Annotated in this window: 53 protein-coding genes and 3 pseudogenes (1 of these 56 running past the window's edge); 16 read left to right on the top strand and 40 right to left on the bottom strand. The window is 36.1% G+C overall.

Annotation, left to right across the window (positions count from 1 at the left end):
- The 12 genes from BCR24_RS14960 to BCR24_RS14900 form a co-directional block, all read right to left on the bottom strand.
- Window positions 1-330: the 5' portion of a dihydroorotate dehydrogenase gene (locus tag BCR24_RS14960; RefSeq protein ID WP_069641299.1), read on the bottom strand. 597 nt of this gene lie to the left of the window's left edge; the window shows 330 of its 927 coding nt (coding positions 1-330); its start codon is at window positions 328-330; the stop codon falls past the left edge of the window.
- The gene (locus tag BCR24_RS14955) at window positions 330-1,112 is read right to left on the bottom strand and encodes a dihydroorotate dehydrogenase electron transfer subunit (RefSeq protein WP_069641298.1); all 783 of its coding nucleotides are present in this window, start codon (window positions 1,110-1,112) and stop codon (window positions 330-332) included. The genes BCR24_RS14960 and BCR24_RS14955 overlap by 1 nt, the downstream gene beginning before the upstream one ends.
- Window positions 1,113-1,237: 125 nt before the next feature.
- Entirely contained in the window at window positions 1,238-4,417 is a 3,180-nt protein-coding gene (gene carB, locus BCR24_RS14950) for a carbamoyl-phosphate synthase large subunit (protein WP_069641297.1), read from the bottom strand.
- Window positions 4,417-5,496, bottom strand: coding sequence for a carbamoyl phosphate synthase small subunit (locus tag BCR24_RS14945; RefSeq protein ID WP_069641296.1), 1,080 nt, complete (start codon window positions 5,494-5,496; stop codon window positions 4,417-4,419). Before BCR24_RS14945 ends, carB begins: the two co-directional genes overlap by 1 nt.
- A 2-nt stretch (window positions 5,497-5,498) precedes the next feature.
- Window positions 5,499-6,782, bottom strand: coding sequence for a dihydroorotase (locus BCR24_RS14940; protein ID WP_069641295.1), 1,284 nt, complete (start codon window positions 6,780-6,782; stop codon window positions 5,499-5,501).
- A 9-nt stretch (window positions 6,783-6,791) separates the two neighbouring features.
- Window positions 6,792-7,718: an aspartate carbamoyltransferase catalytic subunit gene (locus tag BCR24_RS14935; protein ID WP_069641294.1), complete on the bottom strand. Its 927-nt coding sequence runs from the start codon at window positions 7,716-7,718 to the stop codon at window positions 6,792-6,794.
- A 77-nt stretch (window positions 7,719-7,795) separates the two neighbouring features.
- Entirely contained in the window at window positions 7,796-9,082 is a 1,287-nt protein-coding gene (locus BCR24_RS14930) for a solute carrier family 23 protein (RefSeq protein WP_069641293.1), read from the bottom strand.
- Between the two features lie 34 nt (window positions 9,083-9,116).
- A complete protein-coding gene (gene pyrR / locus BCR24_RS14925) occupies window positions 9,117-9,674 on the bottom strand; it encodes a bifunctional pyr operon transcriptional regulator/uracil phosphoribosyltransferase PyrR (RefSeq protein WP_069641292.1) in 558 nt (185 codons plus the stop codon).
- A gap of 415 nt (window positions 9,675-10,089) precedes the next feature.
- Window positions 10,090-10,995, bottom strand: coding sequence for an RluA family pseudouridine synthase (locus tag BCR24_RS14915; RefSeq protein WP_069641290.1), 906 nt, complete (start codon window positions 10,993-10,995; stop codon window positions 10,090-10,092).
- The gene (gene lspA / locus BCR24_RS14910; RefSeq protein WP_069641428.1) at window positions 10,982-11,458 is read right to left on the bottom strand and encodes a signal peptidase II; all 477 of its coding nucleotides are present in this window, start codon (window positions 11,456-11,458) and stop codon (window positions 10,982-10,984) included. The genes BCR24_RS14915 and lspA overlap by 14 nt, the downstream gene beginning before the upstream one ends.
- A 5-nt stretch (window positions 11,459-11,463) precedes the next feature.
- On the bottom strand, window positions 11,464-12,165 hold the full coding sequence (locus BCR24_RS14905) for a CBS domain-containing protein (protein ID WP_069641289.1): 702 nt from the start codon (window positions 12,163-12,165) through the stop codon (window positions 11,464-11,466).
- Window positions 12,165-12,548 carry a hypothetical protein gene (locus BCR24_RS14900; protein WP_069641288.1) on the bottom strand — a complete coding sequence of 128 codons (384 nt, stop codon included), beginning with the start codon at window positions 12,546-12,548 and terminating at the stop codon, window positions 12,165-12,167. The genes BCR24_RS14905 and BCR24_RS14900 overlap by 1 nt, the downstream gene beginning before the upstream one ends.
- Before the next feature lie 308 nt (window positions 12,549-12,856).
- Between BCR24_RS14900 and BCR24_RS14895 the strand changes: the two genes are divergently transcribed.
- A complete protein-coding gene (locus BCR24_RS14895; RefSeq protein WP_025869040.1) occupies window positions 12,857-13,057 on the top strand; it encodes a cold-shock protein in 201 nt (66 codons plus the stop codon).
- Window positions 13,058-13,095: 38 nt separating this feature from the next.
- Here the strand turns inward: BCR24_RS14895 and BCR24_RS14890 are convergent, their stop codons facing one another.
- Window positions 13,096-13,539, bottom strand: coding sequence for an EbsA family protein (locus BCR24_RS14890; protein WP_069641287.1), 444 nt, complete (start codon window positions 13,537-13,539; stop codon window positions 13,096-13,098).
- A gap of 82 nt (window positions 13,540-13,621) precedes the next feature.
- On the opposite strand from BCR24_RS14890, the gene BCR24_RS14885 reads away from it, so the two are divergent.
- On the top strand, window positions 13,622-14,017 hold the full coding sequence (locus BCR24_RS14885; protein WP_069641286.1) for a ribonuclease HI family protein: 396 nt from the start codon (window positions 13,622-13,624) through the stop codon (window positions 14,015-14,017).
- Between the two features lie 7 nt (window positions 14,018-14,024).
- Here the strand turns inward: BCR24_RS14885 and ybaK are convergent, their stop codons facing one another.
- From ybaK to BCR24_RS14860, 5 genes are all read right to left on the bottom strand, one after another.
- Window positions 14,025-14,477: a Cys-tRNA(Pro) deacylase gene (ybaK, locus tag BCR24_RS14880; protein WP_069641427.1), complete on the bottom strand. Its 453-nt coding sequence runs from the start codon at window positions 14,475-14,477 to the stop codon at window positions 14,025-14,027.
- A gap of 136 nt (window positions 14,478-14,613) precedes the next feature.
- Window positions 14,614-15,369 carry a type I 3-dehydroquinate dehydratase gene (aroD, locus tag BCR24_RS14875; protein ID WP_069641285.1) on the bottom strand — a complete coding sequence of 252 codons (756 nt, stop codon included), beginning with the start codon at window positions 15,367-15,369 and terminating at the stop codon, window positions 14,614-14,616.
- Window positions 15,370-15,382: 13 nt separating this feature from the next.
- Entirely contained in the window at window positions 15,383-16,585 is a 1,203-nt protein-coding gene (locus BCR24_RS14870; protein ID WP_069641284.1) for an MFS transporter, read from the bottom strand.
- 34 nt (window positions 16,586-16,619) lie between these two features.
- Complete coding sequence (locus tag BCR24_RS14865) at window positions 16,620-17,492, bottom strand: shikimate dehydrogenase (RefSeq protein WP_069641283.1); 873 nt, start codon at window positions 17,490-17,492, stop codon at window positions 16,620-16,622.
- A 16-nt stretch (window positions 17,493-17,508) separates the two neighbouring features.
- Window positions 17,509-19,566, bottom strand: a complete 2,058-nt coding sequence (locus tag BCR24_RS14860; protein WP_069641282.1) for an oxidoreductase — start codon at window positions 19,564-19,566, stop codon at window positions 17,509-17,511.
- A gap of 335 nt (window positions 19,567-19,901) precedes the next feature.
- On the opposite strand from BCR24_RS14860, the gene BCR24_RS14855 reads away from it, so the two are divergent.
- Window positions 19,902-20,798, top strand: a complete 897-nt coding sequence (locus tag BCR24_RS14855) for a LysR family transcriptional regulator (protein ID WP_069641281.1) — start codon at window positions 19,902-19,904, stop codon at window positions 20,796-20,798.
- A gap of 38 nt (window positions 20,799-20,836) precedes the next feature.
- Here BCR24_RS14855 and BCR24_RS14850 read toward each other — a convergent pair whose 3' ends face one another.
- A complete protein-coding gene (locus BCR24_RS14850) occupies window positions 20,837-22,009 on the bottom strand; it encodes a class I SAM-dependent rRNA methyltransferase (protein WP_069641280.1) in 1,173 nt (390 codons plus the stop codon).
- 295 nt (window positions 22,010-22,304) lie between these two features.
- On the opposite strand from BCR24_RS14850, the gene BCR24_RS14845 reads away from it, so the two are divergent.
- The 3 genes from BCR24_RS14845 to BCR24_RS14835 all read left to right on the top strand — a co-directional run bounded on the left by BCR24_RS14845 (window position 22,305) and on the right by BCR24_RS14835 (window position 25,787).
- Complete coding sequence (locus tag BCR24_RS14845; RefSeq protein ID WP_069641426.1) at window positions 22,305-24,413, top strand: LTA synthase family protein; 2,109 nt, start codon at window positions 22,305-22,307, stop codon at window positions 24,411-24,413.
- Window positions 24,414-24,520: 107 nt separating this feature from the next.
- Window positions 24,521-25,231: a hypothetical protein gene (locus BCR24_RS14840; protein ID WP_069641279.1), complete on the top strand. Its 711-nt coding sequence runs from the start codon at window positions 24,521-24,523 to the stop codon at window positions 25,229-25,231.
- Window positions 25,232-25,235: 4 nt separating this feature from the next.
- Entirely contained in the window at window positions 25,236-25,787 is a 552-nt protein-coding gene (locus tag BCR24_RS14835) for an ATP-binding cassette domain-containing protein (protein WP_069641425.1), read from the top strand.
- A gap of 38 nt (window positions 25,788-25,825) precedes the next feature.
- Here the strand turns inward: BCR24_RS14835 and BCR24_RS14830 are convergent, their stop codons facing one another.
- Window positions 25,826-27,295: a sensor histidine kinase gene (locus BCR24_RS14830; protein ID WP_069641278.1), complete on the bottom strand. Its 1,470-nt coding sequence runs from the start codon at window positions 27,293-27,295 to the stop codon at window positions 25,826-25,828.
- Window positions 27,296-28,015 (bottom strand): response regulator transcription factor, encoded by a 720-nt coding sequence (locus BCR24_RS14825; protein WP_069641277.1) that lies wholly within the window; start codon window positions 28,013-28,015, stop codon window positions 27,296-27,298.
- Between the two features lie 150 nt (window positions 28,016-28,165).
- Here BCR24_RS14825 and BCR24_RS14820 point away from each other — a divergent pair, with 150 nt between their 5' ends.
- Window positions 28,166-28,939, top strand: coding sequence for a Cof-type HAD-IIB family hydrolase (locus BCR24_RS14820; protein ID WP_069641276.1), 774 nt, complete (start codon window positions 28,166-28,168; stop codon window positions 28,937-28,939).
- 39 nt (window positions 28,940-28,978) lie between these two features.
- On the opposite strand, the gene BCR24_RS14815 is transcribed toward BCR24_RS14820, so the two are convergent.
- Entirely contained in the window at window positions 28,979-29,167 is a 189-nt protein-coding gene (locus BCR24_RS14815; RefSeq protein ID WP_069641275.1) for a hypothetical protein, read from the bottom strand.
- 243 nt (window positions 29,168-29,410) lie between these two features.
- On the opposite strand from BCR24_RS14815, the gene BCR24_RS14810 reads away from it, so the two are divergent.
- Entirely contained in the window at window positions 29,411-30,172 is a 762-nt protein-coding gene (locus tag BCR24_RS14810) for a threonine/serine exporter family protein (RefSeq protein WP_069641274.1), read from the top strand.
- A gap of 12 nt (window positions 30,173-30,184) precedes the next feature.
- A complete protein-coding gene (locus BCR24_RS14805) occupies window positions 30,185-30,643 on the top strand; it encodes a threonine/serine exporter family protein (protein ID WP_069641273.1) in 459 nt (152 codons plus the stop codon).
- A gap of 132 nt (window positions 30,644-30,775) precedes the next feature.
- Here the strand turns inward: BCR24_RS14805 and BCR24_RS14800 are convergent, their stop codons facing one another.
- From BCR24_RS14800 to BCR24_RS14780, 5 genes are all read right to left on the bottom strand, one after another.
- Window positions 30,776-31,561 carry an ABC transporter ATP-binding protein gene (locus BCR24_RS14800; protein WP_069641272.1) on the bottom strand — a complete coding sequence of 262 codons (786 nt, stop codon included), beginning with the start codon at window positions 31,559-31,561 and terminating at the stop codon, window positions 30,776-30,778.
- On the bottom strand, window positions 31,558-32,445 hold the full coding sequence (locus tag BCR24_RS14795; protein ID WP_069641271.1) for an ABC transporter permease: 888 nt from the start codon (window positions 32,443-32,445) through the stop codon (window positions 31,558-31,560). The genes BCR24_RS14800 and BCR24_RS14795 overlap by 4 nt, the downstream gene beginning before the upstream one ends.
- 12 nt (window positions 32,446-32,457) lie before the next feature.
- Window positions 32,458-33,447, bottom strand: a complete 990-nt coding sequence (gene trpX / locus BCR24_RS14790; RefSeq protein WP_069641270.1) for a tryptophan ABC transporter substrate-binding protein — start codon at window positions 33,445-33,447, stop codon at window positions 32,458-32,460.
- A gap of 380 nt (window positions 33,448-33,827) precedes the next feature.
- Entirely contained in the window at window positions 33,828-34,415 is a 588-nt protein-coding gene (locus tag BCR24_RS14785) for a GNAT family N-acetyltransferase (protein WP_069641269.1), read from the bottom strand.
- Between the two features lie 111 nt (window positions 34,416-34,526).
- The gene (locus BCR24_RS14780; RefSeq protein ID WP_069641268.1) at window positions 34,527-35,186 is read right to left on the bottom strand and encodes a hypothetical protein; all 660 of its coding nucleotides are present in this window, start codon (window positions 35,184-35,186) and stop codon (window positions 34,527-34,529) included.
- Between the two features lie 529 nt (window positions 35,187-35,715).
- Here BCR24_RS14780 and BCR24_RS14775 point away from each other — a divergent pair.
- Complete coding sequence (locus tag BCR24_RS14775; RefSeq protein ID WP_069641267.1) at window positions 35,716-36,834, top strand: 5-methyltetrahydropteroyltriglutamate--homocysteine S-methyltransferase; 1,119 nt, start codon at window positions 35,716-35,718, stop codon at window positions 36,832-36,834.
- 19 nt (window positions 36,835-36,853) lie between these two features.
- Window positions 36,854-37,975, top strand: a complete 1,122-nt coding sequence (locus BCR24_RS14770; protein WP_069641266.1) for a 5-methyltetrahydropteroyltriglutamate--homocysteine S-methyltransferase — start codon at window positions 36,854-36,856, stop codon at window positions 37,973-37,975.
- A gap of 48 nt (window positions 37,976-38,023) precedes the next feature.
- On the opposite strand, the gene BCR24_RS14765 is transcribed toward BCR24_RS14770, so the two are convergent.
- Window positions 38,024-38,968, bottom strand: a complete 945-nt coding sequence (locus BCR24_RS14765; RefSeq protein WP_069641265.1) for a DUF7916 family protein — start codon at window positions 38,966-38,968, stop codon at window positions 38,024-38,026.
- 386 nt (window positions 38,969-39,354) lie between these two features.
- On the opposite strand from BCR24_RS14765, the gene efbA reads away from it, so the two are divergent.
- The gene (gene efbA / locus BCR24_RS14760) at window positions 39,355-41,076 is read left to right on the top strand and encodes a fibronectin-binding protein EfbA (protein ID WP_069641264.1); all 1,722 of its coding nucleotides are present in this window, start codon (window positions 39,355-39,357) and stop codon (window positions 41,074-41,076) included.
- 86 nt (window positions 41,077-41,162) lie between these two features.
- Here efbA and BCR24_RS14755 read toward each other — a convergent pair whose 3' ends face one another.
- Window positions 41,163-42,974, bottom strand: coding sequence for a penicillin-binding transpeptidase domain-containing protein (locus BCR24_RS14755; RefSeq protein ID WP_069641263.1), 1,812 nt, complete (start codon window positions 42,972-42,974; stop codon window positions 41,163-41,165).
- A gap of 128 nt (window positions 42,975-43,102) precedes the next feature.
- A complete protein-coding gene (locus tag BCR24_RS14750) occupies window positions 43,103-43,498 on the bottom strand; it encodes a MerR family transcriptional regulator (RefSeq protein WP_069641262.1) in 396 nt (131 codons plus the stop codon).
- A 129-nt stretch (window positions 43,499-43,627) separates the two neighbouring features.
- On the opposite strand from BCR24_RS14750, the pseudogene BCR24_RS17325 reads away from it, so the two are divergent.
- A pseudogene (locus BCR24_RS17325) lies at window positions 43,628-44,464 on the top strand (oxidoreductase).
- 209 nt (window positions 44,465-44,673) lie between these two features.
- On the opposite strand, the gene BCR24_RS14740 reads toward BCR24_RS17325, so the two are convergent.
- On the bottom strand, window positions 44,674-46,122 hold the full coding sequence (locus BCR24_RS14740; RefSeq protein WP_069641261.1) for a DEAD/DEAH box helicase: 1,449 nt from the start codon (window positions 46,120-46,122) through the stop codon (window positions 44,674-44,676).
- 244 nt (window positions 46,123-46,366) lie between these two features.
- Between BCR24_RS14740 and BCR24_RS14735 the strand changes: the two genes are divergently transcribed.
- Window positions 46,367-47,023 carry a DUF998 domain-containing protein gene (locus BCR24_RS14735; protein ID WP_069641260.1) on the top strand — a complete coding sequence of 219 codons (657 nt, stop codon included), beginning with the start codon at window positions 46,367-46,369 and terminating at the stop codon, window positions 47,021-47,023.
- Between the two features lie 240 nt (window positions 47,024-47,263).
- Here the strand turns inward: BCR24_RS14735 and BCR24_RS14730 are convergent, their stop codons facing one another.
- The 3 genes from BCR24_RS14730 to BCR24_RS14720 all read right to left on the bottom strand — a co-directional run bounded on the left by BCR24_RS14730 (window position 47,264) and on the right by BCR24_RS14720 (window position 50,402).
- On the bottom strand, window positions 47,264-48,169 hold the full coding sequence (locus BCR24_RS14730; RefSeq protein WP_069641259.1) for a magnesium transporter CorA family protein: 906 nt from the start codon (window positions 48,167-48,169) through the stop codon (window positions 47,264-47,266).
- Window positions 48,170-48,202: 33 nt separating this feature from the next.
- On the bottom strand, window positions 48,203-48,631 hold the full coding sequence (locus tag BCR24_RS14725) for a MarR family winged helix-turn-helix transcriptional regulator (RefSeq protein WP_069641258.1): 429 nt from the start codon (window positions 48,629-48,631) through the stop codon (window positions 48,203-48,205).
- Window positions 48,632-49,250: 619 nt separating this feature from the next.
- Window positions 49,251-50,402, bottom strand: coding sequence for a hydroxymethylglutaryl-CoA synthase (locus tag BCR24_RS14720; RefSeq protein WP_069641257.1), 1,152 nt, complete (start codon window positions 50,400-50,402; stop codon window positions 49,251-49,253).
- A 184-nt stretch (window positions 50,403-50,586) separates the two neighbouring features.
- Between BCR24_RS14720 and BCR24_RS14715 the strand changes: the two genes are divergently transcribed.
- Window positions 50,587-53,004: a hydroxymethylglutaryl-CoA reductase, degradative gene (locus BCR24_RS14715; protein ID WP_069641256.1), complete on the top strand. Its 2,418-nt coding sequence runs from the start codon at window positions 50,587-50,589 to the stop codon at window positions 53,002-53,004.
- Between the two features lie 122 nt (window positions 53,005-53,126).
- On the opposite strand, the pseudogene BCR24_RS16575 reads toward BCR24_RS14715, so the two are convergent.
- The 4 genes and pseudogenes from BCR24_RS16575 to BCR24_RS14700 form a co-directional block, all read right to left on the bottom strand.
- Window positions 53,127-53,246 (bottom strand): annotated as a pseudogene (locus tag BCR24_RS16575) (IS3 family transposase); the annotation flags it as partial.
- Between the two features lie 16 nt (window positions 53,247-53,262).
- Entirely contained in the window at window positions 53,263-54,474 is a 1,212-nt protein-coding gene (locus BCR24_RS14710) for an ABC transporter permease (RefSeq protein ID WP_069641255.1), read from the bottom strand.
- On the bottom strand, window positions 54,464-55,150 hold the full coding sequence (locus BCR24_RS14705; RefSeq protein WP_069641254.1) for an ABC transporter ATP-binding protein: 687 nt from the start codon (window positions 55,148-55,150) through the stop codon (window positions 54,464-54,466). The genes BCR24_RS14710 and BCR24_RS14705 overlap by 11 nt, the downstream gene beginning before the upstream one ends.
- Window positions 55,147-55,989 carry an efflux RND transporter periplasmic adaptor subunit gene (locus BCR24_RS14700; RefSeq protein ID WP_069641253.1) on the bottom strand — a complete coding sequence of 281 codons (843 nt, stop codon included), beginning with the start codon at window positions 55,987-55,989 and terminating at the stop codon, window positions 55,147-55,149. Before BCR24_RS14700 ends, BCR24_RS14705 begins: the two co-directional genes overlap by 4 nt.
- A gap of 481 nt (window positions 55,990-56,470) precedes the next feature.
- On the opposite strand from BCR24_RS14700, the gene BCR24_RS14695 reads away from it, so the two are divergent.
- On the top strand, window positions 56,471-56,782 hold the full coding sequence (locus tag BCR24_RS14695) for a hypothetical protein (protein ID WP_069641252.1): 312 nt from the start codon (window positions 56,471-56,473) through the stop codon (window positions 56,780-56,782).
- Here BCR24_RS14695 and BCR24_RS17320 read toward each other — a convergent pair.
- Window positions 56,779-56,910 carry a hypothetical protein gene (locus BCR24_RS17320; RefSeq protein ID WP_275579429.1) on the bottom strand — a complete coding sequence of 44 codons (132 nt, stop codon included), beginning with the start codon at window positions 56,908-56,910 and terminating at the stop codon, window positions 56,779-56,781. The two genes, BCR24_RS14695 and BCR24_RS17320, sit on opposite strands and share 4 nt — an antisense overlap.
- A gap of 414 nt (window positions 56,911-57,324) precedes the next feature.
- Window positions 57,325-57,582, bottom strand: a pseudogene (locus BCR24_RS16570) (tyrosine-type recombinase/integrase); the annotation flags it as partial.
- Window positions 57,583-57,671 lie beyond the last annotated feature (89 nt).

The following is a 57,671-nucleotide window of genomic DNA, read 5'->3' as shown; positions in this document are numbered from 1 at the left end:
AACATAATCTTCTTCACAAGCCCCTGCAACATTGGCAATGATCGGTACATCATATGCTTCTAAAGCTGGGAGTTTGGTCGTCATAACCACATCCAATCCTGGATTTTGTAGTCCAATGGCATTCAGCATTCCACTAGGTGTTTCTGCAACTCGTGGTGTTGCATTACCAAAGCGGGCTTGAGGAGTCGTTGCTTTGATCATGATCGATCCTAACTTACCTAGATCATAATATTGAGCATATTCTTCACCAAAACCAAAACAGCCACTAGCAGGGATGATTGGATTTTTCAATGCTAAACCAGGAATATTGATTGCTAAAGGATTGTTCATTATAATACCACCTCACTGGCTCTAAAAATTGGCCCTTCATCACACACTTTAACACTTTTAGTGCCAGTTTCATCATCTGGTACATGACAAACACAAGCGTAACAAGCGCCCATGCCACAAGCCATGCGTTGCTCTAAAGATAGAAAAACGTTTGGATTATCTGAAAAGACTTGAGCAACCATTTTTAACATACCGTTTGCACCGCACGCATAAACAGCGTCAGGCTCTTCTTTTTTTATTGCTTCTAATAAAAGGTTACCCACATTTCCTTCAACACCAAACGAACCATCATCTGTTGCAAAACGTGTTTCCCCTAAATCAATGAATTCATCTTGAAAATAAGCAACTTCTTTAGAAGCATAGCCAAGAAAATGGAAGACTTCGATACCTTTTTGTTTTAGTTGCTTTGATAATTCATACATTGGCGGAATCCCAATTCCGCCGCCGATGACATATGCTTTTTGACCAGCTGCTATACAGTCAACATCAAATCCATTCCCCAAAGGTCCCATAACATCTAAAGTATCACCCGATACTAACTCTGAAAAAACTTTTGTCCCATCTCCATCTGTACGATAAATGATGGTGCATGTTTTTGCTTGCTTATCTATTTGATTGATACTGATTGGGCGTCTTAAAAGCATATCTGCTCTAGGCACTTTTATATGGATGAATTGCCCTGGCTTTTCCATTTCATTAACCAAATCACCTGTTAAGGTCATTTGAAAAATTCTAGGCGCTAATTGTTGTTGAGAGATGATTGTCATTATTTCTTGTTTCATGTATGTTTCTCCTTTACAACGTTATTAATGTAGTAAAAATGTCTAAGATAAGCGAAAACTTGTAACAAACAGTAATGAATTGGTTCTCAGAGTAAACACTTTTATTTCATTTTAACCTTTTCAAATTAAATCGGCTCTGATGAAAATGCTCGTGATTCTAACACTTTTAAGATAGCTTCTGCTGTGTCTAGTGAAGTAAACAATGGAACGCCATGCTCGACAGCCTCGCGACGAATCAGAAATCCATCTTGATTTAAATCTGATCTATTTTTATCCATCGTATTCACCACAACTTGCGCCTCTCCGCTACGAATAAGATCAAGAACTGTTTCACCGCCTTGATTGATTTTAAGAACGGATTTGACCTGTAAGCCATAGCTTTCCAAAAATTCTGCAGTTCCTTGTGTTGCAATCAGGCTATAGCCGATTGCATTGAAACGTTTCGCCAAAAACAGTGCTTCTGCTTTCGTTTCGTCTGCAATCGTAAACAAGACTGCACCAAAACTTGGCAAATGAAGACCAGATGCTTCAAATGCTTTGTACAAGGCCTTTTCTAAACTATAATCAGAACCCATCACTTCACCTGTCGATTTCATTTCAGGTCCTAAATACGTATCGACTTTTTGTAGTTTTGTAAAAGAAAATACTGGGGCTTTAATGTGTACCTGCTGACTTTCTGGATACAAGCCATCTTGATAGTTTAGATCTTTTAATTTTTGACCGAGAATTACTTTAGTAGCCACTTGAGCCATTGGAATTCCTGTAATCTTGCTTAAAAATGGAACTGTCCGGCTAGCCCGCGGATTGACTTCTATTACGTACACTTTTTCCTCATGAATCACGAATTGAATATTCATCATCCCGATACAATTTAACCCGATCGCCAATTTTTTTGTATAATCAGCAATTGTTTTCTGGATCTCTTTTGATAAGTTTTGTGGTGGATAAACCGCCATTGAATCTCCTGAATGAACACCCGCACGTTCAATATGTTCCATAATGCCCGGTATTAAAACGGTTTGCCCATCACAAATTGCATCAACTTCACATTCTTTTCCTAAAAGATAACGATCCACCAAGACTGGATGCTCTGGTGAAGCTTTTACCGCGTTACGCATATAATCTTCTAGGTCCTTTCGGTTTTCTACGATTTCCATCGCACGCCCACCAAGTACATAACTTGGTCGAACCAAGACAGGATAGCCAATTTTATTTGCCACAGCTACTGCTTCTTTTGCACTAGTTGCCGTATCTCCCAGAGGTTGAGGAATATCTAATTCTTGTAACGCTTGTTCAAATAAATCTCGGTTTTCCGCCCGATCTAAATCTTCGATGGACGTTCCTAAGATTTTGACCCCTTGCTTGACTAGCGGCTCTGCCAAGTTTATGGCTGTTTGCCCACCAAACTGTACGATAACGCCTGTTGGTTGTTCTAATTCAATGACATTCATCACATCTTCTAAAGTCAATGGTTCAAAATAGAGTTTATCAGAAATCGAGAAATCTGTTGAGACGGTCTCCGGATTACTATTCATAATAATGGCTTCAAACCCTGCTTCTTGAATCGCTTTAACTGAGTGAACCGTTGCATAATCAAATTCCACACCTTGGCCAATCCTAATTGGCCCTGAACCTAGAACTAATACTGAAGGCTTTTCAGAACGAATACTTTCATTTTCAAATTCGTAAGTGCTATAAAAATAAGGCGTTTGAGACTCGAATTCTGCGGCGCAAGTATCAACCATTTTATAAACGGGCAAAACTTTTTGTTCATGGCGATAATCCGTAACTTCTTGTTCGGTCATCTGCCATAGTTCAGCAATTTTTCGATCAGTGAAACCATTTTGCTTGGCTTCTTTCAGCGTGTCAAGGTCCTTGATATTTTCTTGTAGTGCAGTTTCTAATTCAACAATATGCAGCAGTTTATCGAGGAAAAATAAATCGATCTTAGTAAGTGTTGCCAACTCTTCGATTGTGTAATTGCGTCTAATTGCTTCTGATAAATAGAACAATCGATCATCTTGTGCTTTCACGATTTTCTCAGTCAATAATTCGTCGCTAACATCTTGCAGCTCTTTTAATTCATTATGATAGGCCCCAATTTCAAGTGAACGAACAGCTTTCAGCAACGATTCTTCAATATTTCGACCGATTGCCATGACTTCTCCTGTTGCTTTCATTTGCGTTCCTAAGCGACGTTCGCCCTTTTCAAATTTATCAAAAGGCCAGCGCGGGATTTTCGCTACCACATAATCTAAGGCTGGCTCAAATTCTGCATAAGTCGTTTCTGTGACTGGATTTTTCATCTCATCCAAAGTCAGACCAACTGCGATTTTAGCAGCTAATTTCGCGATAGGATAACCGGTTGCTTTGCTAGCCAAGGCCGATGAACGAGAAACACGTGGATTTACTTCGATGACATAATAATTGAAGCTATGAGGATCAAGAGCTAATTGGACGTTACAGCCACCTTCTATTTTTAATGCCCGAATAATTTTCAAGGATGCATCACGAAGCATTTGGTATTCATGGTCTGATAAGGTTTGACTTGGGGCAAAAACAATCGAATCCCCTGTATGAATTCCTACAGGATCAAAATTTTCCATGTTACAAACAACGATTGCATTATCTGCTGAATCACGCATTACTTCATACTCAATTTCTTTGAAACCAGCTATACTTCTTTCAATTAAGCATTGAGTCACTGGAGATAATTTTAAACCGTTTTCGGCAATTGTTCTTAGTTCCTCTTCATTATCACACATCCCACCGCCAGTTCCTCCTAAGGTGAAAGCTGGACGAACAATGATGGGATAGCCGATCTTATTTGCAAATTCGACAGCTTGCTCAACAGTATTCACAATGTCACTTTCTGGAATTGGCTGATCTAAATCGTTCATTAATTGTTTAAATAGATCACGATCTTCAGCTTGATCGATCGCATTTAATTTTGTTCCCAATAATTCTACATTCAGTTCATCCAAAATTCCTGAAGCAGCTAGCTCCATCGCCATGTTTAATCCTGTTTGGCCACCTAAGGTAGGTAATAATGCATCAGGGCGCTCTTTTCGTAAAATTCGTGAAACAAACTCCAATGTGATTGGTTCGATATATACTTGATCAGCAATTTCTTTATCAGTCATGATCGTTGCTGGATTTGAGTTGACTAACACAACTTGATAGCCTTCTTCTCTTAAAGCAAGACAAGCCTGCGTGCCTGCATAGTCAAATTCTGCGGCTTGTCCAATGATGATTGGACCGGAACCAATTACCATGATTTTTTTGATATCTGTTCTTTTTGGCATTAGTCTTGCTCCTTCCATGCATCCATTAATTCCATAAATTCATCAAACAAATGCAGACCATCATGTGGCCCCGGTGCAGCATCGGGATGATACTGAACAGTGAATGCTGGATACTGACGATGTCTGACGCCTTCAACCGAACCATCATTAACTTCGACATGTGTCACCAGTAATTTCTCAGGATCGACCGTTGCTTCAGCTACTGCATAGCCATGATTCTGTGAAGTAAAATCGATTCTACCTGTCGCCACTTCTCTAACAGGATGATTTAACCCTCGATGACCAAACTTCATCTTGTACGTATCCGCTCCATTTGCTAAGGCAAATAGCTGATGACCTAGGCAAATACCAAAAATCGGTACTTTTCCTTGAATTCCTTGAATCATTTCAATTGCTTCTGGTACATCTTTAGGATCCCCAGGCCCATTTGTCAGCATGACACCATCTGGTGAAAGTTCTAAAATTGTTTCTGCATCTGTGTTATAGGGTAAAACAGTTAAATTGCAATGGCGCTTTGATAATTCCCTTAAAATACTGTGTTTTAAGCCAAAGTCCACTACTACTACATTACGACCAATTCCAGGACTAGGATATGGTTTGGTTGTTGAAACGTGTGCGACTTGATTTTTAGGTAAAACCGTCGCCTTCAACTGATCAAATTCATGAGTCAAATCGTCATCAGCATCTACAAATGCCGCTTTCATCGTCCCGACAGAACGAAGTTTTCTTGTTAAAGCCCGTGTATCAATTCCAGCAATTCCCGGAATACCTTTTCTTTTTAAAAATTCGTCTAGTGTCATTTGGGCCCGCCAATTAGAAGCCAAGCGAGCCTGCTCTTTGACTACAACTCCTTTACAAGTTGGAGAAATCGATTCATAATCGTCGCGATTGATACCATAATTACCAACCATTGGGTAAGTAAACGTAATGATCTGACCATTGAAACTTTGGTCAGTGATTGTTTCTTGATAGCCTGTCATACTAGTTGTAAAAACAACTTCTCCAACAACATTAACATCTGCACCAAATGCTTTTCCTTCAAAAACAGTACCGTCTTCTAGTATCAATAATCGCTTCAAACTTATGCATCTCCTTTAGACCAAGCTGACTGTCCATCAACAAAAGTCATTAATGTATTCCCTTTGACTTTCCAGCCAACAAAAGGTGTATTGACCCCTAGTGATTCGAATTGTTTATCATCGATTACCTCTTCTGCTAGCAAATCAAATACTGCAATATCTGCCGGACTGCCGATTGTTAATGTTCCCGCATCTAAGCCAAATATTTCGGCTGGTTTTGTTGCCATCCAATTGATAACTTGTTCAAGAGTAAATTTGCCTGGTATGACAAAGTGCGTATAAATCAGTTGAAAAGCCGTTTCACTACCAACAATCCCAAACGGAGCTTTTAAGAATGTTTGCTTCTTCTCCTCCAACCCATGTGGTGCGTGGTCTGTTGCGATACAATCGATCGTGCCATCAAGTAAGCCTTCAATAAGTGCATTGCGATCAGAAGTAGCTCTTAGCGGCGGATTCATTTTCCAAAAACCATTGTCTTCGGGGATATCTTCGTCAACCAAAATCAAGTGATGAGGCGCAACTTCTGCCGTTACATTAATTCCAGCACGTTTAGCGTCACGGATCACGCGGACACTTTCTTTGGTTGAAACATGACAAACATGATAATGAACGCCTGTTTCACCAGCTAACACAACGTCTCGTGCGATTTGTGATGCTTCAGTCGAACTTAAAATCCCTGGTAATCCTAATTTTTTAGAAACCTCACCTTCATGCATCACACCACCGAATAATAACGATTCATCTTCTGTATGTGCTACGATTGCCATATCAAGTGCTGCTGCTTCTTTCATTGCAAGGTGCATCGTGCCTGCGGTCTGCACACCAACGCCATCATTGGTAAAAGCGAAGGCGCCAACTTCTTTCAATGCTTTTTGATCCGTTAATCGTTCACTACGTAACTCTTCGGTAATAGGAGCATATTGCAACACTTTCACTACTGCATTTTTTTCTATGATTTGATAAACTTCTTTTAGTTTTTCAGCAGTATCTGGAACCGGGTTCAAGTTAGGCATAGCGCAAACAGTAGTATATCCGCCTCTGGCTGCTGATTTACTACCAGTAGCGATTGTTTCTTTATAGGTAAAGCCCGGTTCTCTTAGATGGACATGAACATCAACTAAGCCTGGTGTGATCAATTGACCTTTAGCATCATAAACTTCGGTAAAAGTAGTCTCGTCAAAGGACTCTCCAATCGCCCTGATTCTGCCATCTTCGATCCATATTTCTGCTGTAATCAGTTGATTGTCTTTTTTGATAATTTTCCCATTTTTGATAAGTGTTTTCATGTTGTTCACCTATGCCTTCCCTTGTAGTACTGCTTCTAAAATAGCCATTCTCATATATACGCCATTACTCATTTGTTGAATGATCCGCGACTGGATTCCTTCAACAAGCGAATCTGCTAACTCAACATCACGATTAATTGGTGCTGGATGCATGATGATTGCTTGTTTTTGCAAATGTTTTGCTCGTTCGATGGTTAACCCAAAATTTTTATGATATTCCTCTTTCGAAAATATTTCTGAACCGTCATGCCGCTCATGTTGTACTCGAAGCATCATCATCACATCAACAGTTTCCACAACTTCATCAAGTGGCATGTAGTGTCCATAGGCTTCAAATTGTTTGTCATACCATTCTTCTGGGCCTGAGAAAAAGATTTTTGCGCCAAGTCGCTTTAGCATCTGCATGTTCGATTTAGCTACACGTGAATGGGTGATATCGCCAACGATAGCTATATTGAGTCCTTCAAAGTGTCCAAATTCTTCGTAGATAGTCATCAAATCCAATAAACATTGTGTAGGATGTTGCCCACTGCCATCACCACCATTGATAATAGCGCATTGAATCGTTTTACTTTGGATCAGTTCATCGTAATAATTTTCTTCACTATGACGAATAACCGCCACATCAACTCCGATTGCCGACATTGTCAGCACCGTATCATAAAGCGTCTCACCTTTTTTGACTGAACTCATACTCTCTTCAAATTCTATGACTTCAATCCCAAGTTTCTTTTCAGCTACATCAAAACTTTTATGTGTTCGTGTACTATTTTCAAAGAATAAGTTTGTCGCAAAGTACTGTTTCTTTTCCGGCTGCCACGTCGCTCCTTGTTTAAATTCCTGTGCGCGTCGGATCAACCCCATAACTTCTTGATCACTTAATGCTTCTACAGTTAAAAGGTGTTTCAAGCTAATACGTTCAGATGTGATGATCATACGTTCATTCCTCCCTATTTTAAAAGCTGAAAGAACTCATTCAGCCTTGAAACTAGACAACTTATTCATTCCTGTTGCTAGATGGACTTTTCTTCACTGCGTGCTGTTTCTGGTAATATTAAATTTAGAATAATTCCTAAAACTGTAGCCAATGCCATTGATGATAATTCAAACGTATCTAGCTTAAAAACTAATCCCCCGATTCCTATCACTAAGATTACAGAAGCGATCAATAAATTCTTTTTCTTATCAAAATTGATTTGATTGTCAATCAAGATTTTTAATCCACTAGCAGCAATCACTCCGAATAAAACGAAGCTGATACCGGAAATCACTGGACCAGGGATGCTTAGGATAATGGCGCTTAATTTCCCAACAAAACCAAGTCCAACAGCGAAAACTGCCGCTCCGCCAATCACAAAGACGCTGTGAACCCGAGTAATGGCTAAAACTCCGATATTTTCACCATAACTAGTTACGGGAGGGCCACCGACTAGCCCTGCGACAATTTGAGCCGCTCCGTCGCCCATTAGTGTTTTGGATAAACCGGGATCTTGAAAATAGTTGCGTTTGGTCAGCTTATTTAAGACCATTAAGTGCCCGATATGTTCTGTCATTGTAACGAAGGCAATTGGTGCCATCGTTGTGATAGCATTTAAATGTAATTTTGGCTGATACTGCACAAATGGAATTTCAAAATTCGGCATGGCAAACCATGCAGCTGCCTTGATCGGTTCGACATCAACGATCCCGAATAACAAAGCCACTAGATATCCGCTCACAATCCCTAGTAAAATGGGAATCAAACCGAGGAATCCTTTGAAAAACATGTTATAAAAAATGGTTAAGCCTAGTGTAATAAGTGCTACTGCAATATAGCTAAAATCGTACTCACCATTATTGAACATGGCATTATTTGCCGCGTTTGATGCGAGTCCCAACCCAATCACCATGACCACGGGGCCAACGACGATTGGCGGTAAAATTTTATCTAGCCAGCTTGAACCAATTTTACTAATGATGATTGATACAATTAGGTAAACGAGACCCGTTGTGATCGCTCCTTGGGCGATTGCTGGATAACCGTCAGTTTTCATCAGCATCTGCATGGCAGCTATAAAAGCAAAGCTACTTCCTAAGTATGCAGGAATTTTCCCTTTCGTCACAAACAGATAGACGATTGTTCCTAATCCAGAACTTACTAAGGCAATCCCTGGATCGATTCCTACTAAAATCGGAACCAAAACTGTTGCACCAAACATGGTGAATAAATGCTGTAAACTCAAACCTATCCAATGTATTGTCTTCGGTCTATCATGTATATCTAAAACTGCTTCTTCATTACGAAATTCTTTTTCTGTCATCTCAACCTACCCTATCTTTTACTAATCTATTTGTTTACTCTTCTATACTAGCGATCAAAATTCGATCTGTTCCGTCTTTTTCTTCTACTTCCACAATGATTTCTTCAGCCATTGATGTTGGAATATTCTTTCCAACGTAGTCAGCTCTGATTGGAAGTTCCCTATGTCCTCTGTCTACTAAGACTGCTAGTGAAATTTTTCTTGGTCGTCCCAGATCCATGACTGCATCCATTGCTGCTCGGATCGTCCGACCTGTAAACAGGACATCATCAATTAAAATAACCTCTTTTCCTTCTAATGAAACAGGTATGTCTGACGAGTGCAATTCTGGTTCTTCCAAAGAGCGTTCTTTCATTGTCTGACCATCCATATCATCACGGTATAATGTGATATCAAGCTCACCTACAGGAACCTCGATTTGTTCTAATTGTTTCAACCGCTCAGCAATTCGTTGTGCAATATAGATCCCTCGCGTTTTGATTCCTACTAATACGATATCTTGGACTCCTTTGTTTCTTTCGATGATTTCATATGTGATTCTGGTTAAGGCACGTTTCATAGTAACTGCATCAACGACTTCTTTTGTTTGCATTTTTGTCTCCTCCTGAAAATATAGTTTTTCTTGCCACCTTATGCGTGACTTGTTTCAGCGTAAAGGCGTTACACTTACTCTTTTTTGTTTGGTGTTGGTGCTTGTTCTTCCTAATTTGGAGTAGTTGGCGCTTTTGTACGGTGACTTCTCTCACTTCATTCGCCAAGCCTTGTTCATCATCTGCTCTATGAAGCAATCTTAGTGATTCAAAGCATACAAAAATCCTCCCACCCGTGTTCGGATAGGAGGATTGAATTTATCTATACAAAGATACTATTCATTTCACACAGATTTTTTCTAAGCGCACCTAGATATTGTTCTGCATGTTTCCTTCTTAGCCTCACGGGACTACTCTTAAAGGATTACTTATTTAATTTTCTTTCTCAAATCAGTTTACCTTTTCTTTTTAAATAAATCAATCATTATTTCTTAATTGATCTAAAGTTTTTTCAAAAAGGTCGGGTAGCGGTGCTTCAAAAACCATCATTTGGCCAGTTGTCGGGTGTTTGAATCCTAGCATTTCAGCATGTAAAAATTGTCCGTTGCCTTTTAAGGTTTTTCTTGGCCCGTATAATGGGTCCCCGGCAACTGGATAGCCAATATACTTCATATGAACGCGAATTTGATGCGTTCGACCTGTTTCTAATTGTAATTGAACTAATGTATAGCCCTCAAAGCGCTCTAACACTTCAAAATGCGTGACAGCTGGCTTTCCACCTTCTATTACCGCTTGCATCTTTCGATCATTTTTAGAGCGGCCGATCGGTGCATTGATTTCACCTTTATCATGTGCAATTTCTCCATGAACTAAAGCGATATATTTTCTAAGGGATGTTTTATCTTTTAATTGTTCTGCTAATGCAACATGTGCTTGATCATTTTTGGCAACCATTAATAAACCCGAAGTGTCCTTGTCAATGCGATGAACGATTCCTGGACGAATGATACCATTGATCGAGGATAAGTCCTTGATATGGTATAGCAATGCATTTACTAATGTGCCATGCTGATGTCCAGCTGATGGATGTACGACCATCCCTTGTGGTTTATTGACGACTAATACATCATCATCTTCATAAACGATTTCAATTGGGATATCTTCAGCTAGAACATTCAATTCTTCAGGTTCTGGTACATCGATACTAATCTCATCTTGCTCCTTGACTTTATAATTAGAACGAGTCACTTCACCATTGACCGTTATGTGTTCATCTTTTAACCATTGTTGAATTTGCGAACGGGAATGCTCTTTTAATAGATCACTTAAAACTTTGTCGATCCGTCCTTTTTCTTGTTTGATTTTTACATTAATTTGCTTCATTTTTTCCATCCTTCGCTGCTTTTTCGTCTAAAATAAGATAAATAAAAATACATATTACGCCAATAACTAGCGCTGAGTCAGCAACATTGAATATAGGAAAGCTGATAAATTCCGTTTGGAACATGTCAACCACAAAACCTAGACGTACACGATCGATAAAATTTCCGATCGCTCCTGCTAAAACTAAAGTCAAACCGACCGTAAACCACTTGCTTCCATTAATATTTTTAACGAGAATGTACAAAACGACGGCGACTACGATTACCGTCACAATGTAAAAGAACCACATTTTCCCTTCTAAAAGACTCCAAGCTGCACCTGTATTACGAATATACGTAAAGGATAAAAACCCAGGAATAAATTCTTTTGTGTCTCCTAGTTGGATATTGGCTACCGTTAAATATTTTACCCATTGATCGAGCCCAATCAATGCGGCACTGATAATCAAATAAATTGCTAACAAATGCTTCATTCCTTCTCTAAATTATTGTATAAATCTCTTGGGCGAATAATTCCAAGTAAACTGCCATTTGGATTCCCATCTTTTGTAATCAATATTGCTTCTAATCGAATGTGATGCGCAAACAGTTCTTCTACTTGAAAGACAGTTGTTTCTTTATCTACAAATCGATAATTGCTTTCTTTATAATTACTAACTAAAAGCTCTGATGCTTTTCTTCCGTCTAATTGAATAGCTCCTTTAGAACTTTCAACAGCTAGCCAAATCCCTAAACCACGAACGGTGATCAAACCATTAAATTGACCATTATCATAAATTGGAAATTGCGAATATTGTTTGCGGGCCACAATCGATAAAATCTCTTGAATTGAGATATTGACATCAAAACCTGTTACTTTTTTTAAAAAACGCGGCAGAACTTTTTCAGGACTAATCAACGCTTTTTCAATTTCCTGCAAACGTTTGACTGCCCATTCATTTGGTTCAGCGATAACAAAATCCGCTGAGATTTGTTCATGTACAATTGCATTTCTTAATTGAGCCATTTGGAGTAAATCATCTTGGAACAACGAAATTTGACTTTCTCTTTTTCTAGCTAAACGCCGAACCATTTCACTGAACCCTATATTTGTTGAGTTATTCAACTGCTCACGAAGCCATTTTTCAATACGATTGAAACTACTTAAAAACGCCTCTGCTCTTTCACCCATTAAGTTTTCTCCTTAATTATATACGCTTTATTTAGCATAAAAAATACAAAGATAAAATAAAGGATCATGAGCAACAAGATACCCCACAACGATAAATGTAGCACAGGAATCATAAACATCCCCACAAAGAGTATAACATAAACAACTATCAAGGTTGGATTCATCGTTATTTCTAACTCAATCAATTGCCCACTGTCTTCAACTGTAAAAGGAGCGCTCTTTAAAAAAGAGAATTGAGCTTGAATGGTACATTTCATTTCATCTAACTCAACTTGTTTCGTTTGATTTTGACTTAAGTAAAACCATTTTTTCTGCTCTTTTTTAATCTCGATTGGACTACCCATTCCATAAAATCCGGTATTTCTAGTACAACGAATCATCATGTATATCCCTCCTCGAGCTTTAGTTTAAAGTATATAACAAAAAACCGTAGACTGGAAGAAAGAAGTTGCTTTTATTTTATAAGTAATAAATCGATTTCTTGATAAATTTCTGTATCAACCAGCATCAAAATTCTCTATTCCCGAACTTTTTGTTCTTATTTAATAAAATTTATTAAGCTGCCACCAATTTAAACGTTTCCATACGGAGCGTTTTATCACAAACATTACTTTTTTACAAAAGATTGACGGCTTCGTTTTTTCACTTTATAATGATGCTAGACTTTAGAAAATAAAGGAGCGTGATTTGAATGGAAAAAGGGTTCGTCAAGTGGTTCGATAATAGAAAAGGTTACGGCTTTATTGGTTACAATGAAGACGAGGAAATCTTTGTTCATTTCACAGCAATTGAAGAAGATGGCTTTAAGTCGTTAGAAGAAAATCAGGCAGTCGAATTTGAAGTAATGGAAGGCACACGTGGGTTACAAGCAGCTCATGTGAAGAAAATATAGAAAAACAGCATCCTGTATAAATACAGGATGCTGTTTTTTTAATAATGTTTACTAATAGTCAGCTCAGGATCATCTATAATTGTTGCCTTAAATGATTTATGCTGCTTGATTGTTTCTATAAATGCGTTTTTATTCTTTTTAGTCATAATAAACATCTGTGTTCCTTCTTTGAAATCACACGATTTTAGTTCAATGCATTTAGGTCCCACTCGAATAGCTTCAATTGCACTCAATGTAATTTTTTTTCGTCTCACTGGTAATAAAGCATGAACGACCAAGTATTTTCCGTCTATTATAAAATAACGATTGCATCCTAAAAAGACAAAGAAAATAAAAATACCCAAGACAATATTACTTGTTAAGTAAGGACGAGTATGTTCCAATGTTAAAATCAAACTTAAAAATAAAATGCCAAATGTACAAGACCAATAAATTATCGCTGTTGATAATTCTGGTTGCCAATGATAGACTTTTTTCTTCATGTAGCGACCCCTTAATAAAAATTCAGTATGTTATAATAGTAACATACTTCAACTTTTAACGAAAAGAAATAAGGAGATATTTATGTTACGAATATATGTCGATGCTGCAACAAAAGGAAATCCAGGTCCAAGCGGCGGTGGAATTGTCGTTGTTGGTGACGGGATTCACGAACAATTTCACGTTCCACTTGGTGAGCACTCAAATCATGAAGCAGAATTTAAAGTTTTTATGAATGCTCTTCAACTACTGATTGATAAAGAGTTAAATGATCAAACAATCTTAATTCATTCTGATAGTAAAATCGTTGTTCAAACGATTGAAAAACGATATACTAAGAATCTTTTATTTCAACCTTATTTAGAGACGTTCCAACAATTGGAGAAGAACTTTCCTTTACTTTTAATAAAATGGATTCCTGAAAGTCAAAATAAAGGTGCTGATAGCTTAGCGCGACAAGCTTTGCAAAAATATCAATAATCTTGTTTTACGTTGTCAAATCAACTATGGCTCCATTTGTTACTTGAAGAATCGAAGCAGCAGGTAATTCAATTTGCAGGCCTCTTTTACCTGCTGAGACAATGATTGTAGTGTAATCAGAGGCTTCTTTAGCAAGATAAGTTGGAAACAACTTTTTCATGCCAATGGGTGAACAACCTCCTCTGATGTATCCAGTTGTTTCTTCCAAGTCTTTCAGATGGAGCATTTCAACTTTCTTATTACCGCTTGCACTAGCCAGTTTTTTCAAATCTAGTTCCTTATTACCTGGGATAACAGCGACAACTGGTCCTGTTTTATTCCCTACAGTCACTAAGGTTTTAAAGATCTTCCCCTCTTCTATCGCTAGTTTTTCTGCAACGCTATCTGCACTTAAGTGATCCTCACTCCACTCAAATTCATATTCCTTATAAGCTATCTTATGTTGTTCCACGATGCGCATCGCATTTGTTTTTTGTGTTTTCTTTTTCTTGGCCAATTCTACTCACCTCATACTTAAGTGTATCAAAGAACGTTATGGATGCAAGAAAAAAGACTAGTTTAGAAATTAGTCTTTCATTTCTAAGCTAGTCTTATTCTTATAACGCTAATGTGTTAAGAATCTCACGCAATTCACCTACAGGTACTTGACCAGGGGCAGATGCTTTTTTGGCAGCACCAAAAGTCATTGCTGATCCAAAAACTTCACCGCACATTCTGCTGACCATCCCTTTTTGACCCATCGACATAGTGACAATCGGACGATCTGCATGTTTTGTTTGCATTTCATTGGTAGCTTCTAAAAGGGTTAAAACATCATCTGATGATTGAGGCATTACAGCAATTTTACAGATATCTGCATTTTTTTCTTGCATTGTACATAATCTTGAAACGATTTCCTCTTTGCTAGGCGTTTTGTCAAAATCATGATTACACATCACGATTTTGATTGTTTTTTGGTGCGCTAATTGAATGATTTCTTGGACAGCCTCTTCTTCCATAAACAATTCAACATCTAATAAGTCAATTACGCCATTTTCAATAACTGTTTTATATAAATCAAAATATTGCTGATCTGAAAATGCAATTTCTCCACCTTCTTGTTTCGTGCGGAATGTGAACAGAACTGGCTTATCCGATAAAATCTCTGCAATTTTTTTAGATATTTCTGCCGTCGCTTGAAAATCTGCTACTTGATCAAAAAAGTCAACACGCCATTCAACAAGATCGCAATCAATCGTTACTAAATATTTCGCCTCTTCTATTAATTCTTTTTCATTTTTACCTACTAGAGGAACAATAATCTTAGGACTCCCACTTCCGAGAGTCACGTTTTTAACTGTGACGGTATTCATTTGTTTTTCCTCCCTATTTAGATGTATCGATCGTTTGACGATAGCGGATAAAAATAATGACCGCTAAGACAAAACCGATTCCCGCAATGATTGTATCTAATAGCATAATGCCACGAGGGTTGCTACTAGCGATTCTACCAGAAACAACAGGAATAGCAAAGGAAGCAATACTTCCGAATGTATAAAAAATTCCAGTTATCGTGCCTTTACCAGCTGGGAACATTTCTCCCATAACTGTTAATCCTAACTGCATTACACCACCGGCTGCAAAGAATCCAACTAAAACGGCTCCAACAATCAATACTGTCGGTGTTGGGAACAACCACATAGCTGTAATGGATAAAAATGAAGCGAGCGTGTATGGCAATACTAGATTGACTGGACGAACCTTAGCTGCAACAACTGCCGTTACACCAACACAGACTAATGAACCTGTTGAATAATATGAAACAAGTAACTTGGCTGAGTTTTCTGACATAGCTGCAACTTCTTGTCCATATACTGCAATATATTGACTAATCAGATAAAATGTTGCTTGAGAAATAAAGCCATAAATGACAAATGCAACGCCTTCGATATGCATTTTAGGTTTACTTTTGAATATTGTAACTGGAGCTGCTTCAATTTCAATGCCTTCTTTTTCAGCTTCTTTATTATCTGAATCTGGAAAAGGTAGTTTTAATAAGAACAAAGCGTTGACACATAATAAAACAAGACACACAACAAAGGACCAGCCGAACCATAAACCACTGCTTCCTAAAAAGGCAATAATAAATGGTAAAGCGAATTGACCAATTTGGACAGCTGCTTTGATTAACACACTTGCTGTCCCAGCTGTTTTAGGAAAAGACTCCATTAAAGCAGGATAAGTTCCTGAATCCAAACAAGAATTAGCAATTCCTGCAATCACACCAAATGCCATCGCAACTGGTACACTTGGACTGAATAAAATTCCAACAAAAAATAATGCATAAATCAGCATACCTAGATAAACAAACGGCTTACGGCCAAATTTATCTGATAACCAGCCAGAAATCAAAATCGCGACTAATCGCCCAATCCCGAGCATTGCCACAACACCAGATACACCTTCAATATTCGTGTTCCATTGTGCAGCTAATGCATCTTTGTTTTGCATGATGATCAAAACGCCCATCCCATGCACAATATAGTTGATATACAGCCCTAACGCTGTTGGTACATATTTATTTTTCATTCATTTCTCTCCTGTAAGTAACATTGTTTTTTGTTTAAAATAATAGCTCACGAATATAATCAACTGGCATATCTTCACCAGTAAAATGTTTGAACGCTTCAGCACCTTGATAAAGCATCATGCCAAGGCCATTAATCGTTTTCTTTGCGCCATGTTCACGGGCAAATTTTAATAATTTTGTTTCTTTTGGAATATAGACTACATCAAAAACAACTAAATCTGGACGAATTACTTCTGGATCATTAATTAGACTTTCTTCTTGTAATGGTTTCATCCCTACACCTGTTGCATCGATGTAAATACTGCTCTCGCTGATAGATTGCTTAAATGCTGCTTGGTCAGATAAGTCTGTCAATGTTGCAACACATTCTGTGTTTCCGTTGATTTTCTTAACCGTTTCTTCTGCTGTTTGATAGTGTTGATCATTGATATTGAAAATCCGTAATTCTTTTACCCCATCTAAAGCAGCTTGGATCGCAATTGCTGTTCCAGCGCCTCCTGCACCGGTCATCGTAACGATTTGCCCCTTCACTTCAACGCCCTCTTCTTTTAAGGCCCGCATTGCTCCCGTACCATCTGTTACATGACCAACTAAGTGCCCTTTCCCCTCTTTATTGGTCACTGTATTCACTGCACCAACTAATTCCGCTGCTGGTGAAAGTTCATCTAAATAAGGAATGATGGCTTGCTTATTAGGCATTGAAACGTTCGAACCACGAATTCCTAGCGCACGAATCCCTTGAACAGCATCTTTTAACTCTTCGTTTCCAACTTCAAACGCCATATAAGCATAATCTAAGCCTAGCTTAGCAAAAGCTTCATTGTGCATGGTTGGTGATAAACTGTGGCGAATCGGTGTTGCAATCAAGCTGATTAATAATGTGTGTCCGTCAATTCTTTCTGTCATTTTAAATTCCCTCACTTTATATAGTTTGTGTTGCTTGTAAGCTCTTTGTTTGTTCGAATAGCATTTTTTGCGTTCTTGTATTTTCTAAGACTTCGATTGTTTTTAAAATATCTCGTGCTTCCCGAGTTCCTTCCATAATTCGTCTTGCTACCTTGCTATCTCCCATATTCAATAGAACAGCTCCATTGCTTCTAGCATAATTATCTAGTTCTCGAATCAAAGGTGCCTCTGCACGCATGCCAAGACAGACAAAGCCTAAATCGAATGGTAGTTCCATTAACTCACCATCTTTTTCAACTAAGAAGCTACTTTCTCTAACTTCTGTCAACTTAGTCTCTACATGGACTTCCACACCAAATTTCTCAACAATTTCCATCATTGCTAATTTTGTGATCAAATCTAAATCTTTCCCGATTTCTACTTGCATTTCCACGATACTAACTTTTTTCGCTCCACGTTCAGCGTAATATTCCACCACATCAAGCCCAACAGCACCACCACCGATTACAACGATTTCTTTGCCTTCAAACTCTTGAAATTTCGTCATATCATCCAAAATATCAAAAATAGAGAAAATTTTCCGATTTGGATTAGCTAACTGTTCTTTTAATCCATTTATAGGTGGTAATAATGGTTTTGCCCCCGTTGCATTAACAATAATATCCGGTCCAATGGCTTCAATATCAGCTAGTGATGCAGGCTGATTCAAATGAATCGCTAAGTTGTCGAGCTCTTTACAACGATTGATTTGATAGGTAATAAAATCGTCGATTCTTTTTTTATCAGGGAAGCGAGCAATCTCGTGCCCTAAACCACCTAGATAATTTTTTTGTTCAAAAAGTTCCACATTAACGCCCACTTCAGCAGCTGTTGCAGCAGCTTCAAGCCCTGTAGTCCCTCCACCGATCACAACCATTTTGGTTGGATGCAAAATTGGTTTCATTTTGTAGTCATCTTCATAATGTAAATCTGGATTAACCGTACAACGCATTGGACGTGCTTTCGCAATGCGATGATCAGCACAACCAATATTACAGGAAATACATTTTCTAAGTAAATCTTCTTGTCCGTTCGCAACTTTATTGACCCAATTCGGCTCAGCAATCAAACCACGTCCCATCGCAAGTAGGTCGGCATCACCTGATTCTAAAATTTCTGTCGCTCTTTTAGGACTACGAATATTTCCAGAAGTAACTGTTATTTTATCAGGAAAACGTTCCTTCACAGCTTTTGACATATAGGCACGCCAGCCATCTGGTAAGTTCATTTTATCGATTTGATATTGCAAACTGTCGTTCAATGCAGCTGAGACATTCAAAATATCTACTTCTTCCGCAAAGTAGCTTAAAATATCAATCGTATCTTCTAAAGTATTACCACCTTCTAGTAATTCATCCGCACTAAAACGTAGTGAGATTGGGAAAAATGGCCCTACAGCTTTTCGAACAGCTTCTACCACTAGTTTCGTTAAGCGTGCACGATTTTCCGGACTACCTCCAAATTTATCTGTTCGCTTATTATATAATGGAGATAAAAATTGACTTAACAGATAAGAATGCCCTGCGTGAATTTCTACACAATCAAAACCAGCTCTTTGCGCTCTTAAAGCCCCATCTGCATAACGGTCAACAATTCCATAAATCTCTTCTTCTGTTAAAGGTCGTGGAATCGGGTTCCCTTTTTTAGAGGGGATATTAGATGCTGAGACTGGTTGCTCTCCATCTAAACGTAAACCATAAGCCGATGCTCCAGCATGGTTGATCTGTACAGAAGTACACGCTCCATAAGCATGCATTTTTTCATTAAAGTTCCATAGACCTGAAATATATTGATCATTATCCATCCTTAGCTGGCGAGCCCCATTGGTTCCCATTGGATAATCGATGCAAACATTTTCTAGCGTAATCAGACCGGTTCCACCTTTAGCACGTTGTTCGTAATAAGAAACATGCTGCATACTGAAAGTACCATCCATGTTAGCGAAATTCGTCCCCATTGGCGGCATGACAACCCGATTTTTTAAAGTCATTCGTTTTACACTTAATGGTTCAAAAATTGCTTGATAATTATTCATGATTTCCTCCTATTTTTAAAGTAGAATAGATTAGCTACAAAACTTGATCGTGAAAAAGCTAACTTGAATCTATTTTATTTTATAAAAAAATAGATGTCTCCTACTTCTATGTAATTATTTGAATCGAAATATCAATTCCATCAATTGTTAAACATTTCACAATTACTGTGATTTTATTGTAATCCAGTCGATCAATAAATTCCAATGAATGTTTTTTATGTTTCCGATAAACAATATTTATACATTGTTTTAAAATGATTTTGGTTTTTTTGATGCATGTTTGAGTATTTATTGATAAACTATGCTTATGAATGACCAATAAGGAGTTTTTACCTATGAATTTGCGACAACTAGAATTTTTTAGAATGTTAGCTGATACCCAACATATGACCCACGCAGCAAAATTATTAAATACAACACAGCCCAATTTAAGTCACTCTATGTCTGAACTAGAGAAAGAATTAGACGCCCAACTTTTTGAAAAAAAAGGCAGAAATATTCAACTGACCAAATACGGAAAATTTTTCTACACCTATGTGTCAACTGCTTTAGAAGAATTAGCGAAAGGTGAACGTGCCTTAAAAGAATTAGTCAGTCCTGAAAAAGGGTTGATCGACTTTGGTTTTATTTATACTGCTGGCTCTTTTTTAGCTCCTATGTTGATGAAAGAATTCTCTGCATACCCAGGTAATGAGCAAATTCGTTTTCATTTATTTCAAGGAAATTCTTCAGATATGACTGATTTATTATTAAAAGAAGATGTTGATCTTGCAATCACTTCTAAGTTAAAAGAAGATGAACAACTAAATTATGAAATTTTAACAGAGCAGGAAATCGTTTTGATTGTACCTGTTGACCATCCCCTGGCAAGCTACGACAGTATTTCTTTAAAAGAAACAAGTGCTTATCCCTTTGTTTACTTTAATCAGAGAAGTGGTTTGCGCCCTTACCTTGATAAGATGTTAACAGCCGCCTCTGTTACACCAAATATTATTTGTGAAGTGGAAGAAGATCACACCATGCTTGGATTTGTTGCCCACAATTATGGAATAGCTTTGATGCCTAAAATCCCTTCAATTTCAGCCTATAATGTCAAAATGATTACCCTTAAAGATAATTTTTTTCCTCGCTACATCTATTTAGCTACGAAAAAAGATCATTTTTTATCACCTGCTGCCTTACGCTTTAAAGAATTTATCGTCTCGTTTGCTCAAAATATGTTTTATGAATAGCAAAAAGAATCGTTCCTGAGAGAGAACGATTCTTTTTGCTATTTTATAATTTCAATGAAAAATACTTTTAGATAGTTACCTTCTTCAAAATGCTTATTGGTTCTAAAATCATTCGGTAGTTGATAGGTTTCTTTAAATTGATACCGAACTTGCTTTTCTTCTAATGCCTGAACTATCATGTGTTTATATTTCTCTAAAGAAATATTTGCAGCATTTGTTGAAGCAATCAATAAGCCTTCTTGTTCTAAAATATCTACTGAATCTTTCACTAAATCCCCATAATTTTTAGCTACGGAAAATACTTTCTTCTTATTTCGAGCAAAACTTGGCGGATCTAAAATGATTACATCATAATGTAACTGCTTACGTGACGCATATTTAAAGTAGTCGAAAACGTCCATAACGATGATTTTTTGATCGTCTACGGCTAAATGATTCACTTCAAATTGTTCTTTTGTTTTCGGTAAACTTCGTTTTGCCAAGTCTACACTAGTCGTTGTACTAGAGCCGCCCATTGCGCTGGCAACTGAAAATGCGCCTGTATAGCTAAACATATTCAAGACTGTCTTGCCAGCTACTACGCCTTCAACTAAACGCCCTCTTACTTCTTTTTGGTCTAGAAAAATCCCTGTCATCAATCCATCATTTAAATACGTAGCATACCTTACACCGTTCTCATAGACGAATAGCGGTTCAGGTGCCTCTAACCCAAATAATTTTTGAGATTCAGGTAATGTATCACTCGTAAAGCGGACTTTTTCATAGGCTCCTTTAATTTCTGGAAAGCTATTTCTAAACGCTTGAATGATCGTTGCTTTTTTCTGATACAAGGTTTCGTTATACCAAGAGAAAACAGCGAATTTATCGTAACGATCAATGATCAATCCGCCTAACCCATCCCCTTCTCCATTAAATAAACGGTAAGCCGTCGTAGCTTCCTCTTGATCAAAAACTTGCCGATGATCTTTCGCTTTTAAAAATAAATTTTCTAGAAAAAGTGAATCAATCGTTCCTTTCCAATTAACCAACCAGCCAATTCCTTTATTTTGCTTACCAAGATATCCTGTAGCAAGAAACTTTCCTTGACTATCCACGAATCTGATCCACTCATCAGTGAATGTTTTCGGTATTTCCAATAAATCTTCTTTTTGAATTAGCGGGTATCTTCCCTTAAATTTTTTTTCTGATTTCTTTGTTACCATTATATTCATTTTTCGTTACTTCCTTTGCCAAATTTGATTCCTTAGTAAAAACTACTATAGAGCTCACCATTTGCTAGTATAGCAAAAATTATTTCTTCTGTCGCCAGACATTATCAACTGATTGGGTCTGATAATCTTAAGAAAAGTAAAATTTCATTAACTTTTATGAGGACAATCCTGATTTAAATTGACATCGAATTGTAGACAGAGTAGAATTAGAACAGTATACGGAAAGCTCTTAGAATTGTTTCTTAGGCTTTCCTTTAGATTTGACTTCGGAAAGGATACGTTTATTTTGAATAATATAAAAAAAATACATATGCCTAATTTTTTAAACACTAGACTAGGACTGTTTGGGTTTGTGGCAGTATTAATCTGGCTAAAAAATATTTTTGCCTATACGGTTGATTTCCATTTAAGAATCGAAAATGCTTTCGAGTATTTCATTCTCTTTATTAATCCAATCGCCTCAACCTTTTTCTTATTGGCTATCGCTTTGTATGTTAGAAGAAAGAGAGCCTCATATATTACTATGATGGTGATCTATTTCTTGATGACATTACTGGTCTTTTCAAATGTCGTTTACTATAGAGAATTTACTGACTTTATCACTGTCAACACAATGCTTGGTGCTGGAAAAGTTGCTAGCGGTCTTGGCGAAAGTGCTTTACGTTTGTTTAGACCTTATGACGTACTTTATTGGATCGACTTCATTATTATCGGTGTGTTATTGCTCACTAAAAAGATCAAAATGGATGAACGTCCTGTTCGAGCACGTGTCGCTGTTTCCATTACGATGTTGTCTGCTTTATTTTTCGTTACCAATTTAACATTAGCTGAAACAGCTCGTCCGCAATTATTAGGTCGCCAATTTTCTCGAGATTATATCGTTAAATTTTTAGGTTTGAATGCCTTTACGGTCTATGATGGTGTGACAACTTATCAAACTAACCAGGTTCGTGCTGAAGCGAGTGAAAATGATATGGATGCTGTAGCTGATTACGTTAAAGAACATCACGCTGCACCAAATCCAGATACCTTTGGGATTGCTAAAGGTAAAAATGTGATTTACATTCACTTAGAAAGTTTCCAACAATTTTTGATCGATTACAAATTGAAAGATGAGCAAGGTGTTGAACACGTTGTAACTCCTTTCATCAATAGCTTGTATCACAGCAATAGCACCTATAGTTTTGATAACTTCTTCCACCAAGTGGGACAAGGAAAAACAAGTGATGCTGAAACAATGTTCGAAAATTCATTATTTGGTTTAGATCAAGGTTCTTTATTCACCCAAGTGGGTGGTAAAAATACTTTTGAAGCAGCTCCAGCTATCTTGGGTCAAGAAGCAGGTTACACCAGTGCTGTCTTTCATGGAAATGCTGGTAACTTTTGGAATCGTAACGAAACGTATAAACATTTAGGATATAATTATTTCTTTGATGCAAACTACTATGATGTGAATGAAGATAATTCGTTCCAATATGGTTTGCATGACAAACCGTTTTTCCAACAGTCAGCCCAATACTTGGAACATTTACAACAACCGTTTTATTCTAAATTTATTGCTGTTTCAAATCACTACCCTTATTCACAATTTACAAACAATGAAGCTGGGTTCCCGATTGCACAAACAAATGATGAAACGATCAACGGCTACTTTGCTACAGCAAATTATCTTGACAAAGCAGTTGAAGAATTCTTTAATTATTTAAAAGCTTCTGGATTATATGAAAATTCTGTGATCGTACTTTATGGTGATCACTATGGCGTTTCTACTTCTAGAAATCAAAACTTAGCAGAACTTGTTGGAAAATCAAAATCAACTTGGAATGATTTTGACAATTCAACAATGCAACGCGTTCCTTATATGATTCATATTCCAGGACAAACAAATGGCGGGATCAATCATACTTATGGTGGTCAAATCGACGCTTTACCTACTCTATTACATCTAATGGGTATAGATACTAAAAATTATATTCAAATGGGACAAGATTTATTCTCTAAAGAAAATGCACAACTTGTTGCTTTTAGAAACGGAAATTATGTTTCACCTAAGTATACAATGCTAGGTTCTAGTATCTATGACACGGCAACTGGTCGTTTGATCGAAGAACCAACTGAACAACAGAAGCAAGAAGCGCAAGCCTTGAAAGACAAAGCGAACTTACAACTCGAAATGTCTGATCAAACAACAAATGGTGACTTGCTCCGTTTCTATACAAATAGCGGATTGACGCCTGTCAATCCAGACGATTATAATTACAAAGATCAATTGGAACAACTAGAAAAAATAGAAGCAGATAAAGGGCAAAAATCAACAAGTGTTTACAGCAAAAATGATAACACCTCTACCGTTGATAAATACCATACCGAATCTTATCAAGACTATTTAAAATCTGGACAATAACACAGAACAATCATGAAAGCTTGAGTAAATTACTCAAGCTTTTTTAAATCTTATTCATAATTAATTCATATTCTTCTTTTATACTTACGTTAGTGAGGTGAACCTATTTGAAAAATATTCGTTACGCGTTTGCCAGCGTTTCTTATCATAAAAGGATTTCTTTTTGTATTGGTGTTTGCTCTGCTTTTTTTCTATTTTTATTGACTAGTCTGTTGAATTTGAAAGATCTAGAAACGTCTTTATATGATCAAGTAAGCGACTTGATCAATAACTCTGAGTACCATTCTAACTATCAAAAAATTATGCAGCTGTATTCTACTTTGTATTTAGTTTTTATATTACTGTGGGCAATGCTAATTACTCTGTTAGTTTTTATTTCATTAAATATAAAAAAACAAGATATGATGAAATGGCGTATTATGGGCTTTTCAAATCGTTTTATTGTGAAGCAATCTATTTTAGAAAGTATCATTCCAATTACAGTTGGAATAATCACCACTGGAGTAGTTCTTATTGTCTGTCAGCATACATATGAATTTATTTTATTACAAGTTAGACCACTACTTGCAAAAGGACTGGGAATTAAACGTGTGGCATTTTTCTCTTCTAATGTACTTATAGAAAGCACACCTAACCAAGTGATGAATTCAACTGGAGAAACACACTTTTTATCCCTAAGTATTAGCAGTTTACCGATTGCTACGATTTTCAAGGCTTTTTCAAAAAATTGTCTTTTATTATTATCGATTACAACTGGAGTTACTTTTGCTTCAACCTATTTTCTTTCAAGAAATTCAAAAAAAGTATTTAGGACGTGAGTGTATGAATTTTCCTTTAGCAAAAAATTGGACTGAAGAAAGTTTTAAGGAATTATTTCAACAACAACATATGACCGTTGTTTTAGAAGACCAAAGTAGTATTCAAGCCGATTTTTACTTTCTTATTGATAAAACATTTGAGATGAAACAATCGATGGCTGTGGGCTTTATTTCATCTGAAAATACTTTCTTACCTTATCTATCCATCAGAGACAATTTGTTTGTAGGTTCTTCCATCAAAGAAAAGGATAAAAAGAAACGGCTTGATGATCTATTTATTTATGTGGGACTTGCTACAAATGTACTAAACAAATCAGAAGAAGAACTAACTTCTTTTGAGCAAATTAAGCTTCATTTAGTTCAGCTTATGCTCATAGAAAAAGATGTTATCATTATTGATGACATTTTCCAAAAACTGTCTATTGGTCAAAGACAAGAGCTCCTACCTTTGCTTCAAAAAATAGCAAAAGAAAAACAAAAAGCCATTTTGGTTTTAACAAATGACATTCAGATCGCTGAAAGTCCTTACATGGATAAAGTTATCAAAATTGCATAAAAAGTACCGGTTAAACAAAATTGTTTAACCGGTACTTTTTACATTTCATCTTCTATTTCCACATCAGGAAAAGAAATAGTAAAACTTGTTCCTTTGCCCTCTTCACTTGTTACACTGATTTTTCCCTTATGCAAACGAACTAATTGTTGTACGATCGATAAGCCCAAACCAGATTCACCATATTTTGTATTTTTCCTTGAAGGATCGACTTTATAGTACCGATCCCAAATATTTTGGACTTGCTCTTCTGTCATCCCAATACCTGTATCCGAAATCGTTACAATCGTCTCTAAATAACCTTTTTGCAGACGAACTCGAATCTCACCGTCACGAGTAAATTGTATTGCGTTTTGAATAATATTGACCATGATCTGAACAAATCGATCATAATCAGCATATACATCGATTGCATTCTCAGCTTCCAAGATAAGTTTATCGTTTGCTGATTCTGCTTTCCCCTCTAATTGCGTAAGAATATTCTTCAATGTCTCTGTGGCATCAAATTTTTTGACGACAATACTGATTTGATTGGTTCGAATCTTTTCATAGTCTAAATTTTCATTTACAAGTCGAATCAAACGTGAGGTTTCATTTTGCATAAGTTTAATGGCATTTTCTCTTTGACCTTCGGGGATCGCATTATACTGAAGACCTTCCAATAAACCATTGATCGTCGTTAATGGCGTTCTCATCTCATGAGAAGCATCTGCCATGAATTGGCGCCGGCGATCTTCTTGCCGATCGATTTCTTCTCGGGATTCTTTCAAGGACTCGGCCATTTTATTGAAGTCTTCTGCTAGATCATCAAATTCATCTTTATCATGTGTGACTAATTTGACATCAAAATTCCCACTGGTTATCTCTTTAGTAGCCTTTCTCATACGATTGATCCGTTTCACTTGGAAACTAGCAAAAAAGTAACTTAAAATTAAGCCTACAATACTTGATATGATAAATCCTTTGAACAAGTTTGCAGTTATGGCATCCACACTATCAGAAACATTTTTAGCAGGTTGCGTAACCACTAATGCACCAACGATTGAATTTTCATTTGTTTGAACATTGGTCTTCGTAACTGGCATCATCACATAGGAAGACATATGTTTATTTCCATAAATATCTTTATCGATTGTGGTATATTCCTGTTGGCCTTGCATCAAGTTGGCCCAATTTTCTTCTATCAGAGAATAATCAAACTTCTTTTTAGTGTTCACAGGATATTGGATCGTCATATCATGATCTATAAATATAAACTGAACATCCTGATTGCTCAATACACTTTCAGATAAAGTAAACGACATATTTAGCAGCTCTTGTTCAGTCATTCCTGGGTAGCGATTGATCGAATCTTTTGTTTGCCAAGCTGATTGCGCATACCCTCTAAGCTGTTCATAATTTGTATCTTGCATTGTTTTTTTAGTTAGTTGTGTAAAGGATGTGCCCACAATTAAAATGATCAGTATGATCACACCCCAAAAAGCTAGTAATTGTTGGTATAAATATTTCATCTAAGCTACTCCAGAATCGTCAAATTTATACCCTACGCCCCAAACCGTTTGAATTACTTGTGGTCCAACTTTTTCAATTTTTTGACGCAATTTTTTTATATGCGCATCAACTGTACGTTCGTCTCCAAAATATTGATAATCCCAAACCATTTCAAGCAACTGCTCACGTGAAAATACTTGTCGCGGCTTTTTAGCTAACGTATATAAAAGATCAAATTCTTTTGGTGTTAATCCATCGATTGGCTGATTATCAAGATAGGCCTCTCTTGTCTTCGTATTCATCTTAAAGTGATCTGTTTCGACATCGAACTGATCATCTGAACGGTCTGCGCCATCTAAATTATGTTCTCCAATTTCAGAGCGGCGATGCAAGGCTTTTATTCGAGCAATCAACGTTAGCGGGCTAAACGGTTTTGTAACATAATCATCTGCTCCCATCTCTAATCCGATTACTTGATCGCTTTCTGAATCACGTGCTGTTAACATAATGATTGGAACCGAATTTGAAACTTTACGGACCTCACGACAGACCGCCATTCCGTCCATTGTAGGCAAGTTTAAGTCTAGAGTGATCATATCCCATTTCTCAGGATTTTCTAAAAAAGCATCTAAACCTTCCTTCCCATCATATTTAAATGTTGCCTCCCACCCCTCATTTAAGAAAAACATTTGCATCATTTCTGAAACAGATTCATTATCTTCTATCATTAAGACATTCATTATCTAATCGCCTCTTCCCTTCTAGTTTAACGTCATTTATATTATACTCTAAAATTGGCTTAGCTCCAATAACTTCTACCTTTCTTCAAAAAAGCTTTGTCTTTTATTCAATCTTTGATAAGATAAGTGTTGAAAGGACGTTGAAAATTCATGGAAAATATACAAGCAGTTGCTTTTTTTGATTTGGATGGAACCTTATTGAATGATAAGTCCCAAATCACACCCGAGATTACAAGCGCAATTCGTGCATTAAAAGCCAATCAAATTTTACCAATGATCGCGACTGGACGAACCGTTGTAGAAATTGAGCATATTATGAAAGATAGCGGCATTGATTCTGCGATCGTAATGAATGGTCAATTTATTCAAGTAGAAGGAAAGAAAGTTTATTCAGATGAATTCTCTTATGAAGAATGTCTAAAAATGTATGAACAGGTCAAAAGTCTTGGACATGAGATTTCTTTTTATAATGATCAACAAATTTGGTGTTCTGGTCACAGCGACATCTTAAGAAATGCCTATGCTTTTATTCATTCTGACGTTCCTGATATTGATCGATCCAATTTGGCTGAGAAAACTGTAAATATGATGTTAGTACTATCCGAAGATGGGGATGAGCATTATCTAAAGCAGTTCCCAGAAATGACCTTTTATCGTAATGGTCCTTATTCAATTGATACTGTAAGAAAAGGTGTCTCTAAAGGCAGTGGTGTTCAAAATCTATTTAAGACACTAGAACTGCCTAAAGTTCCAACTTTTGCATTTGGAGATGGGATTAATGATCTTGCATTATTTGAAGCTTGTGACCATAAAATTGCGATGGGCAATGCACGTAGCGAATTAAAAGAACGTTCTAGCTTTATCACCAAAAAAAATACTGACGGCGGAATTGTTCATGCGTTGAAACATTTTGACTTGATTTAACGAAGTGCTCTACTAAATTACACTAAAAAATCCCACTTCTTATTTAGAAGATGGGATTTCTTTTTTATGTCTTTTTTGATGAACACAGATAACGGTTCCTGTCACTTGAATCAGTAAGAGAAGAAGCAGGATTATGCTTAATCCCATATGTCCCTGATCGAACGTTCTTTTTAACAATACAAGTAAAATCAGACTGCTTACTGAATAAAGTGACCATTGCTTATCCATAATATATAGACCCCTTCGGTTTGTTATCTATAAGGATAGGACTTTTACTTGGAAAAAGCAAGGAACTTTTAGCTATCTGTGAAGTTTTCTACAATTTTTTAGGGTTTCCTTATAATTCTAAGAGAATTCTAAATATTTCTGCTCGTTGGTATTTTTCTAGATAATACGCTAGTCATTTCAAACAGGATAAAAAAGTGATACACTAACCTTATTGTAACCTTTAGGGTAAGGAGTTTTTTTATTATGAGAACAGATAAACAATCAACAATACAACTTATTTTAGATACGTGCTTAATGGCTGGAAAAATCATGACCGAAAGTGGCTCTGAAGTATATCGAGTTGAAGATACGATGAATCGTATTGCTGAAAATGCCGGTCAAAAAGAAAGTGTCAGCTACGTTACAGCGACAGGACTTTTTATGGGCTTTCGTTCTAGTAATTATACCCAATTAGAAAATGTTACAGAACGAAGTATCAATTTAGAAAATGTTGCGATCGTTAATGACCTTTCCCGAAAATTTGCTAACAAAGAAATTACATTGGAAGAACTTAATCGAAAGCTAAAAAATATCACTCATGAAGCACCCACTTATTCTACTTTTCTGCAAATTCTTTCAGCAGGAGTGGTCAGCTGTATGTTGATGTATATATTTGGTGGTACTTGGAATGATTTTTTCGCTACTTTTTTCATCGGTATGATCGGTTTTAGTGTAGCTTTTTTTACTAAAGAGTGGTTAAATATCAAGTTTTTAGATGATTTTCTTGCGGCTTTTTCAATTGGATTTTTAGCTTATCTAGCAGTAAAGTTTCATGTAGCTGAAAATATCGATAATATTATTATCGGTGCCGTCATGCCACTTGTGCCTGGAGTAGCTATTACAAACTCGTTTAGAGATATCTTAGCCGGCCATCTTTTGAGTGGAACTGCACGAGCCACCGAAGCCATCTTTGTGGCCGGCTCGATTGGGATTGGGATCGCCATTGTGTTTAAATTATTTATGTAAGGAGAAAATTCTGTGGAAGTTATTATACATTGCTTATTTAGTTATCTGAGTACGGTAACCTTTGGAATTGTTACAAATGTCCCTAGAAAAGTTTTAAACGCTTGCGGCCTCACTGGTGCTGTAGGCTGGATGATTTTTTGGTTCACGAAAAATTTGGAAGCAGGAGAAATTTTTGCTAATTTTCTGGGTGCTATTGGTATTGGTTTGTTAAGTATTTATTTTTCACGTAGAAAAAAAATGCCGATGACGATCTTTAATATTCCCAGCTTAGTTCCATTAGTACCTGGTGGAGCTGCCTATCAAGCAGTTAGAAGCATCGTTTTAGGTGATTATGTTGGAGGATTTCACTCGATCATCAATGTAATCATGACAGCCGGTGCAATTGCTGCTGGTTTTATGGTGACTGGTATCGTTGAACGTTTATTGAAAAAATTTTTTGATAAAAATAGATCGACAATCAATAATTCATAAGATAAAAACAGAAAAAAAAAAGCAGGAGCGCAAGACAAAACTAAAGGTCAGTTTTGTTTCGCGCTCTAAATCCGAATAAACAGCGCGGAAAAAGTAAATCCTTCGGAGCTAAACGCTTCTATCTCGCCTTTTTTAATCAACCGAAATTTCTTCAGCTGCTTCTTCGAAGAATAATAATAGATCTTGTAAGCTTAATTTTTCTTTTTCTGCCTTATTTAAATCTTTAATAATTTTTCCTTTTTGTAGGACGATCAAACGATTGCCATAGTGTAGTGCATCTTCCATACGATGCGTAATCATCAAACAGGTCAACTGACCTTCTTGGATTCGTTGATCTGTCAGTTGCATCAACTGTTTTGATGTTTTAGGATCTAACGCAGCTGTATGCTCATCTAAAAGTAATAGCTCGGGTTTGGTCAACGTTGCCATCAATAAACTTAAAGCTTGTCTTTGTCCGCCTGATAGATTTCCGGTTGGCGTATCTAAATGATTTTCCAGACCATTGCCAACTTCACTACAAATCTTTGTAAAAAAAGTTCTTTCTTCATTCAGCTTTCGTAAACGTAACCCTCGTCTTTTGCCTCGATGTAATGCTAATAATAAATTCTCTGCAACTGTCATCCTTGGGGCCGTTCCCATTTTTGGATCTTGAAACACTCGAGAAAAGTACTTTGCGCGCTTTTCTTCAGAATAATTTGTAATATTCTGACCGTCTATAAAAAGCTCCCCTTCACTTAGGTCCAAAGTTCCTGCAATACTATTAAATAACGTACTTTTCCCCGCACCATTCCCACCAAGTACCGTGACAAATTCACCTTGTGCAATTTTTAAATTTACATGATTCAAAATCAGTTTTGTTTCATTTAAGCCATTATCAATTTGTTTTGTCGCATTTTTAAGCTCTAACACTGTACTCATTTGTCTGCCTCCTTTTGTGGTAAAAAGTGAAGATTCAATGCTTTTTTTAGTTGTGGAATCATTAAACATGCCGCCAATATCACTGCTGAAAAGATTTTTAAATACGTTGTGTCGAAGCCCAGTTTAATGACAAGCAAAATAAGTAGTTGATAAATGATGCTTCCTACGACAATTGCCACAAGACGTTCAGCAAATGTCAGTTCACCAAAGAGGACCTCTCCAATAATGATTGAAGCCAAACCAATGACGATTACGCCAGTTCCTTTATTGACATCCGCGTAGCCATCATTTTGTGCAATTAGCGCCCCAGACAATGCAATGACACCATTTGATAATGTCAACCCTAATATTTTCATAGAATCCGTCTTGATTCCGATCGAACGGGCCATATGCTCGTTATCTCCAGTTGCAATATATGCTTGACCTAAATTCGTGTTAAAGAAAAACAGTAGTAAACTGATGATGATTGCTAAAACAATCACACCTAAAAAAATAATATCATAATAATTAGGTAAGTTTAGTTGTAAAAAGAAATCTTGAATTTTTGGTTTATTCAATAAAGATAAATTTGGTGTTTGCATCACATAAAGAATAACAGAATTCAAACCTAACATAACCAAAATCCCCGCTAAGATTACGGGAATTTTTCCTTTAGTAAATAGTAAACCTGTTACTAAACCTGCACACATCCCCGCTAAAACACCTAGTAATGTTGCTAAAATCGGATGGATACCGGATGTAATTGCCGTAACGCAAACTGCACCACCTAAAGGAAATGACCCCTCTGTTGTCATATCCGGAAAATTTAATATACGATATGTCATAAAAATCCCTAACCCTAATATTGCCCATAACATTCCTTGTCCAATCGCTGAAACAATCATTTGATCCTCTCCCTATTCTATAATCGTTGCTTTTGACTTGATATTTTCAGGAATTGAAATTCCTAATTTAGCAGCTTGTTTTTCGTTGATGATAATATCTCCCGTTTTAAATGTATAAATTGGCGTTGTTGTAGGTTTGGCTTTTCCTGATAAAATATCAGCCGCCATTTTACCTGTCTGTACACCCAAATCAAATTGATTGATTCCAACAGTAGCAAGTCCACCTTGTTCAACCATCGTATCTACGGATGGAATAATGGGTGTTTTGCTTTTATTTGCCTCATTCACAACCGTCTGCATTGCATTGGCAATCGTATTATCAGTGGGAATATAAATAAAATCGACTTCACTTGTCATGACTTGAACTGTTTGCGCAATTTCATTACTAGAAGGGACTGCATAGGTCTTAACACTCCATCCTTGATTTTCAGCAATTTTTTTTGCTTCCTCAACCTGATACTTAGAATTTTCTTCAGATGAAGCATATAATATACCGACCTTTTTACTTTCCGGCAAAATTTCTTTTACTAACTCAAATTGTGCATCAACTGGTGATTTATCACTGACACCCGTTATATTGCCACCAGGCTGTTGATCATTTTTTACAAGTCCAGCACTAACCGGATCAGTAATCGCACCAAGAACGATTGGGATTTCAGAAGTTGTATTAGCTAATGCTTGTGCTGCTGGTGTAGCGATTCCTATCAAGACATTAGATTTTTTTTCTTGCACTAATTGTTGACTCATCGTAGCTAATTTACTTTGATCAGCTTGTCCGTTTTGAAAAGCAATGGTTATATTCTTACCATCTTCATAGCCTTCTTCTTTCAACCCCGTCTGGATGCCTTTATAGATTTGATCCAGTGCAGGATGACTAACAAATTGCAGTACACCAACGGTTGGCAACTCCTCTTTGACCGTCTCTTTTTTTTCGAAAAAAAATGAACCAATTAAAAAAATAACAATAATTGCTACAACAAATGATAAACGATTTTTTCTCATAAATTCTCCTCCTAAATGTGAATACGTAGTTGGCTTGTTTAGCTCTGTATGAAAGTATTAAAAAAAGACAACGACAATTCCTAAAAAGGAGCAGTCGTTGTCTTTTCAACAAAAACCGCATAGACTAATCATCTATGCGGTCAAAAATACAGTTTTAATATACCGACATAGATACAAAATTTAGAAATCATCTTCTAAAGTTGTATCTATGAGAGTCTCATACATACAACTATCTACGCCAGTTTTGCCATGAATGATTCAATTTGCTAATTGGTTTTGATAGTTGGTTCATGTAATCACTCCTACAAGTTTTTTCTGTTACAGCAAGTGTACACTATAGAGAATTTATTCGTCAAGTCTAAAAATGTATTAAATAGAAATTATTTTGACTCTTCACTAGTTCTTTTGCTCTTTTTCAACTGTCTTCGATAGCTCCAACTATCTTTATTTTCTTTGAACGGATAAAAATTCAAACTTGTGAACATTTGCTTAGATGCTTTATTCCAATCAAAAATTTCACTTACCATGATAAATTCTCTACCTAATTTTTTTGATTTGTAGATAAAGTATTTTGTGACCGCCCGTCCAATATGCCGATTGCGAAACGCTTGATCGATCACAATGGCATAATCATCTTTTGCTAGCCAGACATCACCGATTATTTGAACAAGGTCGCCGTTTTTATATTCAATGTAATAAAGTAACCCATGCTCATTTTGCCATTCATACATTTGTTGAATTTGTTCTTCTGAATACGTGATTTTAGCACCCACGATATGATACATACTCTCTGGATCTTGATACCATTTTAATGATTCTTTACGAAGCTTATCAAAGGGGATTAAATAGATTTTTTCTGTTATTTGAATTTTTTTAGACCTATTACGTTTGAAAGAGGACTCAGTTTTAGGCTGAGTCCTCTTTCTTATTAAGTCAGTCGCTAAAGTCCGCCATTTAATACTTGTCACGTCGTTCACTTCTTACGTATACACGTTGCAATCTAGGTTTCATTGTAAAAAGTCCCAATAAACTGAATAAAATAAATTCTTTCATATCAAGCCCTTCTTTCCAAAATTGATTTATTGCACTATAGAATCAGCTTCTGTATTCGGATCATCCACTGGTTCTTCATTAATGGTTTGATCTTCCTTTGTTGTTTCTGTTGTTTCTTCTGTTGAAGTTGTTGTAGGGGGTTGAACGCTTTGCCCTACACCAGACAATGGCAACTGATTTAAAGCAGGAATCAACATTGTTTTAGTGTCTAAACTTTCATCCACGATGATTCTATTTTTTTCTTTCCCATTTTCAAAGAAAAGAATCGTGACTTCATTTTTTTTGATATTATATTTTTTTTCAATTTTTTCGGCTTCATAAACAATTGGATAAATATAAATACTATGATTAAATTCTTTCATTTGATTTGAATCTTTTAAAACAGCGATGACATTTTCGTATGTTTTCCCACTTGGTACTGAAAATAAAACAGTCATTGCAGTCTTTTCACTAATTGTTTTATCAGCTGTTTTCGCCTCTAAATAATTGGCTTTTTTAGTAAGCCTTTCTTGATTTACTAAAGAGTTGATCTCAGATGATCGAATATTAGCCTGTACTTTAGGCACCACTATAAATAGACTAATAATAAATAAAACAAGCACTGCTAAAATAATCGCACTTAGTTTTTTCTGTTTGTTTATAGATGCTACAAAATCATCTTTAACATCAACAAAATTCTTCTTCATGGGTCTGCTCCTCTACAACTTATACTTTTATTATACTAGTAGTTGATTCCTTTGCCTAGTATAACAAACAATGAGCAGTTGATATTTAATAAAAAAAGGATATTTTTCTACTTATATACACCTAAATATTAAAAAACAATAATATTATGATTGATTCATTCACCTGTTGACAAAACGGATGCGCTATCCTATACTTTCATTAATGATAAATATATTAAAATACAATGAAAAGAAGAGTACTGTTTTAGAAAGTTGATTAGAGAGTCTCGGTAGCTGAAAAGAGGTAATTTGAAAAAACAGGAAGATGGTCTTTAAGTAAATCTTGGTCAACACTGTACAGCCAAGTTTGGGAACGCCCAATACAGCGTCCGAGTATTGATTAAATAGATTTGTACTCATTGAGAAGAATCTTGTGAGAGATTTTTGAATAAAGGTGGTAACACGCTCAGTCGTCCTTTACTTTTGCAAAAAAAAGTAGGGGGCTTTTTTTATTTTCAACTAAATCTGACTAAAAAATGGAGGAAATATTATGCCAAACAGCAACAAAAAAATCCCTTTTCGTTACGATATCGTAGGCAGCTTTCTACGACCAGAACACTTAAAAAATGCACGTACTGCATTCGCCGACGGTGATCTTTCTAAGGAAGAATTAACCAAAGTAGAAGATAAAGCGATTATCGAATTAATTGAAAAACAAAAGACAGCTGGACTCTACGCTGTAACTGATGGTGAATTTCGCCGTCGTTGGTGGCATTTAGATTTTATTGCTGGTTTAAATGGTATTACTGTTTATGATTTCCAAACAACTGCCTTTGGTTTAACTACGGAAGCTCAAGGGACATACGTTAGTGGCCCTCTATCGTTTTCTGACAATCATCCTTTCCTTGAGCACTTTCGCTTTACACAAAAATATGCTTCACCCGCTTTAGCGAAGCAAACAATTCCGGGGCCAAATATGATTTTCTTGGATTCCTTGATTTTATCAAAGCAATACAATGAACAACCAATCTATGATTCATTAGAAGCATTCAAAAAAGATTTGATCCAAACATACCAAGATGCAATCCAAGCTTTTTATGATGCGGGTTGTCGCTATTTACAACTGGATGATACAAGTTGGGGTGGTTTATTCGATGATCGATTCCGTGAAATGATTAAAGCGAATGGCTTAGATGCTGATCAACTATTAACTGATTTTCAAGAAGTAACTGAAAAATCTTTAGCAAACAAACCTGCTGATCTAGCTGTTACCTTCCACTTCTGTAAAGGAAATTTCCAATCCCATTGGCTTTATAATGGTTCTTATGAAAAAATCGCTAAAAATTTATTTTCAATCGATGCCTTTGACGGTTTTTTCTTAGAATATGATGATGAACGTTCTGGCGGCTTTGAGCCTCTGAAAGAATTAAAGGACCAACGAATTGTTCTAGGATTGATTACAACAAAAAATGGTCAACTAGAAATTTCAGACATGCTTGTTGAACGAATCAACGAAGCTGCTCAATTTGTACCGTTGGAGCAAATTTGTTTATCGCCACAGTGTGGATTTGCCTCAACTCACGAAGGCAATCACTTAACTGAGGACGACCAATGGCAAAAAATCGAACTTTTAAAAACCGTGGCTGAAACAGTTTGGCAAGATGCTTAAATAAAAAGGAGGCAATAACATGACCGCTATCAAAGATATTCCATTTCGCTACGACCAAGTAGGGAGTTTCTTACGCCCTGATGCACTAAAAACAGCTCGAGAAAATTTTCTAAAGCAAACAATTTCTGTGGCTGAGCTGAAATCAGTCGAAGACCAAGCAATTATTGAACTGATCAACAAACAAGTCCACAATGGTTTGAAGGCTGTGACAGACGGTGAATTTCGTCGTAGCTGGTGGCATCTAGATTTTTTATGGGGATTGAATGGTGTTGATCAACTCATACCTGAGCATGGCTATCAATTCAATCAAGTAGAAACTAGAGCTGCTTCATATCAGATATCAGATAAAGTCACTTTCAACCCAGATCATCCCTTTTTCGAAGCTTTCACGTTCTTAAAGGAGCATACACCAGAAGGAATCATACCTAAAGCAACAATTCCTTCACCCACACTACTTTTTAATCGAAAAAGTGATACTTTTACTTATGCGAGTTACACAGATGAAAAAGTTTTTATTGATGATTTAGCCACAGCCTATCATAAAACTATCCAAAAATTTTACGATCTAGGTTGTCGTTATCTTCAATTGGATGATACTTCTTGGGGAATGTATACAGGATTTATCGAAAATGCTAAATCAGAAGAAGAAATCAAGCATTGGCATCAACAATGTGAAGCCGGCGTTACTGTTATTAACCAGTTACTTAAAGGACTACCGGATGATTTAATCATTACCATGCATGTTTGTCGCGGTAATTATAAATCTGATTGGGCCATCGCTGGACCTTATGATCATGTTGCTACTTATCTAGCCCAATTAAATATCGATGGCTATTTCTTAGAATACGATGATGATCGTTCTGGTGGATTTGAACCGTTAGGGCAAATCTTTAAAAATAATCCTACAAAAAAAGTAGTTTTAGGGTTAATAACTTCCAAGTTTCCTATTTTAGAATCAGAAGAAGGTTTAATCAACAGAATTAATGAAGCAACCCCCTTTATCCCATTGGAAAATCTTTGTCTGTCTCCACAATGCGGATTTGCTTCTACTGAAGAAGGAAATCATCTGACTGAAGCCGAGCAATGGGCCAAAGTCAGACTAGTTGTTGATACCGCTAAACATGTTTGGCAAGATGCATAACAAAAAACAAGAAGTTTGGTGCAAACCAGCTTCTTGTTTTTTGTTATTTTATCGATTAACTGAACGAGCCATGCGATTGATGGTATGGCGCATTCCTCGAATTGCAACAGACATTTCGTAAATATTTTCTGCAGGTGCTAGTCCGCCATAACCAGCGTCTCCTATATGTTGAATATCTACGCCACAAATTTTATTTGTCAATGCAATTTGGCGAATCGTTTCTTTGCTTGCACTTTCCTGACTTGTTCCGATTGCTGACATTGTTAACAAATCATATTTTTTAGCAATTGCCACGGCTTCTTTCATATCCGCTTCCGTAAAGCCTTGAACAGTTCCTACAGCTGGTAATAATAAGATGTCAGCTCCAGCTTTAGCGTACGCTTCTACTGCTTCTGTAGAAACGACAGGTTCATCTGAGCCTGCGCTATGCATTTTCCCAGCAATGATCAAACCAGAAAAATGTTCTTTTGCAACTTTCACAGCTTTAGCAATTTCTAAATTCGTTACACCGGTTCCTGGATTTCCTGTCAAACAAATAAAATCGATCCCCATTTTTTCAGCTTTTTGAATAGTTTCTTTTGAACTTGTCCGGCCATTGCTGATGGTAAATTTTTCGCTGAACATGGTAGATGAATCATCTACTGGTTCTAAATTCACACCAATCGGACGTCCCACTAATTCTTTCAAGATCGGTATAGGGTTGATTTTATTTTTTTCTGGATTTTGCCAATAGGTCATGATCTCTTCCATAGACATCCCGGGAATTCCTTGGACGATGGGATTAAAACAATCAAAAACATTTAATAAAATCAAATCCGCGCCAAATGCCGCTGCAACCTCCGCATTACTGATATCTCCGGCTTGGGGAGAAGCTACAACAACATTTTCAGATAAAATCGTCCGCCCCTCACTTGCCTTAATCGACTGCTTCAACTCTTCACCCGTCATTTTTGCCACTTCACTATAACTTGCACTAATTATCCGTTTTACCATATTGACTCCTCCTTATTTTAAAAGCGTAATGGGCTCTTTAAGTTCTGACTGAAAAATAGGAAACTAAAATTGAGGTGTTTTTTACCTCCTTTTTAGCTTCTCTTTTTTCCGAAGAACTAGCCCATGCAGCTAGATAACATAAAAGCGTAATGGGCTCGTTTAGTTCTGACTGAAAAATAGGAAACTATATTCCAAAAAGGATAGCCTTTAAAAGAATAAATAAATTACTTTAACTCTATTATACTAAAAACAACAGGAAAGCGCAGTCATTTATGTATCAAATGAAATAAACTCTCATTCTATGACTTTTCTTTTCCACTTCCTTTATAATTAAAAAGAACTCCGTTATAATAATACTATTATGTATATAGAATTGAGGGATGTTTATGTCATTTGATGGCGTATTTACTCATGGAATGATCTCAGAATTGTCTGAGAAGTTAGTAGCTGGCCGAATTTCTAAAATTCATCAGCCGTATGAAAATGAAATTGTTTTAGTGATCCGCTCTAAAGGAAAAAATCATAAATTACTTTTATCTGCTCATCCTAGTTATGCTCGTGTACAATTGACAGCAATTGCTTATGCGAATCCTGATACACCACCTAACTTTGTGATGATGTTACGCAAGTTTCTCGAAGGTGCTATTTTAGAACACATTCATCAGGTAGAGAATGATCGGGTGATCCGTTTTACATTTACAAAACGAGATGAGTTAGGTGATTTGCAAAATATCGTGCTAATTGTTGAATTGATGGGCAGACACAGCACCATCGTGTTGATGAATAAAGAAAATGGAAAAATCTTGGATGCCATCAAACATATTGGTAGCTCTCAAAATAGTTATCGTTCTTTGCTTCCTGGTATCGAATACATCGAACCACCAAAACAAGAACAACAAAATCCCTTCTCAGCAAGTAAGGAAAAGGTTTTTGAGATTCTTTCTAAAACCAGTGAAATCAATGGGAAATACTTACAAAGTCAATTTCAAGGCTTAGGGAAAGACACTGCCGATGAATTAGCCTTTCGTTTAAAGGAACATCCAAATGAAAAAATGCTTGTATGGCAATCTTTTTGGGCCTCCCTTGAAAACGAAGTTGCACCGACATTGACAATAGCTGCAAAAAAAGAATACTTTACCCCACTTCCCTTCATTTCACTTGAAGGAAAGCAACAATCCTTTAACACGCTAAGTGAGTTACTTGATGCCTTTTATGGTGGGAAAGCTGAAAAAGACCGCGTCAAACAACAAGGCGGTGAATTGATCCATAAAATCGAAAACGAATTAAAACGTAATCAAAGTAAAGTTGTAAAACTTCAACAAACCTTAGCTGACACAGAACATGCTGAAAATTATCGTCGCGATGGTGAACTATTAACTACCTTTATGGCTCAAGTTCCTAAAGGCGCTGAGTTCGTTGAATTGCCAAACTATTATGAGGAAGATCAATTATTACCCATAAAATTAAATCCTGCTCTAACACCTAATCAAAATGCACAAAAATATTTTCAAAAATATCAAAAGCTAAAAAATGCAGTAAAAGTCGTTCATGGACAAATTGAACAAGCAACTCAAGAAATCAGCTACTTAGAATCTGTCTTATCACAATTAGAAATAGCTGGTCCTATGGATATTGAGATGATTCGTGAGGAATTGATCGAACAAGGATATGTAAAAAAACGTGGTGCTAAAAAACAAAAACAATTAAAAAAGAGCAAACCAGAAGAATTCTATTCAAGTGAAGGTGATTTAATTCTAGTTGGTCGGAATAACCTGCAAAATGATCAGCTTACACTAAGAACAGCAAAGAAAACCGATGTTTGGCTACATGCAAAAGATATTCCTGGATCACATGTAATCATTAAAAATGCTGCACCTTCTGATAAAACATTGATGGAAGCTGCTAATCTTGCCGCTTATTATTCTAAATATCGTCTTTCTGCTCGAGTACCAGTTGACTATGTTCAAGTCAAACATGTCCACAAACCAAACGGCGCAAAACCAGGATATGTGATTTACGAGAACCAAAAAACACTTTATGTAACCCCTGATGAACAGTTATTAGAGACTCTAAAAGAAAATAATCCAACAACGTTTCGTTCTAATTGATAAGAAACAGCCAATTTCGTTATGAACACAAGAATTAAAGCTTCGAACAAAGCCGACAAGTGCTTTAGTTCGAAGCTTTTTTTAAATTAATTTCGAGCAGCCATTGCATGCTGTACTAGTTTATTTGACACATCCGAAATGATTTTATTGGCTGATACACCTTGTAATACAGGCTTTTTGATCGTCATATAAAAAATATACTTCGGCTCTTCAGTTGGAGTAATCGTAACCACAGAATGTAAATATTCTTGTTTTTGATAACTACCATTTTCAAAAAACTCTGCTGTTCCTGTTTTAGCTGAAACATTCAGTCCTTCGATGGCATATTCTTTTCCCATACCAAATTTAGGATCAATCGTCACATCTTTCATGTACTCTAAAATTTTATCAGCCGTTTCGCGTGATATTGGTGTGCCTACAACTTCTGGTTGCGTCACTGTTTCTTCGCCATTGGCGTTTACGATTTTATTGATAATCGTCGGTTTCAACATTTCTCCACCATTTGCAATTGCGGTATAGGCCTGAAGCATTTGTAAATGCGTTACTGAGATTCCTTGTCCATAAGCCGTCATCGCTCTATCAACTGTTGTTTTATCCTGAATTTCACCAGCCGCTTCACCAGATAAGCCGAAATTAGTACTTTTGCCAAAGCCAAACCTTGTGAGATAGTCTTGCCACAGTTCAGGCATGCGTTCCTGAAGCGTCACCATTCCTACATTACTTGACCACGCAAGACCTTGTCTAAAGGTCATGTTCCCTGCACCAACACCGTTATTCCAATCATTAATCGTCGCATCATCCACTTTAATACTGCCTGAAGTAAATTGCTCGTTTTCATCAAATTTATTTTCCTGAATGGCCGTTGCCATCAGCAGACTTTTCATTGTCGAACCTGGTTCAAAGGCATCTTCAACAATAATATTGCGCCACTTGAAATTTGGATCATCGACACCGTTTCTTGTATCCAGTTCAAAAGAGGGGCGTTGAGCGGTTGCTAGTATGTTTCCTGTTTTAGCTTCCATCAACGTTGCGGTGATATGCTCTGGTTGATAATTTTTAGCAGCATCATCCAATAGCTCCTCCAAATAGAATTGAAGATTACTATCTAATGTCGTGTAGATATTACTGCCATCAACTTTCTTTTTCTCTTTCACACTTCCTGGTTTTACATCGCCTTTTGCAGAGTTTATTTCGTAACTCCTAGAGCCATTGACACCTGATAACTGATTATTATAAGCCTCCTCGATGCCCATAACTCCCAGCTCATCGCCTTTATCGTCTTGTTGCGTGTAGCCTATAAAAAAGGAGGCAAAATTTCCTGCTTGATACGCACGTTTTCTTTCTTCTCTAAAATAAATACCTGAAATATTTTGTTTATCTAGATCTTCTTGAATCTGCCTTTTTGTTTCAAAGTTCAAGTTTTTACCATTAGTTCCAAATTCAACGGTCGTTATAGGCTCCCCTGACTCATTGACACTCGGTCTTAACTGTTTTAGTGTTGTCTCTTTATCGATTTTGACATATTTTTCAAAAATTTCTGCGATTGCCGACCAATCCTTTTCTTGTACATACAATTTTTTACCTTCTAAATCAGTATAGTTTTTATCTAAAATAGCATATAGTGAAAATGCACTTGAGTCTTCGACTAACACATTCCCATCTTTATCAAAGATCGTCCCTCTTTTAGCTTCCAATGTTTCATGGACTTCATAAAGATCTTTTGTCTTTTCTGAAAGGGTAGTTCCAGCAACTTTACCAGTTATTAAAATTGAAGATAAACGTACCGTAAATAGTACAAAAATCAGAATAGTCAAAAATAAAACAGTGATCCCTACTCTTTTTCGGTTTTTAGTTGTAGAAAGATTATGATGCGCAAACCAGTCTTTTATTTTTTTCATTCTAGCTTATCTCCAAGTTCTATTTTTAAATGATTATCCCTTTGTATTTTACCTCTTTTATCTGCTTTTTTTTATTCACACTACTCATCTTAAACAAAAATTAGAGTATTCTCCCACTAAAAGTAAATTTAGCACTTTAGCTTAGGATTTCTGTAATCTCTTCTTTCCTGTAAAGCTAAGTCTTGATAATACTGTTCTTTTTCTTCTAATACTTTGATTTTTTCTTTGATGTTTATTAACTCTTTTTCTGCACGTTCTCGTTGTGTTGTAATAAGTTGAGAGCGTTCATCAATCGTTGGATTTCCCGCCTCACAAAGCATGATATACCGTTTCACTTCTGACAAGCTCATACCAGTCAATCTTAATGCTTGAACAATCCTGACCCACTCCAAGTCTTCATTTGAAAATTGACGAACGTTCGCATGATTTCTTGTCACATGCGGGAATAATCCTTGATTTTCATAGAAGCGCAACGTATGTGGTGAAATAGTCATCTTTTTAGCTACGTCATGTACTGTGTACATTCTATCATCTTCTTTCTATTTGTTAGTTGACTGAGAGTTACTCTAAGGGGCTATATTGTTACTAGAGCACGAGAAAATTAGGTTCATTATCGCGCTCAAATACAATATAATTTCGAGGAGGAAATCATCATGGAAAATAATGAAAAAGTCTGGTTTATCACTGGTGCATCAACAGGATTAGGAAAAGCACTTACCTTAAAATTATTAGAATATCACTATCGTGTTGTTGCTACAGCAAGAAATACCCAAGATATTGAGAATTATCTTACAACTGAAACTGATATCTTAGTGTTGCCATTAGATGTCACAAAAGAAAGCCAAATCAAACAGGCTGTACATCGTGCGATCGAGTATTTCGGTCATATCGATGTACTCGTAAACAACGCTGGAATTGGGTATTTTTCTTCGATTGAAGAGGCAGACAAAATGGCAGTGCGAAAATTATTTGATGTGAATTTTTTTGGCTTAGCAAATGTAACAAATCAGGTGTTGCCTTACATGAGAACAGCACAAACAGGACATATTTTAAATATTTCTTCTGTTGGTGGACTCATCGCTTTTCCATGATTTGGTTATTATCATGCAACAAAATTTGGAATTGAAGGATACTCTGAGTCGCTCTACCAAGAGGTCTTACCATTAGGGATACATGTAACGTTGATTGAGCCAGGAGATTTTAAGACCGATTTTGCTGGACGATCAGCAAAAGAAAGTAGGAGGAACATTTCTGATTATGATAAGACAGCTGGAAAAAATATTCATGGTCTTAGACAATTGAGCGGACATCAACCAGGCAATCCAGAATTAGCTGCTGAGGCAATGATCCAAATAACTGAAAATTCACTGGAACCACCTCTTCGCCTTTTATTAGGAAGTGATGCCTATCTACATGCTAATCGAAGAATAGAACTAGCGCAAATAGATATTGAAAATTGGAAATCCTTAACCATGACAACAGATTATTAATATTTTATATAGTTGAATAAAAAAGGAAGAGAGCGGGACAAAACTAAAAATCAGTTTTGTTTCGCTCTCTATATCCGAATAAATGGCGAGAAATAAGTAGACTACGCTGTGCTTCGATTACATCAACTTCTAAGAGCTAGAGCTCTAAGAGTTGACGGTCTTTGGCAATAAGCTGAATACTTTTGTCTCGACCTAATACCTTAGTAGTATTATTTTTTTCTTGCCACATGAACTTTCAATTGTTTTCCTTTGATTGTCCGCTCTTTCATTGCTTGAATCACAAGTTGTCCTTTGCCATTTAAGATATCAATATAGGTTACATTTTCTTGAATGGTAATAATGCCAATATCTTCTGCTGTGATTCCTTCAATTTTTGAAATAGTCCCGACAAAATCAAGTGCACGTAATTTCTTTTTCTTCCCACCGTTGAAATAGACTTTAGTAATTTCTTCGTTCACTCGTTTCGCTTTAGGCTGTTTTATTTTTTGTTTTGTCGTTATTTTCGCTTCAAAAGCAGATTTGCTGCGCGCAACTAGCTTAGCATTGGGCAGGGTGATTTGAGTCATCGTTAGTTCGCCAAATGTTTCGATTTCTCTTTTTAGTGCGCCTTCTTTCGGGGTTACAAACGTTAAAGCAAAGCCTTCTTTGCCAGCACGTCCGGTTCGACCGACACGATGAATATAGCTTTCTTTTTCATAAGGAATATCTAAATTAATAACATGCGTGATATTCTCAATATCAATGCCTCGCGCTGCTACATCTGTTGCGACGAGATAGCGAAACTTAGCTTTTCTAAACGCATCCATTACATCAAAACGATCTTCTTGCATCATGCCACCATGTAATTTGCCAACAGGATATCCAGCCTTTACTAAGAAATCATAGGTAACATTAACCTTCTCTTGTGTGTTAGCAAAAATAATGCAGGTATCTGGATTTTCCATGATCGTTACAGCTTCTAAAGCGTTCAGTTTGTTTTCATCTGTGGTATCTAAAAAAGCATGTTGAATTTTAGGCGTTGTTTTCTCTGTTGCTTCAATTTTTACAACGATTGGCTCATGTAGATAGGCATTACTCATACGTTCAATCGTCTGTGGCATTGTTGCAGAGAATAATAATGTGTTTTTCATTTTTGGTAACGCCGCAATAATTTCTTTTACTTGATCGATGAACCCCATATTAAGCATTTCATCTGCCTCATCAATGACTAAACAGTTGATTTTTTCAAGCGGGAGACTCCCTTTGATAATATGATCCAATACTCGTCCAGGTGTTCCAACTACAATATGACTTTTTTGCTTTAGCTCTGACTTTTGTTTTACATAAGATGCTTTTCCATAAACTGCTGTTGCTTTGATCCGTTTATAGCGACCAATATTGATCAAGTCTTCTTGCACTTGCTGTGCTAACTCTCTTGTCGGTTCCAGTACAAGAATTTGGGGCTTATTCTCGATCCAATCAACTTTTTCGCACAAAGGAATGCCAAAACTAGCCGTTTTGCCACTACCAGTTTGAGATTGAACTAAAACATCGTTCCCAGCCAGAACAGCTGGAATAACTTGCTGTTGGACCGGTGTAGGTATTTCGTAGCCTAAATCAGAAATTGCTTTTAAGATTACATCGCTTAGCGGATAGCTGCTAAAATTTATATTATTCATTGTTTCCCCATTCTTTTCGTTTATTGCTTAAACTAATGTTAACGAAACGTCTATTTTTACTATTTAGATTCAGCTCCTTATTATCCACGAAAAGATGTAGAACTGCAAGAGGCTGAATTAATCTTTTTAAATCGTCTGGAGCGGTCTTTTCCTGTTTGGTTTACATCATTATTGTTCTTTAAAAAATAAGTCTGTAGTATAATAAAAATTGACTAAAACGTTTGAAAGAAAAGAAGGTTTTTCCATGAATTTTTTAAAAAGATATGGATTTGGTATTATGATTCTAGTTATCATTAGTGAACTAACATTCCCTTTGATTTTTGCTCATTTTTACCCCAATTATAATCCAGTAACAATGTTGATCAGTGATTTTGGTGAAGATGGAAGTCCTGTAAAACTAGCCTTTAAAGTTTGGCAATTGGTTGATGGTAGTCTATTTATTTTAACGATTCCAAGCTTTTATGCACGGTTCAACAACACTTCTAAGCCACTAGCAACATGGTTGAGTATCACCATAGCTATTTTTTCTATTGGAGATTGCTTAGTGACAGCTATTTTTGATCGCACAACTAATACGGCTCAACTAGATGTTGAAGCCCTCATTCATGACTACTTATCCGGTGTTGGTTTTATTGCACTATTAATGGCGACATTCTTTTTGATCAAGCTCTATACTTTAGAGCATCATTATTTATTTGTCAGAATCCTGATTGTTATTTTTTTCTGCTCTTGTTTCTTTATGTTTTTATTTGCCGCACCTAAAATCCCTCTTGTAACTCAATTGCACATTCCCTATCGCGGACTTTGGCAACGAGCAAATTTACTTTTTTTATATTTTCCTTTCTTTCTTGTCGCTATTAAAAATCTAGATAGAAACAATCAAAAGACAATAAGACTTTAGCATCATGCTAAAGTCTTATTGTCTTTTCTTTTCCCACCTTCTCTGTCGGAATCTAGTCCTCAACTTCCCATTATCCAGAATGAATCTTCCGTTTATATCTCTTTGTCATAACAACAGCACATCGTTATGTTCATTACAAGTTTATTTTATAACTAAAAATTATTTCAAATCGAGTATTATATAAAAAACACACATATTCTAGTACATTTACATTTTAAATTGAACTATCACAATAAATCTTTACTTTAGAATAAGACGCAAAATAAATGATAAACCAAACCACCCAATCAAACTTATACCAATAGCTATCACCCATCCTAAAATATTATGCTCTAACGGTAGAGGCATATTCATACCAAAGAAGCCTGTCACGATTGTCGGAATTGTTAATAAGATGGAAAGAATTGTCAAAATTTTCATCGTATCATTCAAATTATTATTCAAGATGTTATTATATGTTCCAGATAATTGCTGTAAAACTTGAGAAGTCAATTGAGCCATCTCAACAAGTTGCCTGGCTTCAATCAAGGTGTCTTCCCACTGTTCTTTTTCGATCTCATTGAGCGACCGAAAAATAACATTTGTTTTTATTTGTTCAAGTAAAACCGCATTTTGTTTTGTTGCGGAGATAAAATACGCAACACCTGTCTCTACATCTGACAATGCTAATAAATTCTTTTTGGATGTTTTTTCTCTCAGCATATCATTGATATGATTTCGTTCGCGGTTCATCTCTTCTATTACTGGAAAGAATTTGTCAGTAATCATAAATAAACTTGAAAAAAGAAATTTAAAAACAGAAATATCAGGATTATCATTCAAAAATTTTTCCATATATTGGGTAATGTACACATTTTGATGATTAGTTATAGTCAATAATTGGTTATTTTTTATTAAAAACGTCATTGGTGTTGCTTCATAATGGCTATCACTCTTTTTATTTTGAGGAACATTATAAATCAAAATAAATGCATTCAATTCACTATTATACTCGATACGGGCGCGCTCATTTTTATCTAGTGCATAAGAAATAATTTCACTATCAATGCCATATTGCTTATATAAATCTGAATCGATCGCTACTTGATCAGAATTGATATTGACCCAAAAATTGTCTCCACTGCCGAATTGTCTTTCTGTCATCATAAAAAAACCTCCAATGTCATTTAAAAAAATCTACTATTGCTCTTTAAAATGATTTTCAACTTTGAGTAAATTCTCTTTTAGCTGTTTTTGTTCTTCTTTCGTCAAACCACTACGTACCTTCTCATCTAATTGCTCAAAAATTTGATTTACTTGACTGACGATTTGCTTTCCTTCTCTAGTAAGAAAAATATTTTTTTGTCGTTCATTGTCTTTAGGGATTTCACGATAGATAAATTGTCTTTCTTGCAATCCTTTTAAGATATTCGTAACCGTTGCTTGTTTTTTGCCTAAGTAAATGGCTACATCACGCTGCATCGTTCCAGGATATTGGCTAATATATGTAAGGCTGCGAGCCTGTAAACTATTTAATTGTACCTTTTTTAATTGCGTAAGGACTTCATTTTGCTGCAAAATACTAAGTTGATAAATCCTTTCTGCTAAACTTTCTAGATTAAAAATCATAATTATCATCACCTCTCACTTATCAGTTTAAAACACAACACTTTATTTTACAACTATTTAATAATCGAATTTATTCAAAGAAAAACCAAAACATCATTTTAAGCATCATGTTCTGATTTTTTCTTGCGTATTTATTTTTTTAATTCTAATAAAACAACATGTACTCTTATTTTTCTACGGTTGTTTTTTCTTTTTTACTTTCACGAATAATCATCAATCCATAATACTGCTATCCCCGGTAAAATAACAATCATTCCATTTAATCCAAACATCTGCCCTGTGATCAACACCAAGACAATAATTATAAGTGGATACATTTTAAGTCCCTTACTCATCACAAGTGGGTATTTAAAGAACAATATGATTTCGCAAGCTAAAACTGCGATATTAATGAGCGATCTCTCTAAATCATATAAGAAAAATTTTTTTACATTTTCAACCTATGCAGCGATCGACACCCTCATTCTTGACCAAAAACCTGATAATAAGTTTATTGAAGTCTGTCGTTCCCTTGACTGCGAATTAGATTGGTAATAAAAAATCGATAATGCAGCGTATTGACTGTTTTTCACAGCACTTTAATACGCAACATTATCAATCGACTTTTTTACTAAATTAGTTATTTTTCCCTATAAAATCTTACTGTATTTGAAACAGAGACAATACTATACAAAAGCGAATCTTCATAGTCTTGATCTAAATTAATATCCAAATGGTCATTGAACATCTCTTCATACTCTGAAATCGACAGGATTTGTCGTTCATCTAGTTGTTTTTGATGAAGATCAGTCAATAAATATTCTTCATAACCCTCAACAAGTTTCCCACTGAAGAATTCAGCTACAGCACCAGATCCATAACTAAAAAGACCAATTTCATCTCCTGCATTCAACTGACCATTTTCCAACAACGAAATCAACCCAAGATACAAAGATCCAGTATAAAGATTACCGACTTGGCGACTATAGGTAATACTTGCTTCATATTTTGTTAGAATACGTTCTTGTTCTTTTGATGATTCAGCTTCCAACGCAGCTAATAAGGCTTTCTTCCCCATTTTTGTATAAGGTATATGAAAAGCTAGTGCTTGAAAATCCTTGATTGTCTTTTTATGTCGTTCTTGATATTCATCCCAAACTTTTTGAAAAGCTTCAATGTAGGTTTCATTCGACAATTGTCCATCAACCATCGGGTAATCATGACCCACAGGTCGCCAAAAGTCATAAATATCTTGTGTTAATGCCACACTATCATCATTTAATTCCAAAATTCTTGGATTAGTTGAGATTAACATAGCAACAGCCCCAGCTCCTTGAGTTGGTTCGCCACCGGAAGCTAATCCGTACTTCGCAATATCAGATGCGACTACTAATACCTTACTTTTGGGATGACGTTGAATATGGGCTAAAGCAAATTGTAGAGCTGCGGTTCCTGCATAACAAGCTTCTTTTATTTCGAATGCACGTGCAAACGGTTGAATCCCTAACAAACGATGTAAAACGACAGCTGAGGCCTTCGATTCATCAATACCAGACTCCGTTCCTACGATTACCATATCGATTTGTGCTTGATCTTCTTCTGTTAAAATATTTTTTGCAGCATTTGCAGCAAAGGTCACGATATCTTGTGTTTTTTTATTAACAGCCATTTTATCTTGTCCGATTCCGATATGGAATTTATTTGGATCGACCTCTCTTGCTAATGCTAAATCGGTCATATCCACATAATATGGTGGGACAAAAAAACTAATTTTATCTATGCCAACGTTCATTTTATATCTCCTTTATCATTATTCTCATTCATTACCTCCTATAATTTATCATATAATCGAGGAAGATTGGTAGAAAAAAGGATAATTTAAAATTTGTTAAAGAATTTAAGAAGTTTTTTTATTATGATTTATAGAGTATTCTTTTTTCACAAACCATGGTATATTTCATATTGGAGGTGACGTCGTGGAAATCGTAATTATCGACGCCTTGAGAACACCTATAGGGAAGTATCGAGGACAATTAAAATCATTATCAGCAGTTGAGCTAGGAACGGTTGTGACAAAAGAGTTACTTACAAGAAATACAAACGTAGCAAAACATATAAAAAAAGTCGTCTTTGGCAATGTATTGCAAGCAGGAAATGGGCAAAATCCTGCAAGACAAATTGCTATCAATAGTGGATTAAGTTTTGAAATCCCTGCTTTTACAGTAAATGAAGTTTGCGGATCTGGAATGAAAGCGCTCAGTTTAGCAAAACAAGCGATTCAATTAGGTGAAGCGGATGTCGTTTTAGCTGGCGGAACAGAAAGTATGACAACAGCTCCCGCTATCACGTATAAAGAAGATGATACTTATTCGAAACCTGTTCCCACTATGATTGTAGACGGTTTAACAGATGCATTTAGTGGAAAAGCGATGGGAATGACAGCAGAAAATGTTGCAGAACAATTTAATGTTACTCGTGAAATGCAGGATACCTTTGCGCTTCACTCGCAAATAAAAGCTGCCAAAGCGCAAACCGACGGCAAATTTGTGAAAGAAATCGTTCCATTGAATATTGAGGGTACTGTTTTTGAGCATGATGAAGGTATTCGAAAAGAGAGTACTTTTGAAAAATTAAATACCTTAAAAACCGTGTTTAAAGAAGATGGTTCAGTCACAGCTGGAAATGCATCGACAATCAATGATGGTGCTTCAGCAATGCTGCTGACCTCAAAAGCTTTTGCACAAAAACATCATATTCCTTATCTTGCCATCATAAAAGATGTGATTGAAATCGGAATTGATCCAAGTATAATGGGAATTTCACCCATAAAGGCGATCCAGTCCCTATTGGAACGAAATAATATGAATGTCAAAGATATTGATCTATTTGAAATCAATGAAGCTTTCGCTGCTTCTTCTATCGTTGTTCAAAATGAATTAGCAATTCCAGAAGAAAAACTCAATATTTGGGGCGGTGGCATTGCTTTAGGACATCCAATCGGCGCTTCCGGTGCTCGAATCGTCTCGACTTTAGCTCACCAATTAGAAGACACGGACACGCAATATGGTGTAGCTTCGCTTTGCGTTGGCGGCGGTTTAGGGCTTGCGATGCTTATTGAACGACCTAAAAAAAAAACAGCTGATAAAAAGTTTTATCAACTATCAAGAGATGAACGATTAACTTTTTTACAAGATAATGGACACCTCTCTCCAGAAAACAGACAAGAGTTAGAAAATATATCTTTAGATGAAGATGTTGCTAATCACTTAATCGAAAATCAAATCAGTGAACTGGCGTTGCCTATGGGCGTTGTTACGGATGTTTTAGTAAATGATAAACATTATCAAGTCCCTATGGCAACAGAAGAACCCTCCGTTATTGCCGCATGCAGCAATGGGTTTAAAATGTTGCGAAAAAACGGTGGTATTCAAAGTAAACTTGCCGAAGGACTACTAAGAGGGCAAATCGTCTTTATGAACGTTACTAATGACACTGTCATAAAAGAGCGCATCGAACGCTCTTCTAACGAAATTTTCATTCAAGCTGAAAAAAGCTATCCTTCTATTGTAAAACGTGGTGGTGGTTTAAAACGAATTCAAGTCCGTCAGTTTCCAGAAGATGATAGGTATTTATCAGTGGATTTACTTGTTGATACAAAAGATGCGATGGGAGCGAACATTCTAAATTCTATTTTAGAAGGCGTAGCCAATCTATTCCGTCAATGGTTTGATGAGGAAATTCTATTTAGTATCCTAAGTAATTATGCAACCGAATCACTAGTAACAGCAACTTGCACCATTCCATTTGCTAGTTTGAGTAAAACAGGAGATTTGGCTTCTGGAAAATTAATTGCAGAAAAGATTGCTGCAGCTTCAAAAGTAGCTCAACTAGATCCTTATCGTGCTGCAACCCACAATAAAGGCATTATGAACGGAATTGAAGCGGTAGTTTTAGCCACTGGCAATGATACTCGAGCTGTTGCAGCAGCGGCTCATGCATATGCTGTGAAAGAAACTTATCGTGGGTTAAGCCAATGGGAACTTGTAGAAGATGGCTTAAAAGGGACAATTAAATTACCGTTGGCTATCGGAACAGTTGGCGGAGCAATTCGTGTATTACCTAAAGCACAAGCTGCTTTAGACATCTTAAATGTAAAGACTGCAAAAGAGTTAGCAGAGATAATAGCTGCTGTTGGTTTAGCACAAAATTTAGCTGCATTGCGTGCTTTAGTCACAGAAGGAATTCAACAAGGTCATATGTCTTTACAAGCTCGTTCTTTGGCTATGTCTGTTGGTGCAAAAGGGACAGAAATCGAAATCATTGCAGAAAAACTAAAAATAGGTTTGATGAATCAAGAACAAGCTTTAAACCTTTTAACTGATTTAAGGCAGTAATCTCTTTTTAGAACAATATATTGCCAAAACGCTCGAAACAAATGATCTGTTGTAAAATAATAAAAAAATAACCGTGACGAGCCTGAGACATAATGATGTGGGCCCTAAAAGTTGTACGTAGATTAACCTGTTACTCGACTGGTATGAATTCGGTATTGAACCGGACTCATATCAGTCAATTTTGCTTTTATCCGATGATGGTTGTAATAATCAATATAATTTGTAACTGCTCGTTTTAATTCCTCAAAACTGGATAACCTAACGAATCAACGAAACAATATCTTTCTTCGCAGCACTTTTGGCTGGTAACCAACTAAAAATAATCCCGATTCCAATCGAAAGAATTAAAGCTAACATAGCCGTAAAGAAATCTGGAACGATCGTAAACGGTGTAACCATTCCGACTACATAACCAATCAACATGCCAAATGCATACCCAATTGCGCCACCAATCAAAGTCAGTGTGATGCCTTCCAGCAAAAATTGCATCATGATATTATTTTTAGTCCCACCCATCGCACGACGGACACCAATCTCTTTCGTTCGTTCAGATACAGAGATATAAATCATGTTCATAACACCAATCCCTGAAATAAACAATGAAATACCACCAATTATTGAAACAATAGCGGTAATTCCAGTTAGAATCATCCTAAGTTGACTAACTTGTCCAGCAAGGTCTTGGCTTTCATATGCGCCCATATTTCTAAGTGATCCATATTTATCCAACATTTTTTCTATGTCCTTTGTTACTAATTTAGGATCAGCAACCGTATCTAATTTAACCAAAATCGAATCTTTCGGACTTTCAAAATATTCTTCATAACTTGCTGAAGGTACTTCTACAACAACATAATCTTCTTGTGTTGAAATAAATCCAGAATTATCACGATCTTCCATGATACCGATAACTTCAAAAAGCTGTCCTTGAATCGTTACACTTTTCCCAATCAATGATTCAGGATTGTCTTTTTTTATAGCTTTGGCAATCGTTTCATTAATGACAATTACTTTATTTCGATTGATATTATCCGTGCTCTTTATTTTTCGCCCATAAATAGTTTCTGTACCATCTGATCCTAGTAATTTAAATGAGCCTTGCGTTGATGCAGTGCTTGCTTCATCAATTTGCTGTGAATAGTACTTAGCACCTTTCTCTTCGTTATCATAGTACTCAACGGATTTAACACCGTCCACATTTTCAATCCGCTCGAAATCAATTTCAGAAAAAGAAGCTAAATTAGTTTCATAAAACGATTGATCTTTCGGAGCAAAGTTAAAATACACGCTGGAGTCGTAATTATCCAATCCTATAAAATCAGCCGCATACCGCTCAAATCCACGTCCAATTGAAAAAATCGTAATAACCGAAGAAACTCCGATGATCAAACCGATCATCGTTAGAAAACTGCGCCTTTTATTTTTCAAAATAGATTTCAACGATGTTTTCCAAATTTCACTAAAACGCATAGCCTGCTCCTCCTTCAATAATCTCACCATCTCGAACAGTGATGATCCGTTTGCAGTATTGGGCGGCTTCACTATCATGGGTAACCATCAATATCGTAACTTTTTCTTCATCATTCAATCGTTGGAATAATTCCATAATATCAGCTGAAGTATGAGTGTCCAAAGCGCCAGTCGGTTCATCCGCCACAATAAAATTAGGATTTCCAACAATCGCTCTGGCAATTGCAACTCTTTGCTGCTGCCCACCAGAAAGTTGTTTTGGCAGTTTGTTGTATTTATCTGGAATGCCAACTTTTTCTAAAGCTTTCATTACCAATTCTTTGGTATTTCCATACCTCATTCCTCCGTATAATAAGGGTAAAGCGACGTTTTCAAAAACCGTATTATTTTCAATCAATTGAAACGATTGAAAAACAAACCCTACTGATTTATTCCGAATTTTTGATAGCTTATTGTCATTATAGCTATAAGCATCTTCGCCATTGAAAAGATAACTCCCTTCAAAACTACCGTCTAAAAAACTTATTGTATTCATCAAAGTGGATTTTCCTGACCCTGATGGTCCCATGATCGCAACAAACTCATGTTCTTGTATTTCTAAATTAATATCTTTTAAAACATGAATTCTTTCTTGATCTAATGAATAATATTTGTTGACATGCTCCATTTTGATCATTGAACTGCCACTTCCATTCCATCTTTGATTCCTTTAACGTTTTTAATAATTTTATTTCCTTCGTCTAAGCCGCTTTCCAAAGTGTAAAAGCCATCTTCTTCCTTGACAGTTACTTCTTTTTGTTGTGCTTTTTTATCTTTAATCAGATAAGAAAAAAATTTCCCATCTTTTTCCTGAATACTTTTCGTTGGCAAATGAATCTCATTTCGAGGAATTAGGATTTCTACACTGTAGCCTAATGGAATATTCTCATCTGGTTGCGCAGTAAAATCATAGTTTACAATGGTAGCTGAATTGCTTGTTGCATTTGTTGAACTAGTGTCATCAATAGCATTTATTTCAGAAATTGTAGTGATTTTCCCAGTTACTGATTTATTTTGATTTACATAGTCGATTTTAATCTCCATGTCTTTACTTAATTTCTCTTTGTCGTATTCTGTAACCGTACCTTTAATTTCATTTTCAGTACTTTTTAATACCATTACGGGTTTAGAAGGATCATTTTTTGCATCTTGATTCATTGTGGCGATAATACTGTCTCTTTCAGCTTTAATTTTTTCGCCCCATTCATAGGTTACTAAGACAGCATCTTTGGTTACATGGTCTCCTAAATTATAATGAATTGTTTTGACTGGTCCTTTGTCTGTACTTAGTAAAACAGACTGAGTCCACTTAGCTTGGACTTGTCCTTTTAGATGAAGTGGTGTTTGTTTTTCTACCTCATATAGGCTAATACTCTTAGCTGTTTCAGTTTCTTTTGACTGTGTATTCTGATAGACAAAAACACCTACTCCTAAAATAATAATAGCTCCTGCCCCTATCAACAATTTCTTTTTCATTTCTCAATCTCCTACTTTCATTATTTTGTTTACTTAGTCATTATAAATAACGAATGTTTTTTTATCATCATTCTATAGCCTGATTTTATAGAGGACTTTAGGTGGAGTTTTTTTAATCATAACCCTAGTGATCTTTTGTAAATAGATTAATAACAACTGAGGACTGAAAAATCATTAAAAATTGCGATTAAGTCCACAGATACAAGTAAACTAACAAAAAGTTTGATAGATTTAATCAAAATACTTATATAAGGAAAAAAAGCCCAATATGAAATTAGACTTTACATACTGCCTTTATTGATAAAAAAATAGAACATCACCAATCAATCGGTGCGTCTTCGAACCAATGTCGGTCTATTTTTTTATCTTGATTGAGATAAGTAATAGAGATTTTTTTGATTCCTACTCTTTTCTTTCATTCGAATGTGTATTTCTTTCCTGCTCTACTGGTGATACAATTATTAAAAAAGGAGTGATTGTTTTGCCAAAATTTATTAGTCGTTTAATCTCTCGTCATTTATTTTCTTACCTAGTAATTGTTGCTGCTTATTTTTATTCCATTAATAAATTTAATCGTTTGCCCTCTTTTGTTTCTGGGCTATTTATTCTTTTTGTAATCATATCTATAGCAGAATCCAATTATCAACAATACCTTGAAAATAAAGCAAATGGTAAAAAATCCCAAACGTTTAAACAATTTATCCATAATGTTGATTGGCCTATTGTTATTGTTGTAGCAGGTATTTGTATTCTAGCTTATGTAGCCCTGGTAATTTTAAGCTTTAAAATTTAATTATCAGCTTGTGCTGTCTCTTGCAATTCTTCGACTATTTGAATGAGTGTTACTGAATATGTTGGTTCGATTAATACATTATTAAATTTGTAAATCCCCCTCTTTAGGGTGATGAGTAAACCTGTCAATGGCATTCTTCTCCTTATCTAATTTCCACACGAAACTCATCCAGATCCCGCCATTTAATGGAAAAGCGTTCGCCACGTTTAAACATTTTTATTTATTCATGCTCATGAACACTTCTTTTGCACCATGATTAAAGGTGTTCTTATTTTTATACAAAAAATAAGCCAGATGCCAATCAATTCGACTGGTATCTAGCTTTTTTTATTGGGACTTATGCGTCCCAAACTCTTTCACACTTTTTTACTCGGGCAATCTAAGAAACACTTATCTTCTAATTTCTTTACTTCGTGCTAAAAGTACGCTATCTATTGATATCATTGAATTTTTTATTAAATTGACTACCACTCTGACTACAGCCATTAAAAAGTAAGTGATGATTCCAAGCTTTTCACTGTGGAATTATCCAAAACGTGTAGTCAGCTTTCCAAAATTTGAAAAGCTTCTAGTGGTTTTAATCTTTCTTCTGATGTTAAGTGTCGATAAATTTCAGAGGTTGTTTTATCTGTATGACCTAAACGAGCTTTCAATACTTCCCAATCACAATGACCAGCGACTAAACTTGCCATTGTATGGCGAGCTAAGTGGGTGTGGAAGGGTTTCTTTATTCCACATTGCTCAACACATCGTTTAATATGATGATTCACATACTCTCGTCTAAATGGAACGCCGGCTCTATACTTTCTGATGTTGGTGAGAAATCACCGGCATCTTTTTAATGCAAAATAATAGAAAAGACACCCTGATATCCTTTAGAATTAAGTCG

Source organism: Enterococcus ureilyticus, from assembly GCF_001730315.1.
GTDB lineage: Bacteria > Bacillota > Bacilli > Lactobacillales > Enterococcaceae > Enterococcus_L > Enterococcus_L ureilyticus.
The sequence above is the reverse complement of the archived record's forward strand: the minus strand, read 5'-3'. Positions and strand labels throughout refer to the sequence as shown.

Bases quoted from the DNA above. Each gene is read 5' to 3' on its own strand.
- BCR24_RS14955 (WP_069641298.1), bottom strand. From the start codon at position 1,112: ATGAAACAAGAAATAATGACAATCATCTCTCAACAACAATTAGCGCCT.
- carB (WP_069641297.1), bottom strand. From the start codon at position 4,417: ATGCCAAAAAGAACAGATATCAAAAAAATCATGGTAATTGGTTCCGGT.
- BCR24_RS14940 (WP_069641295.1), bottom strand. From the start codon at position 6,782: ATGAAAACACTTATCAAAAATGGGAAAATTATCAAAAAAGACAATCAA.
- BCR24_RS14935 (WP_069641294.1), bottom strand. From the start codon at position 7,718: ATGATCATCACATCTGAACGTATTAGCTTGAAACACCTTTTAACTGTA.
- BCR24_RS14930 (WP_069641293.1), bottom strand. From the start codon at position 9,082: ATGACAGAAAAAGAATTTCGTAATGAAGAAGCAGTTTTAGATATACAT.
- pyrR (WP_069641292.1), bottom strand. From the start codon at position 9,674: ATGCAAACAAAAGAAGTCGTTGATGCAGTTACTATGAAACGTGCCTTA.
- BCR24_RS14915 (WP_069641290.1), bottom strand. From the start codon at position 10,995: ATGAAGCAAATTAATGTAAAAATCAAACAAGAAAAAGGACGGATCGAC.
- BCR24_RS14905 (WP_069641289.1), bottom strand. From the start codon at position 12,165: ATGGGTGAAAGAGCAGAGGCGTTTTTAAGTAGTTTCAATCGTATTGAA.
- BCR24_RS14900 (WP_069641288.1), bottom strand. From the start codon at position 12,548: ATGATGATTCGTTGTACTAGAAATACCGGATTTTATGGAATGGGTAGT.
- BCR24_RS14895 (WP_025869040.1), top strand. From the start codon at position 12,857: ATGGAAAAAGGGTTCGTCAAGTGGTTCGATAATAGAAAAGGTTACGGC.
- BCR24_RS14890 (WP_069641287.1), bottom strand. From the start codon at position 13,539: ATGAAGAAAAAAGTCTATCATTGGCAACCAGAATTATCAACAGCGATA.
- BCR24_RS14885 (WP_069641286.1), top strand. From the start codon at position 13,622: ATGTTACGAATATATGTCGATGCTGCAACAAAAGGAAATCCAGGTCCA.
- ybaK (WP_069641427.1), bottom strand. From the start codon at position 14,477: ATGCGCATCGTGGAACAACATAAGATAGCTTATAAGGAATATGAATTT.
- aroD (WP_069641285.1), bottom strand. From the start codon at position 15,369: ATGAATACCGTCACAGTTAAAAACGTGACTCTCGGAAGTGGGAGTCCT.
- BCR24_RS14870 (WP_069641284.1), bottom strand. From the start codon at position 16,585: ATGAAAAATAAATATGTACCAACAGCGTTAGGGCTGTATATCAACTAT.
- BCR24_RS14865 (WP_069641283.1), bottom strand. From the start codon at position 17,492: ATGACAGAAAGAATTGACGGACACACATTATTAATCAGCTTGATTGCA.
- BCR24_RS14860 (WP_069641282.1), bottom strand. From the start codon at position 19,566: ATGAATAATTATCAAGCAATTTTTGAACCATTAAGTGTAAAACGAATG.
- BCR24_RS14855 (WP_069641281.1), top strand. From the start codon at position 19,902: ATGAATTTGCGACAACTAGAATTTTTTAGAATGTTAGCTGATACCCAA.
- BCR24_RS14850 (WP_069641280.1), bottom strand. From the start codon at position 22,009: ATGAATATAATGGTAACAAAGAAATCAGAAAAAAAATTTAAGGGAAGA.
- BCR24_RS14835 (WP_069641425.1), top strand. From the start codon at position 25,236: ATGAATTTTCCTTTAGCAAAAAATTGGACTGAAGAAAGTTTTAAGGAA.
- BCR24_RS14830 (WP_069641278.1), bottom strand. From the start codon at position 27,295: ATGAAATATTTATACCAACAATTACTAGCTTTTTGGGGTGTGATCATA.
- BCR24_RS14825 (WP_069641277.1), bottom strand. From the start codon at position 28,015: ATGAATGTCTTAATGATAGAAGATAATGAATCTGTTTCAGAAATGATG.
- BCR24_RS14820 (WP_069641276.1), top strand. From the start codon at position 28,166: ATGGAAAATATACAAGCAGTTGCTTTTTTTGATTTGGATGGAACCTTA.
- BCR24_RS14815 (WP_069641275.1), bottom strand. From the start codon at position 29,167: ATGGATAAGCAATGGTCACTTTATTCAGTAAGCAGTCTGATTTTACTT.
- BCR24_RS14810 (WP_069641274.1), top strand. From the start codon at position 29,411: ATGAGAACAGATAAACAATCAACAATACAACTTATTTTAGATACGTGC.
- BCR24_RS14800 (WP_069641272.1), bottom strand. From the start codon at position 31,561: ATGAGTACAGTGTTAGAGCTTAAAAATGCGACAAAACAAATTGATAAT.
- BCR24_RS14795 (WP_069641271.1), bottom strand. From the start codon at position 32,445: ATGATTGTTTCAGCGATTGGACAAGGAATGTTATGGGCAATATTAGGG.
- trpX (WP_069641270.1), bottom strand. From the start codon at position 33,447: ATGAGAAAAAATCGTTTATCATTTGTTGTAGCAATTATTGTTATTTTT.
- BCR24_RS14780 (WP_069641268.1), bottom strand. From the start codon at position 35,186: ATGAAGAAGAATTTTGTTGATGTTAAAGATGATTTTGTAGCATCTATA.
- BCR24_RS14775 (WP_069641267.1), top strand. From the start codon at position 35,716: ATGCCAAACAGCAACAAAAAAATCCCTTTTCGTTACGATATCGTAGGC.
- BCR24_RS14770 (WP_069641266.1), top strand. From the start codon at position 36,854: ATGACCGCTATCAAAGATATTCCATTTCGCTACGACCAAGTAGGGAGT.
- BCR24_RS14765 (WP_069641265.1), bottom strand. From the start codon at position 38,968: ATGGTAAAACGGATAATTAGTGCAAGTTATAGTGAAGTGGCAAAAATG.
- efbA (WP_069641264.1), top strand. From the start codon at position 39,355: ATGTCATTTGATGGCGTATTTACTCATGGAATGATCTCAGAATTGTCT.
- BCR24_RS14755 (WP_069641263.1), bottom strand. From the start codon at position 42,974: ATGAAAAAAATAAAAGACTGGTTTGCGCATCATAATCTTTCTACAACT.
- BCR24_RS14750 (WP_069641262.1), bottom strand. From the start codon at position 43,498: ATGTACACAGTACATGACGTAGCTAAAAAGATGACTATTTCACCACAT.
- BCR24_RS14740 (WP_069641261.1), bottom strand. From the start codon at position 46,122: ATGAATAATATAAATTTTAGCAGCTATCCGCTAAGCGATGTAATCTTA.
- BCR24_RS14735 (WP_069641260.1), top strand. From the start codon at position 46,367: ATGAATTTTTTAAAAAGATATGGATTTGGTATTATGATTCTAGTTATC.
- BCR24_RS14730 (WP_069641259.1), bottom strand. From the start codon at position 48,169: ATGATGACAGAAAGACAATTCGGCAGTGGAGACAATTTTTGGGTCAAT.
- BCR24_RS14725 (WP_069641258.1), bottom strand. From the start codon at position 48,631: ATGATTTTTAATCTAGAAAGTTTAGCAGAAAGGATTTATCAACTTAGT.
- BCR24_RS14720 (WP_069641257.1), bottom strand. From the start codon at position 50,402: ATGAACGTTGGCATAGATAAAATTAGTTTTTTTGTCCCACCATATTAT.
- BCR24_RS14710 (WP_069641255.1), bottom strand. From the start codon at position 54,474: ATGCGTTTTAGTGAAATTTGGAAAACATCGTTGAAATCTATTTTGAAA.
- BCR24_RS14705 (WP_069641254.1), bottom strand. From the start codon at position 55,150: ATGATCAAAATGGAGCATGTCAACAAATATTATTCATTAGATCAAGAA.
- BCR24_RS14700 (WP_069641253.1), bottom strand. From the start codon at position 55,989: ATGAAAAAGAAATTGTTGATAGGGGCAGGAGCTATTATTATTTTAGGA.